The 56,152-nt window shown below is 58.2% G+C and carries 55 protein-coding genes, 3 tRNA genes and 2 pseudogenes (1 of these 60 cut by a window edge); 22 read left to right on the plus strand and 38 right to left on the minus strand.

Annotated elements, in window-relative coordinates:
* Window positions 1–151: 151 nt before the first annotated feature.
* Window positions 152–310 (plus strand): annotated as a pseudogene (locus tag CIK94_RS14015) (transposase); the annotation flags it as partial.
* Between the two features lie 48 nt (window positions 311–358).
* Window positions 359–571: pseudogene (locus CIK94_RS14735) on the plus strand (hypothetical protein); the annotation flags it as partial.
* 160 nt (window positions 572–731) lie between these two features.
* Here the strand turns inward: CIK94_RS14735 and CIK94_RS05490 are convergent.
* The 15 genes from CIK94_RS05490 to CIK94_RS05560 form a co-directional block, all read right to left on the minus strand.
* Window positions 732–2,273 carry a YifB family Mg chelatase-like AAA ATPase gene (locus CIK94_RS05490; protein ID WP_094421769.1) on the minus strand — a complete coding sequence of 514 codons (1,542 nt, stop codon included), beginning with the start codon at window positions 2,271–2,273 and terminating at the stop codon, window positions 732–734.
* Window positions 2,274–2,332: 59 nt separating this feature from the next.
* Window positions 2,333–3,331, minus strand: coding sequence for a DUF4369 domain-containing protein (locus tag CIK94_RS05495; protein ID WP_254046143.1), 999 nt, complete (start codon window positions 3,329–3,331; stop codon window positions 2,333–2,335).
* Window positions 3,328–5,001, minus strand: a complete 1,674-nt coding sequence (locus tag CIK94_RS05500; RefSeq protein ID WP_094388980.1) for a lipopolysaccharide assembly protein LapB — start codon at window positions 4,999–5,001, stop codon at window positions 3,328–3,330. Before CIK94_RS05500 ends, CIK94_RS05495 begins: the two co-directional genes overlap by 4 nt.
* A gap of 29 nt (window positions 5,002–5,030) precedes the next feature.
* Window positions 5,031–5,116: transfer RNA gene (locus tag CIK94_RS05505), tRNA-Leu, on the minus strand.
* Between the two features lie 20 nt (window positions 5,117–5,136).
* Window positions 5,137–5,209, minus strand: a tRNA-Gly gene (locus CIK94_RS05510).
* 89 nt (window positions 5,210–5,298) lie between these two features.
* The gene (locus CIK94_RS14020) at window positions 5,299–5,499 is read right to left on the minus strand and encodes a hypothetical protein (RefSeq protein WP_144008155.1); all 201 of its coding nucleotides are present in this window, start codon (window positions 5,497–5,499) and stop codon (window positions 5,299–5,301) included.
* Window positions 5,500–5,688: 189 nt separating this feature from the next.
* The gene (locus tag CIK94_RS05515) at window positions 5,689–5,979 is read right to left on the minus strand and encodes a nitrous oxide-stimulated promoter family protein (protein WP_094421771.1); all 291 of its coding nucleotides are present in this window, start codon (window positions 5,977–5,979) and stop codon (window positions 5,689–5,691) included.
* A 6-nt stretch (window positions 5,980–5,985) separates the two neighbouring features.
* Complete coding sequence (locus tag CIK94_RS05520) at window positions 5,986–7,494, minus strand: acetyl-CoA hydrolase/transferase C-terminal domain-containing protein (protein WP_094421855.1); 1,509 nt, start codon at window positions 7,492–7,494, stop codon at window positions 5,986–5,988.
* A gap of 115 nt (window positions 7,495–7,609) precedes the next feature.
* On the minus strand, window positions 7,610–8,185 hold the full coding sequence (locus tag CIK94_RS05525) for a hypothetical protein (RefSeq protein ID WP_022309891.1): 576 nt from the start codon (window positions 8,183–8,185) through the stop codon (window positions 7,610–7,612).
* Window positions 8,182–9,519 (minus strand): argininosuccinate lyase, encoded by a 1,338-nt coding sequence (gene argH / locus CIK94_RS05530; protein ID WP_094421773.1) that lies wholly within the window; start codon window positions 9,517–9,519, stop codon window positions 8,182–8,184. Before argH ends, CIK94_RS05525 begins: the two co-directional genes overlap by 4 nt.
* Before the next feature lie 9 nt (window positions 9,520–9,528).
* Window positions 9,529–9,945: an SRPBCC family protein gene (locus CIK94_RS05535; RefSeq protein WP_094386810.1), complete on the minus strand. Its 417-nt coding sequence runs from the start codon at window positions 9,943–9,945 to the stop codon at window positions 9,529–9,531.
* A 24-nt stretch (window positions 9,946–9,969) separates the two neighbouring features.
* The gene (pyrE, locus tag CIK94_RS05540) at window positions 9,970–10,602 is read right to left on the minus strand and encodes an orotate phosphoribosyltransferase (protein ID WP_022309888.1); all 633 of its coding nucleotides are present in this window, start codon (window positions 10,600–10,602) and stop codon (window positions 9,970–9,972) included.
* Between the two features lie 28 nt (window positions 10,603–10,630).
* Window positions 10,631–11,098, minus strand: coding sequence for an RNase H family protein (locus CIK94_RS05545; RefSeq protein ID WP_094421775.1), 468 nt, complete (start codon window positions 11,096–11,098; stop codon window positions 10,631–10,633).
* Window positions 11,099–11,117: 19 nt separating this feature from the next.
* On the minus strand, window positions 11,118–12,935 hold the full coding sequence (gene argS / locus CIK94_RS05550) for an arginine--tRNA ligase (protein ID WP_094386807.1): 1,818 nt from the start codon (window positions 12,933–12,935) through the stop codon (window positions 11,118–11,120).
* Between the two features lie 297 nt (window positions 12,936–13,232).
* A complete protein-coding gene (locus CIK94_RS05560) occupies window positions 13,233–13,469 on the minus strand; it encodes a hypothetical protein (RefSeq protein WP_094421779.1) in 237 nt (78 codons plus the stop codon).
* A 49-nt stretch (window positions 13,470–13,518) separates the two neighbouring features.
* On the opposite strand from CIK94_RS05560, the gene CIK94_RS05565 reads away from it, so the two are divergent.
* The 8 genes from CIK94_RS05565 to CIK94_RS14850 all read left to right on the plus strand — a co-directional run bounded on the left by CIK94_RS05565 (window position 13,519) and on the right by CIK94_RS14850 (window position 19,746).
* Entirely contained in the window at window positions 13,519–14,214 is a 696-nt protein-coding gene (locus CIK94_RS05565) for a DNA alkylation repair protein (RefSeq protein ID WP_094421781.1), read from the plus strand.
* Complete coding sequence (locus CIK94_RS05570) at window positions 14,201–14,647, plus strand: GNAT family N-acetyltransferase (protein WP_094421783.1); 447 nt, start codon at window positions 14,201–14,203, stop codon at window positions 14,645–14,647. The genes CIK94_RS05565 and CIK94_RS05570 overlap by 14 nt, the downstream gene beginning before the upstream one ends.
* A 138-nt stretch (window positions 14,648–14,785) precedes the next feature.
* Window positions 14,786–15,832 carry a carbohydrate porin gene (locus CIK94_RS05575; protein ID WP_254046144.1) on the plus strand — a complete coding sequence of 349 codons (1,047 nt, stop codon included), beginning with the start codon at window positions 14,786–14,788 and terminating at the stop codon, window positions 15,830–15,832.
* A 160-nt stretch (window positions 15,833–15,992) separates the two neighbouring features.
* Window positions 15,993–17,258, plus strand: coding sequence for a peptidase U32 family protein (locus CIK94_RS05580; RefSeq protein ID WP_094421785.1), 1,266 nt, complete (start codon window positions 15,993–15,995; stop codon window positions 17,256–17,258).
* Between the two features lie 3 nt (window positions 17,259–17,261).
* Entirely contained in the window at window positions 17,262–17,684 is a 423-nt protein-coding gene (locus CIK94_RS05585; protein ID WP_022309881.1) for a SufE family protein, read from the plus strand.
* Entirely contained in the window at window positions 17,681–18,973 is a 1,293-nt protein-coding gene (locus CIK94_RS05590) for a retropepsin-like aspartic protease (protein ID WP_094421787.1), read from the plus strand. The genes CIK94_RS05585 and CIK94_RS05590 overlap by 4 nt, the downstream gene beginning before the upstream one ends.
* A gap of 10 nt (window positions 18,974–18,983) precedes the next feature.
* Complete coding sequence (locus CIK94_RS05595; protein WP_094421789.1) at window positions 18,984–19,523, plus strand: RNA methyltransferase; 540 nt, start codon at window positions 18,984–18,986, stop codon at window positions 19,521–19,523.
* A gap of 97 nt (window positions 19,524–19,620) precedes the next feature.
* A complete protein-coding gene (locus tag CIK94_RS14850) occupies window positions 19,621–19,746 on the plus strand; it encodes a hypothetical protein (RefSeq protein ID WP_256388335.1) in 126 nt (41 codons plus the stop codon).
* 807 nt (window positions 19,747–20,553) lie between these two features.
* Here CIK94_RS14850 and CIK94_RS05605 read toward each other — a convergent pair.
* Window positions 20,554–21,159 (minus strand): YiiX/YebB-like N1pC/P60 family cysteine hydrolase, encoded by a 606-nt coding sequence (locus CIK94_RS05605; protein WP_094421793.1) that lies wholly within the window; start codon window positions 21,157–21,159, stop codon window positions 20,554–20,556.
* 9 nt (window positions 21,160–21,168) lie between these two features.
* Entirely contained in the window at window positions 21,169–21,588 is a 420-nt protein-coding gene (locus CIK94_RS05610) for a hypothetical protein (protein WP_094421795.1), read from the minus strand.
* Window positions 21,589–21,634: 46 nt separating this feature from the next.
* Between CIK94_RS05610 and CIK94_RS05615 the strand changes: the two genes are divergently transcribed.
* A complete protein-coding gene (locus CIK94_RS05615) occupies window positions 21,635–21,952 on the plus strand; it encodes a hypothetical protein (protein WP_094421797.1) in 318 nt (105 codons plus the stop codon).
* Here CIK94_RS05615 and CIK94_RS05620 read toward each other — a convergent pair.
* Together CIK94_RS05620 and CIK94_RS05625 are read right to left on the minus strand one after the other, a co-directional pair.
* Complete coding sequence (locus CIK94_RS05620) at window positions 21,929–22,294, minus strand: hypothetical protein (protein WP_094421799.1); 366 nt, start codon at window positions 22,292–22,294, stop codon at window positions 21,929–21,931. The genes CIK94_RS05615 and CIK94_RS05620 overlap by 24 nt on opposite strands.
* 191 nt (window positions 22,295–22,485) lie before the next feature.
* Window positions 22,486–23,523, minus strand: coding sequence for an AraC family transcriptional regulator (locus CIK94_RS05625; protein ID WP_158214777.1), 1,038 nt, complete (start codon window positions 23,521–23,523; stop codon window positions 22,486–22,488).
* Window positions 23,524–23,747: 224 nt separating this feature from the next.
* On the opposite strand from CIK94_RS05625, the gene CIK94_RS05630 reads away from it, so the two are divergent.
* The 7 genes from CIK94_RS05630 to CIK94_RS05660 all read left to right on the plus strand — a co-directional run bounded on the left by CIK94_RS05630 (window position 23,748) and on the right by CIK94_RS05660 (window position 33,614).
* Entirely contained in the window at window positions 23,748–25,673 is a 1,926-nt protein-coding gene (locus CIK94_RS05630; protein WP_094421801.1) for an AAA domain-containing protein, read from the plus strand.
* Entirely contained in the window at window positions 25,670–26,071 is a 402-nt protein-coding gene (locus CIK94_RS05635) for a hypothetical protein (protein WP_094421804.1), read from the plus strand. The genes CIK94_RS05630 and CIK94_RS05635 overlap by 4 nt, the downstream gene beginning before the upstream one ends.
* A gap of 7 nt (window positions 26,072–26,078) precedes the next feature.
* Window positions 26,079–27,437: an MATE family efflux transporter gene (locus CIK94_RS05640; protein ID WP_094421807.1), complete on the plus strand. Its 1,359-nt coding sequence runs from the start codon at window positions 26,079–26,081 to the stop codon at window positions 27,435–27,437.
* A gap of 145 nt (window positions 27,438–27,582) precedes the next feature.
* On the plus strand, window positions 27,583–28,335 hold the full coding sequence (locus CIK94_RS05645) for a copper homeostasis protein CutC (protein WP_094421809.1): 753 nt from the start codon (window positions 27,583–27,585) through the stop codon (window positions 28,333–28,335).
* Between the two features lie 10 nt (window positions 28,336–28,345).
* Window positions 28,346–30,913 (plus strand): transglutaminase family protein, encoded by a 2,568-nt coding sequence (locus CIK94_RS05650; protein WP_094421811.1) that lies wholly within the window; start codon window positions 28,346–28,348, stop codon window positions 30,911–30,913.
* Between the two features lie 30 nt (window positions 30,914–30,943).
* Window positions 30,944–32,227 carry a serine dehydratase subunit alpha family protein gene (locus tag CIK94_RS05655; RefSeq protein WP_094421813.1) on the plus strand — a complete coding sequence of 428 codons (1,284 nt, stop codon included), beginning with the start codon at window positions 30,944–30,946 and terminating at the stop codon, window positions 32,225–32,227.
* 82 nt (window positions 32,228–32,309) lie between these two features.
* Window positions 32,310–33,614 carry a sialidase family protein gene (locus CIK94_RS05660; RefSeq protein ID WP_094421815.1) on the plus strand — a complete coding sequence of 435 codons (1,305 nt, stop codon included), beginning with the start codon at window positions 32,310–32,312 and terminating at the stop codon, window positions 33,612–33,614.
* A gap of 142 nt (window positions 33,615–33,756) precedes the next feature.
* Here CIK94_RS05660 and CIK94_RS05665 read toward each other — a convergent pair whose 3' ends face one another.
* On the minus strand, window positions 33,757–34,731 hold the full coding sequence (locus tag CIK94_RS05665; protein ID WP_094421817.1) for an alpha/beta hydrolase: 975 nt from the start codon (window positions 34,729–34,731) through the stop codon (window positions 33,757–33,759).
* A 405-nt stretch (window positions 34,732–35,136) separates the two neighbouring features.
* On the opposite strand from CIK94_RS05665, the gene CIK94_RS05670 reads away from it, so the two are divergent.
* Genes CIK94_RS05670 through CIK94_RS05685 form a run of 4 tightly spaced genes read left to right on the plus strand, consistent with a single transcriptional unit; the run spans window position 35,137 to window position 38,308 of the window.
* The gene (locus CIK94_RS05670) at window positions 35,137–35,742 is read left to right on the plus strand and encodes an FKBP-type peptidyl-prolyl cis-trans isomerase (RefSeq protein WP_022310490.1); all 606 of its coding nucleotides are present in this window, start codon (window positions 35,137–35,139) and stop codon (window positions 35,740–35,742) included.
* 37 nt (window positions 35,743–35,779) lie between these two features.
* Entirely contained in the window at window positions 35,780–36,652 is an 873-nt protein-coding gene (locus CIK94_RS05675; protein ID WP_022310489.1) for an FKBP-type peptidyl-prolyl cis-trans isomerase, read from the plus strand.
* 11 nt (window positions 36,653–36,663) lie between these two features.
* On the plus strand, window positions 36,664–37,581 hold the full coding sequence (locus CIK94_RS05680; protein WP_094421820.1) for an FKBP-type peptidyl-prolyl cis-trans isomerase: 918 nt from the start codon (window positions 36,664–36,666) through the stop codon (window positions 37,579–37,581).
* 37 nt (window positions 37,582–37,618) lie between these two features.
* Entirely contained in the window at window positions 37,619–38,308 is a 690-nt protein-coding gene (locus CIK94_RS05685) for an NAD-dependent deacylase (protein WP_094421822.1), read from the plus strand.
* Between the two features lie 162 nt (window positions 38,309–38,470).
* Here CIK94_RS05685 and CIK94_RS05690 read toward each other — a convergent pair whose 3' ends face one another.
* From CIK94_RS05690 to CIK94_RS05775, 18 genes are all read right to left on the minus strand, one after another.
* Complete coding sequence (locus tag CIK94_RS05690; protein ID WP_158215064.1) at window positions 38,471–39,217, minus strand: RDD family protein; 747 nt, start codon at window positions 39,215–39,217, stop codon at window positions 38,471–38,473.
* A gap of 1 nt (window position 39,218) precedes the next feature.
* A complete protein-coding gene (locus CIK94_RS05695) occupies window positions 39,219–40,526 on the minus strand; it encodes a DUF58 domain-containing protein (protein WP_094421827.1) in 1,308 nt (435 codons plus the stop codon).
* Between the two features lie 11 nt (window positions 40,527–40,537).
* A complete protein-coding gene (locus CIK94_RS05700; protein ID WP_094388997.1) occupies window positions 40,538–41,503 on the minus strand; it encodes a MoxR family ATPase in 966 nt (321 codons plus the stop codon).
* 13 nt (window positions 41,504–41,516) lie between these two features.
* Window positions 41,517–42,845, minus strand: a complete 1,329-nt coding sequence (locus tag CIK94_RS05705) for a DUF4350 domain-containing protein (protein ID WP_094421829.1) — start codon at window positions 42,843–42,845, stop codon at window positions 41,517–41,519.
* Window positions 42,842–43,474 (minus strand): DUF4129 domain-containing protein, encoded by a 633-nt coding sequence (locus CIK94_RS05710; protein ID WP_094388999.1) that lies wholly within the window; start codon window positions 43,472–43,474, stop codon window positions 42,842–42,844. Before CIK94_RS05710 ends, CIK94_RS05705 begins: the two co-directional genes overlap by 4 nt.
* Window positions 43,475–43,499: 25 nt before the next feature.
* A complete protein-coding gene (locus CIK94_RS05715; protein ID WP_094421831.1) occupies window positions 43,500–44,525 on the minus strand; it encodes a hypothetical protein in 1,026 nt (341 codons plus the stop codon).
* On the minus strand, window positions 44,522–45,490 hold the full coding sequence (locus CIK94_RS05720; RefSeq protein ID WP_094421833.1) for a stage II sporulation protein M: 969 nt from the start codon (window positions 45,488–45,490) through the stop codon (window positions 44,522–44,524). Before CIK94_RS05720 ends, CIK94_RS05715 begins: the two co-directional genes overlap by 4 nt.
* 87 nt (window positions 45,491–45,577) lie before the next feature.
* Window positions 45,578–46,930 carry a serine hydrolase gene (locus CIK94_RS05725; RefSeq protein ID WP_254046145.1) on the minus strand — a complete coding sequence of 451 codons (1,353 nt, stop codon included), beginning with the start codon at window positions 46,928–46,930 and terminating at the stop codon, window positions 45,578–45,580.
* 40 nt (window positions 46,931–46,970) lie between these two features.
* Window positions 46,971–47,594, minus strand: a complete 624-nt coding sequence (locus CIK94_RS05730; RefSeq protein ID WP_094421835.1) for a flavodoxin family protein — start codon at window positions 47,592–47,594, stop codon at window positions 46,971–46,973.
* 148 nt (window positions 47,595–47,742) lie between these two features.
* Complete coding sequence (locus CIK94_RS05735) at window positions 47,743–48,144, minus strand: helix-turn-helix domain-containing protein (protein ID WP_094421837.1); 402 nt, start codon at window positions 48,142–48,144, stop codon at window positions 47,743–47,745.
* Window positions 48,145–48,148: 4 nt separating this feature from the next.
* Window positions 48,149–48,523: a cupin domain-containing protein gene (locus CIK94_RS05740; protein WP_022310476.1), complete on the minus strand. Its 375-nt coding sequence runs from the start codon at window positions 48,521–48,523 to the stop codon at window positions 48,149–48,151.
* 194 nt (window positions 48,524–48,717) lie between these two features.
* Complete coding sequence (locus tag CIK94_RS05745) at window positions 48,718–49,608, minus strand: AraC family transcriptional regulator (protein ID WP_094421839.1); 891 nt, start codon at window positions 49,606–49,608, stop codon at window positions 48,718–48,720.
* Window positions 49,608–51,368, minus strand: coding sequence for a 1-deoxy-D-xylulose-5-phosphate synthase (locus tag CIK94_RS05750; RefSeq protein ID WP_094421841.1), 1,761 nt, complete (start codon window positions 51,366–51,368; stop codon window positions 49,608–49,610). Before CIK94_RS05750 ends, CIK94_RS05745 begins: the two co-directional genes overlap by 1 nt.
* A gap of 170 nt (window positions 51,369–51,538) precedes the next feature.
* Window positions 51,539–51,609 (minus strand) — tRNA-Gln (locus CIK94_RS05755).
* 467 nt (window positions 51,610–52,076) lie between these two features.
* Entirely contained in the window at window positions 52,077–52,433 is a 357-nt protein-coding gene (locus tag CIK94_RS05760; protein WP_094386778.1) for a DUF1893 domain-containing protein, read from the minus strand.
* 286 nt (window positions 52,434–52,719) lie between these two features.
* Window positions 52,720–54,009 (minus strand): phosphatase PAP2 family protein, encoded by a 1,290-nt coding sequence (locus CIK94_RS05765; protein WP_254046146.1) that lies wholly within the window; start codon window positions 54,007–54,009, stop codon window positions 52,720–52,722.
* Between the two features lie 200 nt (window positions 54,010–54,209).
* On the minus strand, window positions 54,210–55,019 hold the full coding sequence (locus tag CIK94_RS05770) for a DUF4886 domain-containing protein (RefSeq protein ID WP_094421843.1): 810 nt from the start codon (window positions 55,017–55,019) through the stop codon (window positions 54,210–54,212).
* 1 nt (window position 55,020) lies between these two features.
* Window positions 55,021–56,152, minus strand: partial view of a 4-hydroxy-3-methylbut-2-en-1-yl diphosphate synthase gene (locus CIK94_RS05775; RefSeq protein WP_094421845.1) — the 3' portion only. It continues 740 nt past the right edge of the window; the window shows 1,132 of its 1,872 coding nt (coding positions 741–1,872); its start codon lies beyond the right edge, outside the window — the gene reads right to left on this strand; its stop codon occupies window positions 55,021–55,023.

Genomic DNA, 56,152 nt, shown 5'->3' on the forward strand with positions numbered 1-56,152 from the left:
ATTTGAAAGTATCTCTGATGGCAGAATTAACTGTGCCAATGCTAAAAGTCCTTGATTATTCATGGTACAAAGGTATAAATAATCTATAGAACCAAAGAATTATCCCCATGGTTTATCGGGTGAGCCATTGGTTTAGAGGGATTATTACCTGTCTGCCTACTATCAGTACTTTTGCGGTCTTGAGGCTTTCAGCATATCCGCACCTTGCGCCTCATCCGAGCTTGTACATTTCCGTCACCGTATCGGAGAGGAGGGCGTGGAGCTTATCCTCAAGGAAAGCATCCACATCAATCTTGCCATGGAGGACAAGAAGAAGGAGGAGGATGACAGGAATAAGGGAAAGGACAGTCGTGGACGCAAGAGCGACCATCGTCTGGGACGGAACTTCTACAAGGGTCTTTTCGGAGACTCTATAAATGTCATGCTCGCTGCTGCCGCATATAACCTCAAAAGAGCCATGAGGCTCTTTTTGTGCCTTTTCAAATGGGTCATTAGGAGGCTCATGACAGAGGGACAATGGTCGGTTATCACATATAATGCATTCACATGCGCGCATGTGCGAAGTTTTTAAGGCTCGACTAATTATAGAGAGGCTATCATTCTCGTTTAATTTGTAAATTTTACTGTTTTATAGTGATTATTCTTTATCCTTGCTAAGGGAAGCATCGTGGCATCACCAAGTTTTTTTTGAGGGGGGACGCACGTTCGTGAGGTCCTTAAGGTTCGGCTGACTACCTCTCCGCCCAATCGCCACGGTCGAGGTTGCGGTAGCCTATGGCCTCGGCGAGGTGGTGTGGCTGCACTCTGTCGCTGGCGTCGAGGTCGGCGATGGTGCGGGCTACTTTGAGGATGCGGTTGTAGGCGCGGGCGGAGAGGGAGAGACGCTCCATGGCGGTGCGCAGGAGTGCGATGGAGGCTTCATCGGGCTCGGCAAACTGGTGTATCATGCGCTCGGTCATTTGGGCATTGCAGTGGATGCCCTTGAAGTCCTTGTAGCGGGCGGTCTGGATGTCGCGGGCCTTGATGACGCGTTCGCGGATGACGGCGCTGGGTTCGCCTGGCTCCACCTTGGAGATGTCCTTGAAGGGTACGGGCGTAATCTCGCACTGGATGTCGATGCGGTCGAGCAGCGGACCGCTGATGCGGCCGAGATACTTGGTTATCTGCCCTGGGCTGCAGACACAGTGGTGGGTGGGGTCGCCGTAATATCCGCAGGGACAGGGGTTCATCGAGGCGATAAACTGGAAATTGCAGGGATATTCGATGCTGTATTTGGCACGGCTGATGGTGATGCGGTTGTCCTCGAGCGGCTGGCGCAGCACCTCGAGGGTGTGCTTGTTGAACTCGGGCAACTCGTCGGCAAAGAGCACACCATTGTGGGCCAGGCTTATCTCGCCGGGCATGGGGTTGGAGCCGCCGCCCACGAGTGCCACCTCGGAGATGGTGTGGTGCGGACTGCGGAAGGGGCGCTGGGTGATGAGCGACGTGTTGCCGCCCAGCTTGCCGGCGATGGAGTGTATCTGCGTGGTCTCCAGACTCTCTGCCAGCGTGAGTGGCGGCATGATGGTAGGGAAACGCTTGGCCATCATAGACTTGCCCGAGCCGGGAGGCCCGATGAGTATCACGTTGTGAGAGCCTGCCGCTGCCACTTCGAGAGCGCGCTTCACGTTCTCCTGTCCGCGCACATCGGCAAAGTCGATGTCAAACTGGTACTGGCTTTCATAGAATTTCTTGCGTGTGTCGATGACGGTGGGGTCAAAGTCCTTCAGCCCGGTGACGAGCTGGATGACGTCCATGATGGTGTCCATGCCATAGACCTCGAGGTTGTTGACCACGGCTGCCTCCATCACGTTCTGCCGTGGCACGATGAGGCCTTTGAACTTCTCGGCACGGGCGCGGATGGCTATGGGCAGGGCGCCCTTGATGGGCTGCAGATGGCCGTCGAGACTCAGCTCGCCTACCATCATATACTGGTCCAGGCAGTGGCTCTCTATGCCTCCGCTGGCAGCCAGTATGCCGATAGCCAGAGGCAGGTCGAAACTGCTGCCCTCCTTGCGCAGGTCGGCGGGAGCGAGGTTGATGGTGAGGTCGGCTATCGGAAACTTGTAGCCGTTGTTCTGCAGTGCGGCGGCGATACGGTCTTTGCCCTCCTTCACCGCCGAGTCGCCCAGTCCGGTGAGATGATACATCACACCTCGCGTTACGTTGACTTCTACGATGATAGTGGTGACTTCCATGCCGTTGACGGCAGCACAATAGGTTTTGACCAGCATAATAGTGTTATTGATTTAAGCGGTAGATGACAGTGTGGATGTTATCAAAAAACGGCGCATCAGAGCATTCGCTCGATGCGCTGTTTGAGTTCGTCGTTGGTTAGTCCCTTTGCTATCACCACGCCATTGTTGACCAGTATGTTGTCGGGGATATCAAAGAGAGAGAGCGAGTGTAGAGTAGGGCTTTCGAGCATCTTGCCGTCGCATATCACGGGCCAGGGTATCGAGTCGCGCTTGGCGATGGCCCTGCATTGGTTGCGGTTGGGGTCGACGCAGAATCCTATAATCTTCAGTTTGCCCTTGCTGCTCTTGGCGAGCATGCGCATGTCTTGCAGCATGCGTTGGGCATCGTAGCTCCAGGTGGCATAGGCCATGATTACGGCCAGCCCCTTGCCGAGGGTAGCGTTGTCTATCTTCTTGTTGTCGACATCGACTGTAGAGAAGCGTGGCAGGCGTTTGCCCACCGTCACGCGCGACAGCTGCTTGAGCTGCTGCTCATAGTGTGCCAGCAGCGCGTTCTTGGGCTGAGCCTTGCGCATGGTGCGACACAGCTGCAGCGCCTTGGCATAGTCGGGCGTGGCGCCGGAGATGAAGTAGCGGCGCAGCAGATAGTTGCTTACCACCGATTCGGGGTGGTCGCCTATGAACTGCTCAGCGCGTTCCAACACCTGTGGCGGGTTGGCGGTGGCTATCTGCTCTCTGAAGTCGTTCATCAGCTCGTTGGTCTTGGTGCCTTTGACCTTCATCTCTTTCAGATGCGAGGCGTCGCCTTCTATCTTGACGCTCTTGCCGGGCTCGGCAAAGATGGGCTGTTCGGAGAAGTTGGGGAAAACCATTACCAGCGTGGTGGGAGCAGTGCACATCACTTCGTAACTCATGCGTCCGCCTTGCAGACGGATGGTGTCGATGCCGTTGATGCCGCCCTCGGGGCTATAAACGTAAAACTCACCTTGGTCCATGTTGAGTAGTCGGCCTTCGATTTTGAATCGGTCTCCAGCCGAGCCACACCCTGCAAGGACTAAGGTGAGCAGTATAAAGAGTGTTGTTCTGTTTATCATTTCATATTGGCAAACTCCAGGTCATTCTCGGCATAAGCCTTCAGACTTGGGTCCTTCTGCAGAGCCTCCTTCAGGTAGGAGTTGGCAGCATACTTGTTGCCCTGACGAGCGCTGACGATGGCGTGCAGATAAGAGGTAAGACCGTTGGGGTTCTTGATATTGTTCAGAGTAGCCTTGGCAGCAGCATAGTTCTTGTTGAGCAGCTGAGCCAGAGCGGCGCTGTTGTTGTAAGAGTCCTTGAAGTACTCCTCTGCCTGAGCGTAGTTGCCCTTGGCGATGCTCAGATTGCCCAGAGCCTCGTTGAGCGCGTTGGCATCGGCAGCCTTGGCGATGAGGTTCTCAGCCTCTGCCACGTTGCCGTTCTTGAGGGCAATCAGACCCAGTGTGGCGTTAGCCTCGGCAGCGTTGTTGCTCTTGGTGATAGCCTGTGCCAGCAGTTCCTTGGCCTTGGCCTCGTCGCCTCTGTTGAATGCCATGACAGCCTGGTTGTTCAGCGGACGATAGTCGTTGGTGTAGAGCTGAGCGGTCTTGGCATAGATCTCTTCCTTCTTGGCAGCATCTTCCTCGAGAGTAGCGTAGTAGAGCAGCTCGTCGGCAGACAGCTTGGCAGCGTCCTCGTTGTACTGAGCCTTAATCTGCTCGTCGTTGCGGCCGATGGTCTCGTAGTGGATGATGAGGCGTGAACGACGCAGCTCGGGCAGGATGGCGTCAGCCAGCTCGCGGAAGCCCTCGCTCATGTTGCGAATCTGCTGCTCGCGCTCCTGGGGGTCCTTATACATAGACAGCACGCGCAGGATAACATCCTTGTCCTGGATGTTGCTGGCCTGTACCAGCTGCTGGAAGCCTTCCCAGTCCTGGGCTGTGTAGTGAGCGTCGAGGTTGCCCTCAACACCGGCAGACTTCATCTCCTTGCGTACGTACTTCTCTGATACGTTCTGGCGCTTGTTGGCCAGCTTGTCGTTGAACTTGAAACCACCCTCGGGAGAAGCGTAAGCCTGGATTTCCACGTTCTGGAGGTTCAGGCCTTCACGGTCCTTGTTGATTTCCTTGAGCAGCTTGACAAACTCGCCTACAGAGTTGTTCTTGAGCTCGCTCTTGCGCAGATTGGCCTGGTTGATGAGGAACTTGATGTTGGCTTCCTGCTTCTTGGCCTTAACGCGCTGGAAAGAGTCGAGAGCCAGACAGCCACCGCCATTGGTGAGGGCCTGACGATAGAGCTCTGAAGTGGCGATGATGCCATAGTTGACCTTAACGGCGGGAACATTGTATACCTTCTTGCCACGACGGGCGTCGAATGTCAGATACATATCGCTCTTCTGCATCTCTGGGTTGTATGCAAAAGCAGTCTTCATGGTGTAGTGACCACCCATGCGGTAAGAGATAACCTGGTCGTTGCCCATTACCTTTTCGCCCTGGAATGTGGCGGCTTCGCCCTTGACCACCTTGCCGTCGCCAAAGCGCAGCTCGGGGGTGACTGTTACCACGGCCTTCTTCTTCATATACTTCTCGGGGAATGCGCCGTTGACAGTGGCTGATACCACGCCGGCCTGAGTCTCGAGAGGTTTGGGAGTAACTGTGAAATTGTCTGCAGACAGGGGTCCCATCTTAGAGCAAGATGTCATCATGAGGAATGAGCCTGCGGTTAACGAAAATAAAAGAGTTTTACGCATAATGTTTTAGAAATAAATAATTATAGAGGTGCCGCGAGCGGGACTCGAACCCGCACAGCCATTACTGGCCAAGGGATTTTAAGTCCCTCGTGTCTACCAATTCCACCATTGCGGCTACATGTATATCCGTAAAAGAGCGGCAAACGAGACTCGAACTCGCGACCCCGACCTTGGCAAGGTCGTGCTCTACCAACTGAGCTATTGCCGCATTTAGAAACGGTGCAAAGATAAGCCAAATAATTGATATATGCAAAGGTTTCATCCAAATTTTAGAGTTCTTATGGTATATATTAAGGTTTATTTATAATATATGTGGAGCTCCTGTGTGGCGCTGTGGCGGGCAGGGGCAGAGAGCCGGCCGCGCTGAGCATCGAGGCTTGGCAGAAATGGCGTCGCTACGGCAGCGGCAATGACGGTTGGCGGCGCGCTGAGCATCGCCGTCGGCTCGTGACGGAAGATACGAGTCCTCGTGCCATACGATACGTGAGCACGTGACATAAGATACGCGGGCTCGTGACTTATGATACGAGCTGGCCAAGGCCGTGGGCAGCGCAGCGACTGTGGTGGCGGCGGGGCGCTATGGGCTTGCCCCAGTAGTGGGGAGAGTGGTGCTGACAGTGGGGAAAGTGGTGCTGACAGCGGGGAGAGTGGTGCTGGCAGCGGGAAGAGTGATGCCCGAGGCGGAGGTCACGACAGCCAGTGGCGCAGCGTGGCCCAGGGGTGGCGCAGCAGCATGCGCGGGCCCGAATAGCGCATCACTTGTCGCATGAGGCTGCGCATATCGGGGCGGTAGCAGTGGATGGGGCAGCGGCGGCACGAGCCTTTGCCATTGCCAGACGGACAATGGTCGAGGCGCTGGTGGGCATAGTCTATCAGCGCACGGCAGCGGGGGCAGAGCTGCTCGTGGCCTTCATAATGCAGACAGTAAAGCCTTACCATGAGCTCTACTGTCTGTTTCTCTTGGGTTATCTTGTCCAATGGAGTCTACTTGAGATATTCGCTGAAGTCGGTAAGTCTCATGTCGCCCTTCTTTCTCAGCGTGTCGTGCATGGCGAAGGCGGCGGTCATCGACTGGGGTTCGTGGCCCTTGTCGGCTATGCGCAGATACTCGCGCAGCAGCGGGCGGTAGTCGGGGTGGGCGCAGTGGTTGATGATTTCCTCGGCGCGGCGGCGGGGTCCCTTGCCGCGCAGGTCGGCCACGCCCTGTTCGGTCACGATGACGTCTACGTCGTGTTCGGTCGAGTCTACGTGGGTGCACATGGGCACGATGGCACTTATCCTGCCTCCCTTGGCTATCGATGGTGTGGTGAATACGCTTATGTATCCGTTGCGCTCGTAGTCGCAGCTTCCGCCGATGCCGTTCATGAGTTTGGAACCGCAGATGTGGCTGGAGTTCTCGTTGCCGTAGAGGTCGCACTCGATGGCGGTGTTGAGGGCTATCACGCCCAGTCGCCTGATGACTTCGGGGCTGTTGGCCACCTCGCTCTGGCGTATGGTGAGGTGCTTGGAGAAGTAGTCCATATTGTCGTAGACCGTGTGCAGACACTCGTTGGTGACGGTCATGGCTGTGGCCGAGGCGTCGATGATTTTGCCTTCGAGCATCCACTTGATGGCGGCGTCCTGTACCACCTCCGAGTAGACATTGAAGCGTGGTATGTGCTCGTTGGCGCCGAGGGCTGCCAGCACGGCGTTGCCGGTGGCTCCCACGCCGCTCTGTATGGGCAGGAACTGTGGCGGTATGCGGCCGTGCTTCATGTCGTCGACCAGAAATTCGGCCACATAGTGACCCATCTTTGAGGTAAACTCGTCGACGTCCTTGAAGGCGCGTGCCTCTTCGGGTATGCAGCTGTCTATGACACCCACTATCTTGTCGATGTCGATGGCCACATAGTCGTGGCCCACGCGGTCGTAAGGCGCGAGCACGGGGATGGGCTTCCGCCCGAATCCGCAGTCGGCTGGCTCGTAGGTGTCGTGGAGGAAACGTGAGTTGGGGTTGTGGAAGGTGTTGTGCTCGAGTATCACGCGCTTGGCGAGTCTCACGGCGGTGGTCACGATGCCGCCTGCCGAGGTGAGGTAGGCGCGGCAGGTGTTGCCCACGATTTCATAGTGAGACACTTCGATGACTGCCCAGTCCATCCCGCCGTAGAAGCCGTGGCGCATGCGCTCTGCCATGTGGCCCAGGTGCATGTCTTCGTAGTCAATCTCTTCGAGGTTGACGTGGTTGCGGAAGTCGGCATTGGTAGAGAAGGGTGCCCTGAACTTGATGGCATGGGCGTTGGCCATGTCGCCCTCCACGCTCTGGCACGACGAGGCTCCGGTAAAGATGCCTATGGCAAAGGGGTTGCCGGCCTCGTGCTCACGGATGGCGCGCTGCGACAGTTCGCGGAAGATGGCCTTGGGGTTGCCATTGGGGGTAAATCCGGACAGGGCGAGATTGTCGCCGTCCTTAATCATCGCCGCCGCTTCGGCAGCAGTTATGTGAGAAAGTGTCATCATAATAAGTGCATTAACTTCGCAAAGATACGCTTTTGTGGGTGGATAATCAAACATTTCTCCCACTTTCTTTGACACTTTGGGCAAAATAGATGGCTTTCGCCCAGAGGTGCCGTCAGTAGACGCGGAGCACGCCGTGGGGCTGGGGAGGGTCGGCGCGGTATTCGGTGAGGTGGTTGCCGGTGTTGTTGGCCACAAAGCCTCCCTGGTTGAGGCGGTACTGGCGGTGGCAGTGGGCGCAGGTGGCTGTGCCCTTGTTGTCTATGCTGAGCGGGTAGGAACGCATGGGCAGCGCGTTGAGGTCAAAGCAGTTGGGGCACTCACCGTCGTAGGCGTAGAAGACGGGTGGGTATTCCATATTGCTGTATCCCACGATGAGGCGGCCGTTCATGCCTATGTGCTCCTGCATCTTCATCCTGTCGTCGATAGCGTTGAAGATGCTGGTACTGGTGAGACCCTGGCTGTTGCTGAACGTGTAGTGCTTGGCGCCGCCCTTGAGGGTGAAGCCGATGATGCAGAACGTGCCGGCGTTGTTGGCGTCCATCGCCGAGGCGAGCACGGCGTTGAGGTGCTTGCTGTTGTCGATGGTCAGATTGCAGTGGTAGCTGCTAAAACGGTTGCCCTCGTCGCCACAGGCCACAAGGGCAACCGTCATCACGATTGCTATTATATAATAATGTATATGCTTCATCCTTCCAGGAGTAATCGTTCGGCTTCGGCGACACGCTCGAAGTGGAAGCCGCTGAGCGTATCTTCCATGAGTTGGGTTATCCGGTCGTTGCAGAGATTGCCCATCGAGCCCTCGTGGGTGTGGTGTATGTTGCGGTCGGCGCTGAAAGTGTCCGCCTCGATCTCCAGTCCCACCTTCTTGTAGGCGTCGCGGAAGGGCATGCCTTGGGCTGCCAGCCGGTTGACCTCCTCGACCGAGAACATGGGGTCGTACATGGCGTTGTCGAGTATATGCTCGTTGACCTCCATGCGGTTGATGATATAGGCGGCCATCTGCAGACAGTCTTTGAGTTCGTCGAATGCGGGGATAAACACCTCCTTGATAATCTGCAGGTCGCGGAAGTAGCCCACAGGCAGATTGTTCATAATCATCATGATCTGCTGCGGCAGGCTCTGCAGCTTGTTGCACTTGGCACGGATTAGCTCAAACACATCCGGATTCTTCTTGTGCGGCATGATGCTCGAGCCTGTGGTACACTCCTTGGGGAGTTTCACGAAGTTGAAGTTCTGGCAGTTGAACATACATGCGTCGAACGCCATCTTGGCCACCGTACCCGCCACTGTGGCGAGGGCGAAGGCCACGTTGCGCTCCATCTTGCCTCGGCCCATCTGGGCATAGACCACGTTGTAGTCCATCGAGTCAAAACCCAGCAGCCGCGTGGTCATCGAGCGGTCCAGGGGGAATGAAGAGCCATAGCCCGCTGCCGAACCCAATGGGTTGCGGTTGGTCATGCGATAGGCGGCTTGCAGATACAGCATGTCGTCGGTCAGCGACTCGGCGTAGGCTCCAAACCACAGACCGAAGCTCGACGGCATGGCTATCTGCAGATGGGTATAGCCCGGCATCAGCACGTGGCGATACTGGTTGCTCTTCTGTATCAGCTCGTCGAAGAGGCTGTGGGTAAGCTCCACCACGTCCATCAGCTGGTGGCGGGTGAAGAGCTTGAGGTCTACCAGCACCTGGTCGTTGCGCGAGCGGCCCGAGTGTATCTTCTTGCCCATGTCGCCGAGCTTGCGGGTGAGCATCAGCTCCACCTGCGAGTGTACGTCTTCCACGCCGTCTTCGATGACAAACCGGCCCTCGTCGGCCACGTGGTAGATGTGCTTGAGTTCGGCGGTAAGCGCCACGAGCTCGTCGTGGGCGAGCAGACCTATCGACTCCAACATGGCGATGTGGGCCATCGAGCCCAGCACGTCGTACTTGGCGAGATAGAGGTCGAGCTCGCGGTCGCGGCCCACGGTGAAGCGCTCTATCTCCTTGTTTACTTCAAAATCCTTTTCCCAGAGTTTGTTCATTGCGGTCACTTATTCATATCTGATTGCCTGCAGCGCGTCGGCTATCTTCTCGATGCCTTCCTGCAGCGGCTTCTGTACCATTCCCTTGATAAAGGGGTTGAGCTCGGCCTTGATGGTGAGCTTCATCTTGCACGTGGTGTCTGTCACGGGCAGCAGCTGTATCCAGAAGGTGAAGGGCACAGGGCTCTGCTCGGTCTCAAACTTGATGGTCTTGGGCTCCTCGCGCTCGATGATGTGCAGTCTTATCTCGCCCACCATAGGCGCCTTGACGGCTATGTGGTCGGCGTCGAAGGAGAAGTCTTCGAGCTTGTCCTGGGGGATGCGGTCGCGTATGCGCTCGAGGTTGGACAGGTCGCTCAGGGCGTCGTATACCTTCTGCTGGGCATAAGGTATCTCGCGTATGCTGCTTTCAAATTTGCTGCTCATAGGTCTTGACGTGATTATGGGCGGCTATACCTGATAGTGGGCGGGGTCTTTGCGCCAGCGGTGCAGCAGCTCTACGTCGCTGTCCTGGATGTATCCTGTCTCGAGGGCACGCTCCACCACGTGCTCGTAGTCGGTGAGGGTGACGAGCTTGACACCGGCCTGGGCGAAGGCTTCCTCGGCTACGGCGAAGCCATAGGTGTATGAGGCTACCATGCCTACTACCTCAAATCCGGCCTGTCGCAGCGCTTCTACTGCCTTGAGCGAGCTGCCTCCGGTAGAGATGAGGTCTTCTACGACCACCACCTTGGCACCTACGGGCAGTTCGCCCTCAATGAGGTTGCCCATGCCGTGGTCCTTGGCCTTGGAGCGCACGTAGCAGAAAGGCATGTTGAGCTCGTCGGCTACCATGGCGCCCTGGGCGATGGCTCCTGTGGCCACGCCAGCCACTGCTGTGGCCTGGGGGAAGTGGGCGAGGATGGCGTGGGCCAACTCGAGTTTTACATAGCTGCGCACGTCGGTAAACGACAGTGTCTTGCGGTTGTCACAGTAGAAGGGCGATTTCCATCCCGATGCCCATGTGAACGGGTTCTGTGGCTGCAACTTGATGGCTTTAATCTCCAAGAGTTTGGAAGCGAAGTCTTTCTTTATAGTGTCCATGATTGTGTATGTGATTGATGTTATTGTATTACTTACGGCCGAAATCGGCAGGAATGTCGCCCCACTTGCGGGTCTCCCACTGCATGATGGGCACGCTTACGGCGTGGGTGCGGAGCCAGTTCTCGGCACGCTGGATGATGCGGTAGAGCCCCTCGGTCTGCGCGTTGCGCTCGAGCTTGGTCTTGCACTGCTTCTTGCGCACCCAGAGTATGGCGTTGTAGGAGTCGCTGTAGATTACCCTGTCGCGGATGCCCTGCTGCTCCATCAGCGCCAGGGCATGTACGATGGCGAGAAACTCTCCGATGTTGTTGGTGCCGTGCATGGGACCGAAGTGGAACACCTGGGCGCCTGTGGCAAGGTCGATGGCCTGGTACTCCATGGGTCCGGGGTTGCCCGAGCAGGCGGCGTCTACCGCCCACGCGTTGGCCACCACTTCGGCAGGAAGTGGCAGCACCGTGTCGTGGCGCCAGTCGGGTGGGTTGGTTACTGCGGTCATAGCTGGCGGTGATATCTGTTTACATGCGCTCGGGCACCTCGATGCCCAGCAGCGCCATACCGTTCTTGAGTATCTTGGCCACGTTGGCAGCGAGCACCAGACGGGCGCTCTTCTGCTCGGCGGTATCGGCATTGAGGATGCTGTAGTCGTGGTAGAACTGGTTGAACTCCTTGGTCAGCTCATAACAGTAGTTGGCTATACCTGCGGGGTTGTAGTTGTTGCCTGCGTCGGCGACAGCCACACCGAAGTCGTTCATCTTCTGCACCAGCTCTATCTCCTTGGCGTTGAGCTCGGTGTCGGCGTCGAGGGCTGCGGGCAGCGCGATACCCTCGGCCTGGGCGCGGCGCATGATGCTGCGTATACGGGCATAGGTGTACTGAATGAAGGGGCCGGTATTGCCGTTGAAGTCAATACTCTCTTCTGGGTTGAAGAGCATGTTCTTGCGGGCGTCGACTTTGAGGATGAAGTACTTGAGCGCGCCCATGCCCACGATGCGGGCTATCTCCTGGCGCTCCTCTTCGGTCATGTCCTTAAACTTGCCCAGCTCGTCGCTGGTCTGGCGTGCGTCCTTAATCATCTCGGCCACCAGGTCGTCGGCGTCGACCACCGTTCCCTCGCGGCTCTTCATCTTGCCGTTGGGCAGCTCTACCATGCCGTAAGAGAAGTGTACGAGGTCCTTGCCCCACTTGAAGCCCAGGCGGTCGAGCAGCAGCGAGAGCACCTGGAAGTGATAGTTCTGCTCGTTGCCCACCACGTAGATCATCTTGTCGATGGGGAAGTCATTGAAGCGCATTTCGGCTGTACCGATGTCCTGGGTCATGTAGACGCTGGTGCCGTCGGAGCGGAGCAGCAGCTTCTGGTCCAGGCCGTCCTGGGTGAGGTCGGCCCACACGCTGCCGTCGTCCTTGCGGAAGAAGAGGCCCTTGGCCAGACCTTCCTCCACCTTCTTCTTGCCCACGAGATAAGTGTTGGACTCGTAGTATATCTTGTCAAAGCCCACGCCCAGTGCCTTGTAGGTCTCGTCGAAACCGGCATAGACCCAGTCGTTCATCTTCTGCCACAGGCTGCGCACCTCGGCGTCGCCCTGTTCCCACTTCACGAGCATCTCGTGGGCTTCCTTGATGAGGGGAGCCTCGGCCTTGGCCTTCTCGGTGGCTGCCTCGTCGTCCATGCCCTCTGCCAGATACTGTGCCTTGAGCTGGGCCACCTCCTCGCGGTAGTGCTTGTCGAAGGCCACGTAGTAGTCGCCTATCAGATGGTCGCCCTTCTTGCCGCTGGTCTCCGGAGTCTCGCCGTTGCCCCACTTGAGCCATGCCAGCATGCTCTTGCAGATGTGTATACCGCGGTCGTTTACGATATTGGTCTTCACCACGCGGTTGCCGTTGGCTTCCATTATCTGTGCCAGTGACCAGCCCAGCAGGTTATTGCGCACATGGCCCAGGTGGAGAGGCTTGTTGGTATTGGGCGAAGAGTACTCTATCATCACCAGAGGCGACTTCTCGGTCACGGGCTTTTCGCCGAAACGCTCGTCGCCATTGATATCATTGAGCAGAGCCACCCAAGCCTTGGGGGCTACCACCAGGTTGAGGAAACCCTTTACCACGTTGAAACGCGCCACGTCGTCACAGTGGGCAACCAGATATTCGCCTATCTCCTGCGCAGTGTCTTCGGGCTTCTTCTTCGACAGCTTCAGAAAGGGAAAGACCACCAGTGTGAGGTGCCCCTCAAAGTTGGCCTTGGTTTTCTGCAACTGTATCATCGTCTCGGGTACGTCCTGTCCGTAAAGGGCATTGATGGCAGCCTTTACCGACTCGTTTATGCGGTTCTCTATCTTCATGATGTGGATAAATATAGTAATTACATTATTAATAATGGTGCAAAAGTACAAATAAATATCGACACTTGGCGCATAAGAGTCTATAAATCACACATTTTTTTGGCTTTCCGAGGCGGCGGGAGTGTCCGTTGCGCCCACCCCGACCTTGCATCGGCTACGGCTGAAGGCACCGCCCGCCGCCACCGAGCCCCCGTCAGAGCCCCGCCCGCCGCCGCCGGCGCCCGTGGCCGTCATCCTCGTTTCCAGGCGGTTGCCTCTTATCCTCTCCTCTGCTGCCGATATCCTGTCAGTCATCACCTATAGACTGGTTGCAAACTGTGAAATGTAAAAATCGGGCTCTGAAATCATGCTATCCAGCCACGCATCCACTATTTCCCACCACGCAATGACTGCCATGGTCGTCTCTCTGCATTTTGTGCCGGATACGCTGCCCATAGCCATAGTCGCCCTCTCCGCCAGCCTGCCCTCCGCCATCCCGTCTGTTCGTGCCGGCACAAAATATGTGGTGACGGTGTGCGTTTTTTCGGTCATCATTCTGCCCGAATTGATTTTTTGTTGTACATTTGTACACCAAACAGTGATTATGACGCCATTATATCCCCGCCTCCTTGCCCTGCGCGACCGGCAGTATGCCGAGTTTCAGGCGCGGCTGGTGCCCGGTGTTGCTCCCGACAGCATCATCGGCATACGGGTGCCCTTGCTGCGCGCCTTTGCCAAGGACTTTGCCCGCGAGGCCGACTGCAGCCGCTTCCTCAGCCTGCTGCCCCATCGCTATTACGACGAGAATATGCTGCATGCGCTGCTTCTGTCGCAGCTGAAGGACATGGACGAGTGTGTGGCGAGGGTCGAAGAGTTTCTGCCCTATGTAGACAACTGGGCGGTGTGCGACATCATGTCGCCTAAGGTCTTCGGCCGTCATCCCGCGAGGCTGATGGACAAGGCCGTGGAGTGGAGCCGCTCGCCACATGTCTACACCTGCCGCTTCGGGCTGGCGATGCTGATGAGCCACTTCCTCGACAGCCGTTTCAGCCCATCGGTGCTCGACACCGCCGCCGCCGTGGAGAGCGACGAGTATTACGTGAGGATGATGGTGGCATGGTTTTTTGCCACGGCGCTTGCCAAGCAGTGGGATGCCGCCATCCCCTATCTGCAGCAGCGCAGGCTCGGCGTCTGGGTACACAACAAGACCATCCAGAAAGCCTGTGAGAGCTACCGTATCACTGCCGGGCAGAAGGCTGTGCTCAGAACAATGAAAATCAAAGCCCATGACCACAAGTAGCGACATATCCCCCGTGGTGGGTAGGCTCGTCGAGCTTACTCCCGATGCCGAAGCCGACATCTCGCGGCTTCTGGCCCAACTCACCGATGAGGCTTCGGCCGACTCTGCCCGTATCTCCGAGATGCTTGCCTTGTCCCACTGCCATCTGCTGGTGGCTCGCGCCGGAGAGCGCATCGTGGGCATGGCGTCGGTGTGTATCTACACCATCCCCACGGGCCGCCGTGCGTGGATAGAGGATGTGGTGGTCGATGCCCGATGGCGTGGCCGCGGCATAGCCACACGCCTGGTGGAGAGTGCCATAGACCAGGCGCGGAGGGTGTCGCCCTGCACGGTGATGCTCACCTCGCGCCCCTCGCGCGTGGCTGCCAACAGGCTCTACCGCCACATGGGCTTCGGCAGCAAGGAGACCAATGTGTATAAGATAGAGGTGTAGGCTGTGGCCAGAGAGCCACAACAGCAGCACGGCGGGAGCAGAAAAGTGGGCCGAGGGTGCCGCATCATGCACCGCCGCCACGGCGATGACGGTCGCAGAGAGTCTCTGCCGGGCGTCGCCACAACCTAAGACATGACAATGATGAACAAGACTATCATGACCCTTATCCTTGCCGTCGCATACTGCGTCGGCGTGCAGCCCCAGAGCTTTGGCGGCTGTTTTACCACCGAGGGGCAGTACGCCGTGAGGGGCTCTGCCAACTGGGTCAACCTCCTCAGACTCGATTTCAGCATGCCGCTGGCCCACGGAGCCGGTTCGATCGAGGCTGCCACCATCCATGCGTTCAAGACCCATGACCCCATCGTCGGCGACTGGCAGACCTTCTCCAATATCGAGACCTCCAATCTCGCCGCAGCCATCGCCGTGCTGGGCTACAGGCACGCGTGGCGCAATGCGAGTCTCTTCGTCGGCGTGCGCAATGTCAACGAAGACTTCTTCACCTCTCCCCTTACATCGCTCTTCACCAACAGCTCGTGCGGCCTCTTCCCCACCATCGCGGCGAGCTATCCTATAGCCAACTATCCCTTCTCTGGCCTCACGCTGTATATGGATGTGGGCAGAGCGGGGTGGTTGTTTCGCAACAGCGTGTACAATGGCGTGGGCCACAATGGCTGGAACCGTCACGACAACCCTTTCCGCCTCAGTCCTGCCCACGATGGCGTCTTCAATATTTCCCAACTGGAGTATGCCTGGCGTGGCGGCCGCTATTATGTGGGCGCTGCCGTCCACACCCGCCGCTTTCCCGTCGACGACGAGGGAGCTATAGCCGATGCCGACGGTTCGCGCAGCGGGGTGAGCTGTGCCTGGTGGGCTTATGGCGAGCAGTCGCTGTGGCGTGAGGGCGGTGGCGATGTCTCCTGCATGGTCCAGCTCTCTGCCAACACCCGTAAGTCCAGCGGTTGCTACCGTTACGGCGAGGTGGGATGTGTCTACACCGACAGCAGCAGCGCCTGCGGACTTTCTGCGCAGTATGCCCGCTTCCATCAGGGTCGCGAGTATTCGGTCGAGGCCACTTGGCGCCGACACATTGACCATCACATCGATGTGCAGCCCTCCCTGCAGTATATCACCAATGATGAGGGCGACCACCTGGTGCTCTCCGCCCGCCTCTACATCAGGTTCTGATGTGGTGGGGGCGTATATAGTAAGTCCATCAGCCACTTTGGCTATCATAAACATGACGCAGGGATGTCCATCAGCCTCTTTGGCGGTTATATTGTGTCTCTTCATAAAAAATAAGTGAACTTATTTTGTTCTGCCCTCGACTTTCAGTAACTTTGCAACCATGAATGCAAAATTATCTGATTTTGAGATTATGGCACCTGTCGGCTCGCGTGAAAGTTTGGCCGCAGCCATACAAGCCGGAGCCAACTCGGTGTATTTCGGCATAGGACAGTTGAACATGCGGTCCCACTCTGCCAATCATTTCACTATAGATGACTTGCGCGACATCGCATCTACGTGCAACAGCCATGGCATCAAGACCTATCTTACCGTCAATACCATCATCTACGACGGCGATATAGACACGATGCACGAGATAGTCAACGCCGCCAAGGAAGCCCACATCTCGGCGGTGATAGCCTCAGATGTGGCGGTGATGACCTATTGCAACCGCATCGGCGTAGAGGTGCATCTCTCCACCCAGCTCAATATCTCCAACATCGAGGCGCTGCGTTTCTATGCCCAGTTTGCCGATGTCGTGGTGCTTGCCCGCGAACTCAATATGGACCAGGTGGCAGCCATCTATCGCCAGATAGAAGAGCAGCACATCTGCGGACCCAAGGGCGAGCTCATACGCATCGAGATGTTCTGCCACGGCGCCCTCTGCATGGCTGTCAGCGGCAAGTGCTACATGAGTCTGCACAACGCCAACCGCTCTGCCAACCGTGGCGAGTGTGTACAGATATGCCGCCGTTCGTATACAGTCACCGACAACGAGACCGGCAACCAGCTCGAGATAGACAACAAGTACATCATGAGCCCCAAGGACCTCAAGACCATACGCTTCATCGACCGCATGATGGAGAGCGGAGTGAGAGTGTTCAAGATTGAGGGCCGAGCCCGTGGCCCAGAGTATGTCTACACCGTGGTGAGCTGCTACCGCGAGGCCATCGGCAGCGTGATAGACGGCACCTTCACCGAGGAGCGCAAGGATGGCTGGGACGAGCGTCTCGCCACCGTCTTCAACCGTGGCTTCTGGGACGGATACTACCAGGGACAGACTCTGGGAGAGTGGAATAAGCACTACGGTTCGGCTGCTACCGAGAAGAAGGTGCTCGTGGGCAAGGTGATGAAGTATTTCTCCAAGCTCAGCGTGGCCGAAGTGGCTGTCGAGGCGACCACCTTCGATCGTGGCGACCGTCTGCTCATCACCGGTCCCACCACCGGTGTGCTGTATCTCGACGCTACAGAGATACGCTACGACCTCCACCCGGTAGATACTGCCCAGCAGGGATGGCGCGTGTCTATCCCCGTGAGCGGCAAGGTGCGCCCCAACGACAAGCTGTTCAAGCTCGTCACCGTAAACGAAATCAAGGAAATAAAATAAGACATGACCATCAACCAACAACAAGATGCCATCATCGACGAGTTTGTCGATATGGACGACTGGATGGACCGCTACCAGCTGCTCATCGATATGGGCAACGAGCTGGATGCGCTCGACGAACAGTATAAGACCCCCCAGAACCTGATAGACGGATGCCAGAGCCGTGTATGGGTGCAGTGCGACTACCGCGATGGCCGCCTCTATCTCTCTGCCGATAGCGACGCCCTTATCGTCAAGGGTATCATCGCTCTTCTGGTGCAGGTGCTCAGCGGCCATACCCCTCAGGAAATTCTGGATACCGACCTCTACTTTATAGACCGCATCGGCTTGCGCGAACACCTGTCGCCCACGCGCAGCAATGGTCTGCTGGCTATGGTCAAGCAGATTAAGGCTTACGCACTGGCCTACAAGACCAAGGAGGGATGATACACCGACTGGCAGCCATCATCGTCGGCATCGTGTGCAGCCTCGCGGCTTGGGCGCAGAGTGCCGATAGCCGCGCGGCCGACTGCTTAAGCGAGAGCCGGTGGTTCGACCTGCATGATGTCTATGCCGCCGACAGCGCGCAGATGTCGCCTTTCATCCGCCAGTTTGCCCGCACCATGGTCAGCCAGATGTTCAACCGTCCGCAGCAGGCCTGCGACGACATCCTCACCCTTGTGCGCGGCTATCAGCAGCAGCTGGGTGGCGCCAACGCCTGTTCGATGCTGCTCTTGCTCGCCGACAACTACAGCCGCATGGGCGACAATGCACGTGCGGCAGCCACCGTCAGGAGTCTGGCAGACCAGATGGAAGGCAAGGCCGACAGCGCCACCGTAGTCCAGATGCGCGGCAAGGAGCGGCTCTACTCTGCGCTCTCTGCGCTGCGTGTCAACGAGACCGACACCGCCAGCCACACGCTGCCCTTCACCTATACCGAGCTCGGCGACACCGCCCAGCAGCTCATGGTGGTCGGCGGCAGCGTCAACGGGCGCAAGGCGGGGCTGATATTCGATACCGGAGCAGCCTACAATGTCATCACCCCCGAGCTGGCGCGACGCTATCGGCTGCGCATCATCGACGCCGACATCCAGGTGAGCGGCACGCGACTCATGGGCGGCAAGATGGCTGTGGCCGACGTGCTCACCATCGGATCGCTCACCGTGCGCAATGTGGTCTTTGCCGTGCTCGACATGACTGCCGGCAACGAGCGCGCCCGCCGGGTGGCACAGCAGATTTCGCTCGTCATCGGCCAGCCGCTGCTGCAGCTCTTCGGCAGCTATACCATCGACTTCGCTTCTCGGCAGATACATCTCACGCATCAGAGCCATCGCTCTGGCGCAGCCCCCAACCTCTTCTTCAACAAGGTGCCTTATGTCGCCGTCACCCGCGACAGCCTGCGCATGGCTATGGCTTTAGACACCGGCGCCGCGACCAGTTCGCTCGACAACGCCTACTACAAGGCGTTCGCCGCCGACGTGGCGCGCGAGGGCAAGTGGGAGCTGGCGGCGACCATGGGCGTCGGGGGCATCAGCTACAACAGCGTCTTCCGCATGCCAGCCGTCGCCCTCAGCATCGGCGACACCCCCTTCACCCTTCACCGTGTGGCGGTGACGGCGCTCTCGCCCCACAACCGTCTTACCCAGGGCTACGGCCGTCTGGGCATCGACTTCATGCGCCAGTGGAGCAGCGTGACCGTCGACAATGTCAACATGACCATCCATTTACAGCACTAACAGCAAGACAATGAGAAAACTACGCACCATAGAGATGGACCGCCTCACGGTCCAGGAGTTCAAAGAGGCCGACAAACTGCCCGTTGTGGTGGTCCTCGACAATGTCCGCTCCCTTTACAATGTGGGTTCCGTCTTCCGCAGTTGCGATGCCTTCCGTGTCGAGGCAGTCTACCTCTGCGGCATCACCGCCTGTCCGCCCAACAACGAGATACACAAGACCGCACTGGGTGGCGAGGAGAGTGTAGACTGGCGCTACTTCAGCCGTACCGAAGACGCCGTGGCAGACCTTCATGCGCGCGGATATTATATATATAGTATAGAGCAGGTAGAGCACTCCACCAAGCTCCAACGGCTGGACCTCGCCGCCCACAGCCATCCCGGCTACGCCGTAGTCTTCGGCAACGAGGTGAAGGGAGTGCAGCAGCAGATAGTAGACATGAGCGACGGCTGTCTGGAGATACCCCAGCTGGGCACCAAGCACTCGCTCAACGTGAGCGTCACCGCCGGCATAGTGGTGTGGGAGTTCGCTCGCCAGCTAATCTTGGATTGAGCAAAGCTCGCCGGACTTCCCACGAAGTCCGGCGAGCTTTTTTTAGCCCCTTTCCCTGCTGTCGGCGACGGTGCAGGAGCGGGCGGTGGCGAGGGCGATGCTGTCCTCACTCCGTGTAGTGACATTGGCGGGTATGGTGGTGAGAGAGAGGGGCGGTATGGTCACTCCGTTTGCCCGTGCAGCCCAGGGCAGCCGCCCCGCAGCCACAGATGGCGGCTCGTGACGGAAGTCACGTGGCCACGTATCGTACGAAACGTGACCACGTGTAAAATGTCACGAGCTCACGTATAAAATGATACGAGCCCGCCAATGCCATCCCCGCGCCCGCCAATGTAAGCCCCGAGGCAGTATTAGCCAAGGGGCGGGAACTCATGTAAACGGTGAAAATCTTGTCATTCATTAAGAGGTGCGGGGAGAGGCGCATTGGAGTTTCCAGGGTATCATGGTAGGACGCGAGAATAATACAAAAAGTTTTGCTCCTTTTCAGGGCTTCGCCCTATGCGTCTGCGTGTGTTGGCAGATATTCCCGAGAGCCCGCTCTCGGATATCTGCCAACACCCACCGCCGCGCCTGCCCATTGGCAGGCTGAAAAGGAGCAAAATCAAAAAGCCGCCGTTGGCGGTAAAAAAAACCGGCTGTTCGCCGGAACAAAAAGAGTTGTTGTGGGAAGCCCCTCCCCAGCCCTCCCCAAGGGGCGGGAGTCCCTACTTGCTGTGTTTGAGGGCGTTTGAGTGGCGCTCCTTCCCCTTTGGGGAAGGCTGGGATGGGGCTCCAGTTGGCTGGTACGCACCCCCGGCAACTCTGACAGAGTTGCGATTACATAGCCCAGGGTAGCGGGCATGGCCCGCTACCCTGGGTAATGCCCCCACTAATATTGCTACTCTGTAAGAGTTGCGCTTAGCCGTAGGCGTTATACTCAGTTGGATAATTCCCCTACATATAGGTGGCGATGGGTTTGCGTTGGGGTAACGCCTTCGGCTAATCGCAACTCCTACAGAGTTGCTGCTGCTGATGTCCTCTCAAATGGGCCCTATCTCGAATTCCCTATCCGCAGCAGCAGGTCGTTGGGATAGATGTAGCTCTGCTGGCGGAGGCTTGAGAAGACGGGGCAGGAGTTGGCTTCGAAGACCGTTACGACCATCTCTGTGCAGTAGAGGGCGTCGGGGGTGGTGTGGTCGAAGTCGAAATCGAACTTCACGCCATGAGCCACGAGCGAGTCTACCGTCTGCCTGATGCCCTCTGCACTCACGGGGCATGGGGGCTTGACGGCGTAGATGCAGTAGGAACCATTGTTGCGCAGATACTCCTCGGGCGTCTCGACCACTATCTTCCCCGCTGCCGTCGAGGCATGGGCGAGCCTTACGCCACGGGCATCTCTGACGACTATCCCGCAATGTGAGGGAGTGGAGTCGGTAACCTCCCACGACGAAGTGCCCGAGAGCGCGCGTACGGCTACCGATTCCCACGAGTCGCCCACACTGAAAAAGATGTCGCCCGTATCAAACGAGGTCGTATCGGGCATCAGGTATGGCGGGCGGTTGACCAGGCACACGCCAACCCAGCCTGCGACGAGTAGTAAAAACAAGGCGCATCCCCATCCCATGAGACCGAGGAAGCGCCTGTCTGATAGTATCATTCCGCAAGGTTAGTTGTTTGTCAATTTCTCGATATTGCATACGGCTATGCCGATGACTCCTGCGAGCATGTAGAGCCAGCTGGCCCAGGCGAGCTTAAACCCCGAGGGCAGCACGTGGGCAAAGATGAGGCAGAGGACGATGGAGATGCCGAAGAAGAAGGATGCGGGTATGCGGCTCATCTTCGCCGTGAGCTTCAGGTTGGTCGACTCGTCGAGGACCACCAACATGGGCGCCAGGAGGATGAGGGCGGAGAGGAAGCGGGAGACCCCCAGTCCGTCGCCCTCGAAGAGTATCTTCAGTCCGCATACCTTGGTTTTGCCCGCCACATCTACTGCCGAGCAGAAGCCGAAGAGGATGAACATGATAATGGCGATGGCGATGATGAGGGATGCCTTGTATTGCTTGGTGAATTTGACCAGATTGTCCATAATATATATTATTAATGTGTAACACAGTGGCGGGAGGGCGGGGGCTATGCCCGCCGTTGACAACTCTTTTTTGGCGCATCACCTCGAGCTTGAAGGTCTTGGCATCGCGGCATCCTTTCTTGATGGCGGCACTGCCGAAGTGGATTTTGCTGAACTTGACGGGTGTGCCTGCCTTGACGAGCGAGCATCCGTCGGCCTTCTCGACCTCGATGCTGCCCACAGAGACCTTGTAGACCTGCTGCCCTTCGGCGTTGTAGCCTACGAGATATACCTGCTCGTTGCCGAGGACATACTTGAGGTCGGTCTTGATGTCAGAGGCAGCCACGGCTTCGCCGTTGACCTAGAACGTCGGCTCGAGGTCTGACTTGCTGAAGAAGTCGGTAAACTCGAGCGACAGCGGGGTGGTCACGTCGAACCCACATTCGTCCAGCTTGATGGGCTTGCCGTTGAGCGCCTTTGCGCTTTCCTCTATCTTGACCTTCCAGGTCTCCGTCATCTTCTCAGACTTCTCGATGAGGGCTTTCTTCTCGGCTTCGGTCTTGATGTCTTTGGCTTGTTCCCTCAGTTGCTCCTTCTCCTTTACAAACTGTTCGTACCTGTCGGGGAGCTCACCATACAGGCTGTTGTCTTCTGAGCCGCTTCCCGAACATGCAGACAGGAAGGGCATGCACATGGCGATGAGAGCCATAGTTTTAAGTTTCTTCATAGGTGTTGAGTCTGTTTAGTTATTTATGTGATGTGTAATGGTTGTCGTAAGCGGCGTAGTCTCTACGGTTGCAAAGATAAGCTATGGCGGAGCAAAGACAGTTAACAATCTCTCAATTTATCGTTCACAAAGGATAAACTGAGGTAACAATGCGTAAAAAAATAATTAACAATTTCACAAAGGGCTGATGCTCAGTTGCATCCGTCCTTGCGATATCGGGTGGGTGAAATGCCTTTGAGCTTGGAGAAAACTCGGATAAACGATTGTGAGCTGTTGAAGCCCGAGAGCTCGGCTATCTTCATGATGTTGGCATCGGAGCCGTCGAGCAGGGTACACGCGTACTCGATGCGGGCGCGGTTGACATAGTCATAGAAGCTGCACTCTTCCTCCTTGTTGAAGAACTCGCTGACATAGGTACGGTTGGTGCCTATGGCGGTGGCTATGTCTGACACCTTGAGATTGGGGTTGAGGAAAATCTGGTCCTTGTCGAAGAGCAGGCTGATGCGCCTGCCTATCTCGGACATCTCGGTCTCGGTGGCGTCGGCGGCGGGCGTGGGGTCGGTGTCCATACCGTCGTAGAGCTCGTCGAGCACCGACTCGTGCTTATACATATTATAAGCTATAAACATCCATAGCACCAGCGAAGAGCTCATATAGAGTATCTCAAACGAATAGCCCGCATGCAGACTGTCGGCTATCCAGAGCGCCAGCATGAGCACAAAGGAGAGGAAGATGGCGCGCAGCCAGTTGAGGTTGATGTTCTCGGTGTAGGAGAAGCGTCGCTTCAGCTCTCTATGGTATCTGGGGATGGCGAAAGCAGCCCAGATGGTATAGCAGAGACCATAGACAAGGGCCTCGAGTATCTCGGCATAGTAGTAGATGATGTCGCGGGTGATGAAGAACAGGACAAAAGGCACGATGAACAGCAGCTCGTGGATGATGATGGTGCGCCGGGTGAGGCTGGCGGGGCTGCACAGCTCGATGAGGGTGAAGGCATAGAGCGGGATGGCTATCACATCAGACGAGGTGATAATCATCCAGTCGGTCTCGTCGAGCTCGGCTATGGGCTTGATGAAGAGGAGGTCCTTGAGGCACTGCATGCCGATGACCAGCATCAAGACGGTGACCAGTCTTGACAACAACTCCTTGTCCTTGCGGTAGAAGAGCCACGCCATCATGAAGTAGAACATGACGCAGAGGCCGTAGATGAAATATATGGCGTATAGCATTAGGTCTATAATTAGTAGGTGATAATCTCTCTGCGCCTCGGACCGGGGCAAGTCTATGGGCGCTGACCGCAAAAATACAAATAAAAATCGAGCCGTCCATTCCTTTTGTCCGATTATTTGTCGGCGGCGGTGCATTTTCCTCTTCCGCCGCGACGGCGCGGGCGGTTACTTTTTCATTCGTTTGTTACTCTGTATAAGCAATTATTTGTAATTTTGCAGCGTATATGACGCAGATATTACCCATACAGGCTCTGGAGCAGCAACGCGTGCTGCTCAGGCTGGAATATGAAACGGAGAAAGAGGAATTTCGCCAGCAGACCGAGGAACGCGGTGTGGCGCGACTGGTGAAGCGTGGCGACGTGTGGCTGCCGCTGCGCGTCGGCAACACCTTTTACAATTCCCTCAACCAACTGGCTGTCGAGATCTTCCGCACCGACAACCAGGATATCGAGCACAACTTTGAGTATGGCCGCCCCGTCACCTTCTTCCGCATGGTGCCCGACGAGCATCATCCCCGTGAGCACTGTCTGCATTACTTTGACTTCACCGGCGTGGTGAGCTATGTCGACGGCGACCGCATGGTCGTCACCCTGCCCGACAACGGACGGGTGGGCGCCCTGTCGGCTTGCAGCGACAAGGTGGGTGTGCAGCTCTACTTCGACGAGACCAGCTACCGGCTTATGGCCGATGCCCTGGACCGCGTCGTCCATGCCCGCGGCAACCGTCTGGCCTATCTGCGCGACCTCTTCTACAGCCATGCCGCTCCGGCGCGCTTCACCTTCGACGACATCAAGCTGCCCTGGCTCAACGCCACCCAGCAGCACGCCGTCAACGAGGTGCTCAGGGCCAAGGACGTGATGGTGGTGCACGGCCCTCCCGGTACGGGCAAGACCACCACCCTGGTTGAGGCCATCTATGAAGTGCTGCGCCGCGAGAGTCAGGTGCTGGTGTGTGCGCAGAGCAATATGGCGGTCGACTGGATTTCCGAGAAGCTCGTGGACCGTGGCGTCAACGTGCTGCGCATAGGCAATCCCACCCGCGTCAACGACAAGATGCTCGCCTTCACCTATGAGCGCCGCTTCGAGTCGCACCCCGATTATCCGCAGCTTTGGGCTATACGCAAGGCCATCCGCGAACTGCGCCGGCAGCGCCGCCACACCGAGAGCTTCCATCAGAAGATGGACCGGCTGCGTGAGCGTGCCGTCGAGATAGAAATGCGCATCAACGGACAGCTCTTCGGCGAAGCCCGCGTGATAGCCTCTACCCTCACCGGTGCTGCCAACCGCATCCTGGAGGGTCAGAAGTTTGGCACCCTGTTCATCGACGAGGCTGCCCAAGCCCTCGAAGCCGCCTGCTGGATACCCGCCCGCCGTGTGCAGCGCATCGTCTTTGCCGGCGACCACTGCCAGCTGCCTCCCACGGTGAAGAGTCTGGCTGCCATGCAAGGCGGACTCGGTGTGACGCTCATGGAGCGCATCGTGGGCAATCATCCCGAGGCTGTCACCCTGCTGCAGACCCAGTATCGCATGAACGAGCAGATTATGCGCTTCTCCAGCGACTGGTTCTATAAGGGCCGCGTGGAGTCGGCGCCCGATGTGCGCTTCCGAGGCATCCTCGACTACGACAACCCCATCGAGTGGATTGTGCCCGACACCGCCATCGACGGCGAAGATGCCGACACTGCCTTCCGCGAGCAGTTTGTGGGTGACAACTTCGGTCGCATCAACAAGGGCGAGGCACGCTATACTCTCGACACGCTCCAGGCCTACTTTGACAAGATAGGGCGCCAGCGTGTGCTCGACGAGCGCATCGACGTAGGCATCATCTCGCCCTACCGCGCACAAGTCCAGTATCTGCGCCAGCTCATCCGTCGTCGCGAGTCGTTCAGACCCTTCCGCCACCTCATCAGTGTCAACACTGTCGATGGCTTCCAGGGTCAGGAGCGCGACATCATCCTCATCTCGCTCGTACGCTCCAACGACAGCGGTCAAATCGGCTTTCTGCGCGACCTGCGCCGCATGAATGTCGCCATCACCCGTGCCCGTATGAAGCTCATCATCCTGGGCAATGCCGACACCATGACCCGCCACCCCTTCTACCGTCGGCTCTGGGACTATATACAGACCATCAACCACGACAACCAATCATGATACAAAAGGACTATTATCTGCGAATGATAGAAGAATTTGGCCGCGCGTTGGCCAACTTCATGGAGCGGCGTCATGACGCTGCGCGCCGCGACCGTGAGATGGCCGACCTCTACCGTCAGTATGTCGGCGACTACACCCTGGTGCGCAACCTCTCGGTCGAGGAGACTATGGTCTACGCCCACGACCAGTGGGCTGATGACGAGCGTATCGGCAGACTTGGCATGCTTGCCGAGCTGCTTTATGCCGAGGCCACCTACTGTGCTGTCCCGATCAGTACGCTGCTCTACGACAAGGCCTACCAGCTCTATGACTATGTAGAGACTCATGGCGATACCTACTCGATAGACCGCCATAAAAAGATGGAGGCCATTCGCCGTATCTTAAAGGACAAAGGATAACAACAATATGGGTAATACCACCGACATGACCGTAGGGTCTCCTACGCAAGGCATACTCCGCTTTGCGTTACCACTTATTCTGGGATACATACTCCAGCAGATGTATCTCGTAATCGACGCTGCCATCGTGGGGCGGTGGGTCGGCGTGGAAGCGCTTGCCGCCATTGGCGCCAGCTCGTCCATCACCTTTCTTATCATGGGCTTCTGCAACGGCTCGTGCGCGGGATTTGCCATCCCCGTGGCGCAGACCTTCGGTGCGCACGACTACTCCAAGATGCGCGCCTATGTGGCCCACTCGCTGCGCATAGGAGCCGTCATCGGCGTGATACTCACCATGCTCACCGCGGTATTCTGCGCCCGCATCCTGCGGGTGGTCAACACCCCCGACGACATCTTCCATGATGCCTACATCTTCCTGCTGCTCACGTTTCTCACCATTCCCTTCACCATAGCCTACAATCTCCTCTCGGGATTTATCCGTGCCTTGGGCAACTCCCGTCAGCCCTTCTACTTCCTCATCGTCTCGTCGATGGTCAATATCGTGCTCGATGTGATACTTATCCTCGGTATGGGCATGGGCGTCGAGGGCGCCGGCATCGCTACGATGCTCTCCCAGGCGCTGGCTGCCGTGCTCTGCTGGGTTTACATCCACCGCACGCTGAAGATGCTTATCCCCCACGGCGACGAGTGGACCTATCACGACAGCATGACCGGACATCTGCTCAACAGCGGTATCCCCATGGGACTGCAGTTCTCCATCACCGGCATAGGCATCATCATGCTCCAGAGCGCCAACAACGCCCTGGGCACCACCTATGTGGCAGCCTTCACCGCGTCTATGCGCATCAAGTATCTCTTCACCTGTGTCTACGAGAACATCGGCGTGGCTATGGCTACCTATTGCGGCCAGAATGTGGGAGCCCGACAGATAGGGCGCATAGCCCGAGGCGTGCGCTCGGCCATGGCCATCATGGCGGTCTATACCGTCTTCACCCTGGCGGTCATCTATCCCTTTGCCGACCAGCTTATGATGCTCTTCGTAGACAGTGGGCAGAGCGAGATAGTGGCTCTGGCTGCCCAGTTTATGCGTATCAACAACTACTTCTTTGTCATCGTTGGACTGCTCTGCATCTTCCGCTACTCCATCCAGGGCATGGGCTTCAGCAATCTGAGCATGCTGAGCGGCGTGATGGAGATGATTGCGCGCAGCGGAGTGAGCCTGTGGCTTGTGCCAGTCTTCCACTTCACCGGAGTGTGCTTCGGCGACCCCACCGCATGGCTCGCCGCCGTGCTCTTCCTTATCCCCGCCTACCTGTGGGTCTACCGCCGACTCAGCCGCACCACTCCGCGCCCCGTCGCCATGTAGCCCATGGGGCGGGGGAGTGCACTGGCGACTCTGCAGCGGGTCCATGAGACGGATATTCAGCCCGCCGTACTTACTTTTTTGGTGATAAGTTTGGTCATAATCACCATTATTACTATCTTTACAACCTCGAAAACTTAAACAGTCTATGTTACGAAAAGATTATACCTTTGAAGTGTGTGCCAACTCAGTCGAGAGTTGTCTCGCAGCCCAACGTGGAGGCGCCGACCGTGTAGAACTCTGCGCCGCCATACCCGAGGGAGGCACTACTCCCTCTTTCGGAGCGATTGCGTACGCCCGCCACAATCTGGATATCAAGCTCAATGTCATCGTGCGTCCTCGTGGCGGCGATTTCCTGTATTCGCCGATTGAGGCAGCCACGCTCCTTGCCGACATCGATACCCTGCGACCGCTCCAGGTCGACGGCATCGTGACGGGAGCCCTCACCGCCGACGGCGATATCGACCTGCGGCTGATGGAGGCGGTCATGGATGCAGCCGAGGGCATCCCTGTCACCTTCCACCGTGCCTTTGACCGATGCCGGAGACCGCAGGAAGCGCTCGAGCAGCTCATCTCCCTGGGCGTGAAGCGCGTGCTCACGTCGGGCCAGCAGCCCACGGCGCTCGAGGGAGCCACCCTGCTGCGACAGCTGGTAGATCAGGCTGCCGGACGCATCATCATCATGCCCGGCTGCGGCGTCTGCGAGACCAATATTGCCCGCATAGCCCAGCTCACGGGTGCCCGGGAGTTCCATTTCTCTGCCCGCGAAGCCGTCAAGAGTGCCATGCGTACCCGCAACAGCGAGGTCAAGATGGGCAGCGATGATATAGACGAATATACAAGGATGGTTACCACCTCGCGACGCGTGGCCGACACCATCTCAGCCCTCTGTGGCCAATAAGACAGTGACTATGACAAGATTACTCATTACCCTGCTCCTGCTCTGCACGATGGGAGCCAAGGCGCAGACCTCACAGAATCTCGCCGACTTCAATGCCCGCAAGGCGGTGCTTACCCATGGACATCTTTTCGACATCTTCAGCCGGCCTATGACCGACGGTGAGCGCGACGCCATGCGTTTCCTCTACGCCTACATGCCCGTCAACGACATAGCCGACTACGACGGCGACTTCTTCCTCAACCAGGTGCGCGCCACGCTCAATGTGCGCATCCAAGTGGGTTGGCAGGTGCCCGACGAGGTCTTCCGCCACTTTGTCCTGCCTATCCGTGTGAACAACGAGAACCTCGATACCGCCCGTCTTGTGTTCCAGCGCGAACTTCTTCCACGCGTTCGAGGCCGCCGGCTCTACGATGCTGTGCTCGAAGTCAACCACTGGTGCCATGAGAAGGCCAACTATCAGCCGTCCGATGCACGTACGTCGTCGCCACTTGCCACGGTGCGCACCGCCTGGGGCCGTTGCGGCGAAGAGTCCACGCTCCTGGTGGCAGCCCTGCGCTCGGTGGGCATCCCCGCGCGCCAGGTCTATACTCCGCGATGGGCACATACCGACGACAATCATGCCTGGGTCGAAGCCTGGGTCGACGGACGCTGGTATTTCCTTGGTGCCTGCGAGCCCGAACCGGTACTCAACCTGGGCTGGTTCAATGCCCCAGCCAGCCGCGGCATGCTGATGCACACCAAGGTGTTTGGCCGCTACAACGGGCCCGAGGAGGTGATGCGCCGCACAGCCAACTACACCGAAATCAACGTGATAAGCAACTACGCCCCAGCCGCCCCGCTCACCGTCAGGGTCACCGACGCCAAGGGCCGCACTGTCCAGGGCGCGCGCGTGGAATACCGCATATATAATTATGGTGAGTTCTTCCCCGTCTCCATCCAGACCACCGACGCCAAAGGTCAGGTGTCGCTCTCGGCAGGCTACGGCGATATGCTCGTCATAGCCACCCACGGCTCGGCCTATGGCTACAGCCGCGTGAGCTTTGGCCGCGAGCCGATGGTCACCGTTGCCCTCAGCCATAAGATTGGCGAGCGCCACAGCGCCGACATCGACATCACTCCCCCCAAGGAGAATGCGCAGATACCCACCGTCACCCCAGCCCAGCGAGCCGACAACGACCGCCGCTTTGCCATCGAAGACTCCATCCGCGCCGCCTACCGCGCCACCTTCATGCAGGGTGTGGGCGACCAAGCCACCCGCTGGGGCGACCGGGCCCGCTCCTTCATGGTCAAGGCCGAAGGCAACTGGCGCACCATCCACTCCTTCCTTGCTGCTGCCGACGAGAGCGGCCAGATGGCGCGTGCCCTCGACCTGCTCTCTACCCTCACCGACAAGGACTTGCGCGATATCAACCCCGAGGTGCTCACCGACGCGCTCTCCCTTACTCCTGCCGACGCCTCGGTAGCCCATGTGCTGGCGCCGCGCGTGTCGCAAGAGTGGCTCACCCCCTACCGCAGCGTGCTTGCCCGTGCCCTGCGCCCCGTCTTGGGCTCGCGCTGGGGCGATGTCGACGCCACGATAGCCTTCTGCCGCGACAGCATCAGCCTATGCGACACCCTCGCCACCTCGGGCACCTTCACCACCCCCGTAGGTGTGCTGCGCTCGCGTCTTGCCGACCTGCGCTCGCTCAAGGTATTCTTCACCGCCCTCTGCCGTACCCAGGGCATCGAGGCTTGGGTCGACGGCGTCACCGGCAATGTCTACTACCGTCGGGGCGATGCCACGATGTCGGTCAACTTCGACTCTGCTGCCCCCGCCGTCACCGCCACCACGCCCCTTACCCTCTCCTTTACTCCACAGCGTCATCTCGACGACCCCGAATACTATACCCATTTCACGCTGAGCCGTTACCAGAGCGACGGCACCTTCGGTCTGCTCAACTATGATGAAGGTGCGCGCTGGTCTAAGCTCTTTGCCCAGGGCTGCCAGGTAGAGCCAGGCTACTATCTGCTCACCACCGGTACCCGACTTGCCAACGGCAGCGTCAAGGCCCATATCGACTTCTTCCCCGTAGCCCACAAGCCCGTGAGCCAGGCTCTCACCGTGAGAGAGGCCACCAACGAGGTGAGCGTCATAGGTTCGGTCAACTCCGAGGGACGCTTCCGCCTGGCTGCCACAGGTGCCGAGACGAGCATACTCCTTACCGCCGGACGCGGCTACTTTGTAGTGGGCGTGCTCGGAGTGGGTCAGGAGCCCACCAATCATGCCCTCCGCGACATCGCCCAGCGACATAGCGAGTTCGAGGCATGGGGCCGCACCATCGTGCTGCTCTTCGCCAGCGATGCCGAGTACCAGAAGTACCTCAAGTCGCCCATCCCCGGACTGCCCTCGACGGTGGTCATGGGCGTAGACACCGACGGCCAGATAGCCGCCGACCTGCGCCAGCGCATGCGGCTTGCCGACACAGCGCCGCTGCCCCTCTTTGTCATCGGCGACACCTTCAACCGCGTGGTCTTCGAGAGCCATGGCTACACCATCGGCATGGGCGACCAGCTGCTCAAGACCATCCGCGGACTGTAATCCAACTATACGACAACAAATACAAACATTATGATAGACAATAGTGTAAGAGAGAAGATACTGGCACTCATGGCGCGCGAAGTGGTGCCGGCAGTGGGCTGCACCGAGCCCATGGCAGTAGCCCTGTGTGTGGCTCGTGCCACAGAGATACTGGGCCGCGAACCCGAGCGCATCACGCTCTTTCTGAGTGCCAACATCCTGAAAAACGCCATGGGCGTAGGTATTCCCGGAACGGGCATGATAGGTCTGCCCATAGCCGTGGCGCTGGGTGCCCTTATCGGCAAGTCTGAGTATCAGCTCGAGGTGCTCAAGGACCTCACCCCCGCCACCCTGGAGCGGGGCAAGCAGTATCTCGCCGGCGACCACATCAACATACAGCTCAAGCAGGGCGAGTGCGACAAGCTCTATATCGAATCCATCTGCGAGACGACGGGCAACCACGCCACAGCCATCATCGAGGGAGGCCATACCGCCATCGTCTTCGAGGAGCGCAACGGCGAGGTCATCACCGACCGCCGCACCAGGCGTGGCGACGAGGCCGAAGACGAGGCTGTCAAGCTCAATATGAAGCTCGTCTACGAGTTTGCCCTTACCGCCCCCATCGACGAGTTGCAGTTTATCCTCAAGACCCGCGACCTCAACATGCGTGCAGCCGAAGAGTCCATCAAGGGCAACTACGGCCACTGTCTGGGCAAGACCATGGACCGTCCTCTGAGCCATGGTATCTTTGGCAACACCATGTTCTCGCACATCATATCCAAGACTGCGCTGGCGTGCGATGCACGTATGGGAGGCGCCATGATACCCGTGATGAGCAACAGCGGTTCGGGCAACCAGGGCATCTGTGCCACCAACCCCGTGGTAGTCTTTGCCCAGGAAAACGAGAATACCGAGGAAGAGCTTATCCGTGCCCTCACGCTCAGCCACCTCACGGCTATCTACATCAAGCAGAGCCTGGGCAGACTCAGCGCCCTCTGCGGATGCGTGGTGGCGAGCATCGGCTCCAGCTGTGGCATCACCTACCTCATGGGAGGCAGCTACGACGACCTCTGCCATGCCGTCAAAAACATGATAGCCAACCTTACGGGCATGATATGCGACGGCGCCAAGCCCAGTTGCTCACTCAAGATATGTTCGGGCGTATCGACAGCCCTGCTCTCAGCCCTGCTGGCGCGCGAGGGCAAGTTTGTGACCAGCGCCGAGGGCATCATCGACTCCGACGTAGACCGCTCCATACGCAACCTTACCAGCATAGGCAAGGAGGCGATGTGTGCCACCGACGACATGGTGCTCCGCATCATGACCGGCAAGTAGCCTCTCCCCCTCGGGGGGCGGCACCGCAGCCGCCCCCGATATCCGAACATCTATTATTGCTAATCTCTAAACCAAACCCTCTATGAAGAAGATACTCTCTGCCCTCACCATGCTGCTACAGGCACTCACTGCCCATGCCGACGGCACCATACTGTTCAGTACAGCCCAGGGTGGCATCGATGTTGCGCCTTACCGCATCCCGGGCATTACCTGTGGCTATGGCGGACGCCTCATTGCGAGCGTGGGCCGTCTGGTCTGCGGCACCGACCCAGGCTTCGGACGCGTCGATTGTGTGGTCAAGATAAGCACCGACAATGGCGCCACATGGAGCGAGCGTGAGATAGAAGCGGCGGAGGGCGATGCCTCGCTCATCAACAATGTCAAGACGCCTATGGGGGCTGCCTATGGCGACCCTGCCATCGTGATGGACCGCGAGAGCCATGAGGTGCTCATGATGGCTGTGGCGGGCTGCACCGTCTATGGCTACGCCAGCACCAACCGTCATAACCCCAACCTCATTGCAGCCATACGCAGCATGGATGGAGGTCTGACCTGGCAGCAGCCGATAGAGCAGACCGAGGCGATATATGGCCTGTTTGACCAGACCCACCCCATAGATGCAGCCTTCGTGGGTGGAGGCAAGATATTCCAGAGCCGGGTGGTCAAGGTGGGCCGCTACTACCGCATCTACGCAGCCCTCACCGCCCGCCCCAAGGGCAACCGCGTCATCTACTCCGATGACTTCGGACGCACATGGGCTGCCCTCGGCGGACCCTCGGCGCTGCCCGTGCCCGACGGCGACGAGGCCAAGTGTGAGGAACTGCCCGACGGGCGCGTCGTCATCACCAGCCGCACGGCGGGAGGCCGGTGGTTCAACCTCTTCACCTACGACGATGTCAAGACAGGCAGCGGCAGATGGGACGAGCAGACCAAGGCCACGATGAGCGGCATGGCGCTCACGCCCAGCACCAACCCCACCAATGGCGAGATGCTCATCGTGCCGGCAGTGCGCACCAGCGACGGCAAGCCCGTGCACGTGATGCTGCAGTCGGTGCCCACGGGCACGGGCCGCAACAACGTGAGCATATTCTACAAGGAACTTGCCGATGCCTCTGATATGCGCGACGTGCGCGCACTGGCCGAGGGCTGGGACGGCTATTATCAGGTCAGCCCCACTGTGTCGATGTACAGCAGCATGGACCTCCAGGCCGACCACCGCATAGCCTTCTTCTACGAAGAGGCACTCACGCGGTGGGGCTCCAAGCCCAATCCCGTCAGCACCAGTTTCCCCAAAGGTGAGGGCGAGCACAACTACGACGGCTGCGAGAATGTCTACAAGTCGCTGGCGCTCGAGACCATCACCGCCGGGAAGTACCGCGTGAGATAACCCATCGTCGGGCGTAGCCCGGCAGCCCCATACGCAGAAACAGGAACTCGTTGCATGTCCTCTGGAGGATGTGCAACGAGTTCCTGTTTCTGTATCTGCCCCATTCGGGGCTGTCTCTGCCGTCGGGCTGTAGCGCCGCCGGTCAGCGTATGTACTGGTCTACGAAGAGTCTTACCCTCCTGGCATACTCCTGAGGATGGTCGCGGAAACTCATGGCGTGTATAGAGCCCCGCGCTATCCACATCTGCTTGGGCTCGGGCTTGGCGTCGTAGAGCCGCTGCATCATGGCAAAGGGCACATAGGTGTCGCGGTCGCCGTGGATGAAGAGCATGGGCTTGTGGCAGCGCGCCACCTGGCGCAGCGGAGATGCCTCGCCAAACGACCAGCCGTAGCGCAGCTTGCACTGCAGACTGGTGGTGTAGAGCAGCGGGAAGGCAGGCAGGTGGAACTGGCTGGCGAGCTCGTGCTCGAACTCGTCCCACACACTGGTATAACCACAGTCTTCGACGAAGCACTTGACATAGTCGGGCAGACGCTCGCCAGAGACACACATCACCGTGGCGGCGCCCATCGAGATGCCGTGGAGCACCATCGCCGTGCCCTCGGTGCCGCCCCAGAGGCTGTCGGCCACCGCCATCCAGCGCATCACGTCGAGCCGGTCTTTCCATCCCATCTGCACGCCTTCGCCCTCGCTCTTGCCGTGGGCATGGAGGTCGGGCAGCAGTATGTTGTAGCCCATGTGGTGGTATATCGACGCCACGTGCATCATGCCCATGCCGTTGTCGCGATAGCCGTGAACGAGTACCGCCACCCTGCGGCTGGGCTCGCTGGCGTTGATGTAGGTGGCATGGTGGCGCTCGCCCGTGGGCATCAGCACCACGGTGTCGTGCAGCGCATGGCAGTGTTTCAGACTGTCAGCCCAGGGCCGCAACTGCGGGCTCTCGCTGATGATATTGTCCAGTCGCCAGGGCAGATTGTGACCGTGGCGCATCTTGGGGAAGAGCGAGTAGTCGATCATATAGGCGCCGGCAAGCGCCAGCACCACCACGATGACTACGGTGGCTATGCCTGTGCCCCATCCCCATCGGCGCAGACGCCGTGCAAGTAGGTTGTCCATAGAATACAAGTATATATACGACTGCAAATTTACTAAAACATCCTCACAATGACCGCATCTGCCGCCCAAAAAGTTTGCCGATGGCACCGTCGTGGCCATCATTGGCGGCTCGTAACCTAAGTCACGAGCCCGCGTATCGGAAGTCACGAGCCCTCGTATCATAAGTCACGTGTCCACGTATCGTATGTTACGAGCCCGCCCACGCCATCGCCACAGCTCTATGCGTGGCAATGGCCCTGCCGGATGGCATCATTTTCGACCCCACGGCACCACCGCCCACGGTGGTCGTGCCTTCGGGCCTTATATATAATAAGGTATTGTAAACAAAAAATAACGACAATTCGGCTGACACTAAACATTTTTTTGTTAACTTTGCACGAGATTATACTAAAGACTATACAATAAATGGATAAAGTAAGTTATGCTTTAGGTCTCGGCATAGGCCGCCAGCTCACCGACATGGGAGCCAAAGACCTGAATATCGATGATTTTGCACAGGCCATCAAGGATGTGCTTGCAGGTGGTGAGGTGAAACTCTCTGACGCGGAGGCGCAGACCATCGTGCGCAATTTCTTTGACGAGCAGGAGAAGAAGCAGCGTGCCGCTGCTGCCGAGCGCTTCAAGGAGAACAAGACCAAGGGTGAAGCCTATCTCAAGGCCAATGCTGCCAAGGAGGGTGTGGTCACTCTGCCTTCGGGTCTGCAGTACCAGGTGCTCAAAGAGGGTAACGGCCGTCAGCCCAAGGCTACCGACCAGGTGCGCTGCCACTATGAGGGTATGCTCATCGACGGTACCATGTTCGACAGTTCTGTACAGCGCGGCGAGCCTGCCGTATTCGGTCTCAACCAGGTTATCGCAGGCTGGACCGAGGGTGTGCAGCTCATGAAGGAAGGCGCCAAGTATCGCTTCTTCATCCCCTACAATCTGGGTTATGGCGAGCGCGGTGCCGGCCAGTCCATCCCTCCCTTCTCGGCACTCGTATTCGATGTAGAGCTCATCGACGTGCTCTAATCTTAAAAGAACAATCAAAATCAAATCTCTTATAAGAATGAAAAAGTTTTCAATTGTAGCCGTTCTGGCTATCATGGCCGTTGCCTTTACTGGTTGCGGCAACTCTGCTCCAAAAGCAAACCTGAAGAACGATGTGGACACCCTGACCTATGCCATGGGTATGCTCCAGTCTCAGGGTCTGAAGGACTATCTCGTAGGCCGTATGGGTATGGACACAACCTATATGGACGAGTTTTTCCGTGGTCTTAACGATGGTGCCAACGCTGGCGACGACAAGGCCAAGGCTGCCTACTATGCCGGTATCCAAATCGGTCAGCAGGTTGCCAACAACATGATTAAGGGCATCAACCACGAAGTGTATGGCGAAGACTCTACCAAGAGCATCTCTCTGAAGAACTTCCTCGCCGGTTTCATCGCTTCTACCGCCGGTCAGAAGACCCTCTTCACCGACATGGAGGCTCAGGTAAAGGTTCAGACCCTGATGCCCATCGTTCGCAGCAAGCGCCTGATGAAGGAGTATGCTCCCAACAAGGAGGCTGGCGAAAAGTTTATGGCTGAGAACAAGAAGAAGGCTGGCGTGGTATGTCTGCCTTCAGGCGTACAGTACAAGGTCATCAAGGAAGGTAACGGCCCTCTGCCCAAGGACACCAGCATGGTCAACGTGCAGTATGAGGGCAAGACCATCGACGGCAAGGTATTCGACTCTTCTTATCAGCGCAAGCAGCCTGCCAAGTTCCGTGCCAACCAGGTTATCAAGGGTTGGACCGAGGCTCTCACCCACATGCCTGTAGGTTCGGTATGGGAGGTTTACATTCCCCAGAACCTCGCTTACGCCGACCAGGAGTCTGGCCCCATCAAGCCCTTCTCTGCCCTGATTTTCAAGATTGAGTTGCTGAGCATTGAGAAGTAATCACGACACTCATGAAAAGACTTATATTGTTAGCACTCGTCGTCATGGCGGGTGCTACTTTTAATTTAGCCCTGGCCGACAAGAAGAAAAAGAAGGAGGCCAAGCCCGCCGCCGTGGCTGTGGTGCGTACCCTCAACACCGGCGCCGACTCGCTGAGCTATGCCGCCGGACGCTATGTGACCCAGGGGCTGGAGAGATATCTGCAGCAGGAGTATCAGGTAGACACCGCCTATATGCACGACGTGCTCACAGGTTTCGACTATGCCGCCTCGCGACAGAGCGACCCGCAGTATCGTGCCTACAACGCCGGCTGCCAGCTGGCGCGTATGCTCTTTGCCCGCATCGTACCCACCCTGCAGGACGAGTTTGCCGCCTCTAAGGACAGCATCAACCTCGACCTGCTCGCAGCCGGTTTCCGCGACGCCCTCGCCGGCGACACCACGCTGATGGCTGGTCATGCCGCCTTCAACTACTTTGAAGCGCGCGTGCGCGCCGACCGCGAGGCTGCCGAGGCGCAGTACAAGACTGCCAACGAGAAGTGGCTCGCCGACAACAAGACCCGCGAAGGCGTGAAGACCACCGCCTCGGGTCTGCAGTACAAGGTCGTGAAGCAGGGCACAGGTGCCATTCCCACCAAGGACGACAAGGTAGAGGTGAAGTATGAAGGCAAGCTCATCGACGGCACCGTCTTTGACAGCAGCTACAAGCGCAATCCGTCGACCGTCGAACTGGGTGTGAACCAGGTCATCAAGGGATGGACCGAGGCGCTGTGCATGATGCCTGTAGGCAGCGAGTGGGAACTCTACATCCCCGCCGGACTGGCTTACGGTGCCCATGCCAACGGCCCCATCAAGGGCAACTCGACCCTGATATTCAGCCTCCAGCTGGTGGGTATCAAGGACAAGGCCAAGGATAAAGACAACAAATAAGTCGCGGCGCTCTGCCGTGACGCAGACCTATAGAGCAATGAAGAAGATAGTGTTTCTTACCGGTGCCGGCATGTCGGTGGAGAGCGGTTTCAAGACCTTTCGCGGCAACGATGGTCTCTGGGAGAATTACCCAGTAGAGCAGGTGGCGTCGCACGAAGGATGGGAAGCCGCCCCTACGCTCGTCACCAATTTCTATAATATGCTCAGACAGAAACTCTATTCGGCGCAGCCCAATGAGGGCCACCGCATCATCAGCAGTCTGGAGCACGATTACGACGTCACGGTGGTTACCCAGAACGTCGACGACCTGCACGAGCGTGCGGGCTCGAGCCATGTCATCCATCTCCACGGCGAACTGGCTAAGGTATGCTCGAGCCGCGACCCTTACAACGAGGCTTACATAGAGACCCTCGATGCCGACCATGCTGTGGTGAAGCCCGGCACACTCGCCGGCGACGGCAGTCTGCTGCGTCCCTTCATCGTGTTCTTCGGTGAGAGCGTGCCTATGATTGAGCCGGCTGCCGAGGCGATGAGTCAGGCAGACATTGTGGTGGTCATCGGCACCTCGCTCAATGTCTATCCTGCCGCCGGACTGCTCTACTATGCGCCTGCCCATGCTCCTATCTATCTGATAGACCCCAACGGGGTGAACACAGACATGAGCCGCGTGACCCATCTGCCCTACGGGGCGTCTGAGGGCATGCGTCGGCTCAAGGAACTGCTGTAGGCACCGTCTGCCATAAACGATAACGAGAGTATCCATATCTGCTGCACTCGAGCGGATATGGATACTCTCGTTTTCTATAGATGCCCCGAGGGCCATGACGGTGGCGCGGGGCTACACCTTATTATATATATATAGGGGCATGACGCCCTCTGCCGCGCCAGCCTAAATCACCTGGAGGGCGAAGTGCTGATAGTCGTGGGCGACGGTGCGCAGCAGGTCGGTGGCGTCCATCCCGGGCTCGCGCTTGATGTCGAGCATGCGCTCTATCTTGGTTGCGAGCTGCTCTACCTGCTCGTCGCTGTAGACCACCTGGTCGTTGAGTATGTGGTTGACCACGTCTATCTGCCCCAAGGACAACTGCTGCACCTCGGGGTAAAGGGGCTTGTAGTCGGAGCGGGCATAGGAGAACTCGGAGAGCGTGAAGTGCATCTGGTCGGTACGCGGGGTGCGTATCACCATGGTTCCCGCCGCCAGGTCGCCAAACCGCTGGTTGCGGCGGGTGCAGATGATGGCGATGATGCCTATGTTCATGAGGTAGACGTCTATGAGCAGAAACAGCCAGCGCAGCAGGATGGCTCCCAAGGTGGGCGCCGAGCCGTCGACCATCACCACCCGCGTCTTCATGATCATCTTGCCTAAGGTGCGGCCGTCCAGAAAGAACTCGCAGATGACCGAATAGAAGAGGATGGGCGATAGGAGCAGCAGGATGTATAACACTCTGAACAGAGAGTCGCCGAGGCCAAGCGGGTCAAGCAACCAATTGTACTTGTCGAAGGCGGTCCAGAGCGCAAAGAAATACACGCCGATGACGATGTAGTCTATGATGCGCGCCACCAGCCTTTCGGCGACACCGGCGGGAGTCTGCGTGAGGCTCACGAACTGAGAGGTAATGATATCCGAGGTCTTCATGTCACCAGTTGTTGTGTTTGATTTCCAGATACTTATTGATAACATCGACCGAGAGCCGCTCGGGGGTGGTGCGCAGACCGAGTATGCCGTGGCGGTTGAGTCGGGTCATGATGACCAGCTGCTCGCGCTCCATCTGTTCGGCCACGACATGGGTGTAGTGGTCTTCCACGCTCCGGGGTGTGGTGGCGAGGTATTCGTGGAGCTCGTTGTTCTCGAAGTAGACCACCAGCAGTCGGTGCCGACGCGCCAACTGACAGAGATAGGGCAGCTGGCGGTCGAGGCTCTGGGCGTTGCTGAAGTTGGTATAGAGGATGAGCAGCGAGCGCTTGGTAAGGTGCTTCTCGACGCCCTCGACCAGGGCAGAGTAGTCGGTCTCTCCGAAGTCGGTATGCACGGCATAGAGGCTCTCCTGGATGCGCTCCATCTGCGAGTGGCGGTTGGAGGGCGGCAGAAGGGTGTCCATACGCTCGTTGAAGGCGATGAGTCCGGCGCGGTCTTCACGGTGTATCGCCACATAGGACAGCACCAGCGAGGCATTGATAGCATAGTCGAGCAGGGTCATGCCCCGGAAGGAGCGCTGCATCACTCTGCCCTTGTCGATGAGGCTCATCACCTGCTGGGAGCGCTCGGCCTGATAGACATTGACCATGAGCTGATGGCGGCGGGCCGATGCCTTCCAGTTGATGGTACGGAACTCGTCGCCGGCGACATAGTCCTTAATCTGCTCAAACTCTGTATTGTTGCCCGCACGGCGTATGCGCTTGATGCCCATATCGCGCAGCCGGTTGCTGATGGCAAGCAGTTCGTACTGGCGCAACTGCAGGTAGGAGGGGTAGACCTTGACGTCGGTGGGGTTGCCACAACTGTAGCGGCGCTGCACCAGCCCGAGCATCGTGGTGGCAAAGACGCGGATAAGGCCAAACCCGTAGACGCCACGCTCCACGGGCCGCAGTCTGTAGGTGACGGTGGCTCCGCCATGGGCTGCCACCTTGAGGGCAAACGCCACGTCGCGACGCTGGAAGACAAAGGGTATCTCGTCGGTCACCGTCAGCGCCACGCCGAAGGGATAACGGCTGGCGATGTGGATGTCTACCTCGTTGTCGTCGCCGTTGGAGAAGCGCTCGGCGCAGGTTCGCTCGGCGCTGATGGCCCTCCAGAGCCACAGAGCCGCAGTCTCGGCCAGTACCGCCAGCACCAATGCCAGTGTGAGCAGCCGCCCCAGACTGTAGAGGGGCAGCCACACGTAGCCCATGGCGGTCACCATGACCACCACGCCAAGCATCAGGTAAAAGCGGGAGGTAAGAAACATGCTGTCGATGGTTATTGCGGTACTTCGACCTTGTCTATCAATCGCTGGGCGACCTGAAGGGGAGTGTAGCCCTGCATCTCGGCTTCGGCGGTGAGCAACAGGCGGTGGTGCATCACAAAGGGCGCCACGGTCTTGATATCGTCGGGGGTGACAAAGTCGCGCTCCTGCAAGAGGGCGTAGGCTTTGGCCGACGACAGGATAGCCACGGCTGCACGCGGCGAGGCTCCCAGATAGACGGCTTTGCTGTGGCGGGTTGTGTCCACAATCTCGGCGATGTAGCGCAGCAGCGAGGCTTCGACGCGCACCTGCTGGGCGGCGTCGCGCAGCGTGGCGAGGTCGGCGGGGGTGAGCAGCGGCTCGAGCCGGTCTACCCTCGTGAAGGCTGCCGACGCCTGGTGGCGCAACAGGATTTCCACCTCTTCGTCTGTGGTGGGATAGTCCATCGTTATCTTCATCAGAAAGCGGTCCAACTGGGCTTCCGGCAACTTGTAGGTGCCCTCTTGTTCCACCGGGTTCTGCGTCGCGATGATGGTAAAGACATCGCTCATCGCGCGGGGCGTACCGTCGACGGTCACCTGCCGCTCCTCCATCACCTCGAAGAGGGCTGCCTGGGTCTTGGCGGGAGCTCGGTTAATCTCGTCGGCCAGCACCACGTCGGCGAAGACAGGTCCGGGGTGGAAGTCGAAGTCTCCGGTCTTCATGTTGTAGACCGTGGTGCCCAGCACGTCGCTCGGCATGAGGTCGGGGGTAAACTGCACGCGCGAGAAGCGGGCGTCGATGAGCTGGGCCATGACTCGGGCCAGCAGGGTCTTGGCCACGCCGGGCACGCCCTCAATCAGCACGTGTCCGCGGGCTATCACGCTGGTCAGCAAGAGGTCGGTGGCTTGTGTCTGGCCCACTATGATTTGCGCAATGCTGTCTCGCAGCGCCTGTATCTTGGTGGTGCAGGGTGTGGGGATGGTTGATAGTTCTTCCATATTTATCTCTGTGTTATAGGTTCTTGATGATACGGTTCATCTGACCAATGAGACGCACCATATCGTCATCGCGGATGGCGAGCTGGTCATCGCGGATGGCGTGGAGTTCGTCCAGGAGCACGCCGAGGTCATAGATAGACACGTGGGAGGCATCGCTGAGAGCGCGCACATGGTCTTGCCGATTATGGCGGTCATTGAGGTCTATGTCGAGGGTATTGCGGACCTGGTCGGCGAGCATGCCAAACTTCTTGAGTACCAGGTCGGAGTTGTCGTGATGCTCATAGTAGAGTTTGCCGATAAGTCTGACAAACTCCATGTCATGGTTCTTCTTTTCGGGGATGATGGGGATGACGCGCTGACGGCGTCGGGCGGTGAAGATGATAAAGACCAGCGCGCCCGCGATTATCGTGTAATAAGCCCAGCGCAACGGTGGCTGCGAGAGGATGTAGGACAGTGGCGAGGCGTTGTGCTTGTCGGCGTCGGCGCCTATCACTGCACCGCCTTTCATCGAGGCGTCGAGTCTTACCACGGGCTTGTCGGCGAGGGTGTTCATCAGGCGCATCACATAGGGTTGGGTGGAGGGAGAGATGATGCCGAAATTGGTAAACAGCAATGGCGTTGTCACCACGACGAGACGGCCTCTGCCATACTCTACCATAACTGCCTTGTAGTCGTTGTCAGGTTTGTACTCGTCGTCATAGTAGGGGCTGACGCAATGGCTCAGGATGTAATAGCGGCGATGGACTGCAGCTGCAGAATCGATATTGACAGCACCGGCGAGGAGCGTTTTGTATATGCGGTAGTCGGCATCGGGATAGGCGATGCAACGGGGAAGACGGTGGCGTTTGGTGCCATGGGCGTCCTTGTAGACCGCCCGATAGTGGAGGGAGTCATAGAGGTCGTCGCTGTTATGGGCGAGCTTGTTTTTTATTTCATTGTAAAAGAAGTTGGCGTAGGTAATGCACTGGAGACCAAAAGCCTTGTCGGCGTTGCTGTCTTCGTAGATGTCGACGCCCACCAGCATCACGGTAGAGCCTCTCTTGAGCAGCCGCTTGATATCGGTGATGTTGGCATCGGTGAGCTTGCCGTCGCGGGCCACTATCAGCACATTGTTGCTGCTGCTGTCGGCTACGGTTTCGCGCAGCGTGGCTCCCGTAGCCTTATACCCCCGAGGCATAGTCTGCACCATCACGCTGTCGAAGACGAAGCAGCCAAACGGGTTCTTGTCTTCGTGGGCAAAGGTGGGTGTCCACACGAAGCGCGAGGGTCTGATGAGCAGTATGGCGAAGAGACCCACGACCAGGATGACTATCCCCACGATGTAGCGCGTGGTGATTTTCATGCCTCACCTCCTTCCTCGCAGTCGGCGGGACAGATGGCGCGCTGATAGCGCATGGCTTCGTCTACCTGCTCACGACCACAGTCGTAGCCGCCATAACGCACCCTGAGAAAGAGCGTGACCAGACGACGCATATCGGCCGTTCCCACCTCGCGGGCATACTGCATTGGCGCCTTGGACTTGCGCCATTTTATGCGTTGGGCGTCATTCAGCCACCGCAGAGTCTGCAGATAGACGAGTCTGACGGCAGCCCGATGGTCGTTGCGGTCCAAGGCACGGCGGATGAGGGCATCGAAGTCGATGCCGTAGATATTGTCTTCGGTCACCTCGTAGTCTATGGCACTGCCCTTGTTGCTGCGGGCGAAGAGCGAGGGATGTCTGATGACGATGAAGAGTGCGATGGCCACCGCGATGACTATGGCGATGACAATCCAGAGCCCCTGGTTGCTGTCAGCGAGTGTCACCCACGAGAAAAATCGTGAAAGATACTCCTGCAACTGCTTCCCCAGCCATTCCCAGAACGATATATCGCTCTGCAGCAGTTCGCTGCCATAGTTGTAGCTGCCGTCTTCTCGCCAGCGCGCCATGATAGCCGTGTCGGTTACGAGTGTGTCTATGGGAAGGGTTGCCATCAGTAGAATTATGGAGGGTTATGCGTCAGATGATATCTGTCTTGTCGCTCTCGTCGTCGGTGTCTTTGTCCTCAGCCGATGGGCTTGTGGAAGCCTCGCCACCGAGGTTCTCAAACTCGTCGACAGTCTTGGTCATCGACACGCCGTCTACCTTCTCGGCGGCATGACCGTAGTAGAACGCCAGACCCACATGGAGCAGCGCGTAGCCTACAAACATGCCATAGAGGGCGAGGATGGCTGAGAGGTAGTTGATGAGGGTAAACCAGAAGGACGAGGTAAACTGCAGGGAAGAGGTCCCTTGGTCTACTCCCGCTATCGCCTGGATGATGGCGAGTATGTAGAACGGCATACTCAGGGCTGTACTTACCAGCGAGCAGATGAGGTAGAGTATTATGACGAGCCCTATCAGTCCTAACAGTACGCGGTAGCCGTAGCGCATGGCCTGCTTGAAGGCGCCCGTTACGGTCTGACCGCCCAGGATGTAGGCTGGACCAGACAGGAAGAGAGGTACAACCGCCACTGCCATCGCTATAACCAGCACGAGGGCTACGCCTATCAAGGGAGTGCTGACTGTCGACGCCAGTCCCACCACTATAGCGAAAACTACTATCAATAAAACGAAGAAGGCGGCTATCAGGAAATAGAGGTTCACCATCTTGCGGATGTTCTGCCACACCGTAGGCTTGATGTCGGCATAGGTGATCCCTTTGAGCCTGTCGGGGCGAGCCCAGTATTGCTGCATGAGCGTGTAGACCACACCTGCGAGCACTACTGATGCCAGAAACGACACGAGGATGGTAAGCATATAATTGGTACCGAGGCTGCTGAGCATGCCCAATTCACTTTCGCCCATCGCCTCCATCTTCATGACTTGTCCTAAGGTAGACATGTAGCACAATGCACCCACTGCGCAGAGTGGCAGGATGAACGCGGTGAGGAAGCGGAACAGGGTGCGGAAGTTCTCGCTCACGAAGTCGAACGTGGCAGACAGGTTCTCTGAGAATGTACGGCGTGCATAGAGGTCTACACGTGGGCGTTGGAATTGTTTCATAAGTCTTTATTTGTTGATTTGTTAAACAATGTGCGTGGGTAAATGATGTAATAGAAGACGACAAACGCCGCCGATAGCAGGATGACCATCAGCCTTATCGCGTCGGGTATATGTGTGTGGCGGGTGATGTAACTCTCCACAAATCCGGCTATCACAAAGATGGGCACCGTGCCCACCACTATCTTCAAGCCTCGCTTGACGCCCCGCCGAAACGACTCTATCCGGCTGTAGGTGCCGGGGAAGAGCCAGCCGTTGCCCATGGCTATTCCGGCAGAGCCCGCCACGATGATGGCAGACAGCTCGAGCGTGCCGTGGAGCATCACGGTGAGTATGGATTTCCACAACAGCCCGTTCTGGGCGAAGAACGCCTCGAAGCAGCCAAACATTACGCCGTTGTTGAACAAGTGGAAGGCGGTGAAAAAGCTGGTAAAGATACCCTCGAGATAGATGACAAACGCCACATAGATATTGTTGGCGGTAATCGTACTAAACATGGAGCTTTCGGAACCAGAGGCGTAGATAGTAAAGGGCTCTCCCCGCTTGATGTTCGCTATCGTCATGTCCATATAGCTGTCGCCCAGGATGTAGCGGCAGAACTCTGGCACCGCCATCTGTGACACCACGCCTATGGCTGTGCTCACGATGAATATTATAGCCGACAATGCCAGCAGCCGGCGTGCATCATACATCACCAGAGGCACCTCCTGCGTCCAGAATGTGATGATGCGCTTGCGCTTCTCACGCTTGTTGCGGTAGATGGCATTGTGGAGCACCACCGCCAGATTGTTGAGATACCCGGTAATGCGCGATGTGGGGTAGTGGGTCTGCGCAAATGCCAGGTCTGAGGTCACGCGGATGTACGCCGCCGATATGTCGTCGGGCGTCTCGATGGTCAGCCGGTCCAGCATAGCCTCTATCTGCTGCCATTCTTTGATGTTCTGGCGTATAAAGAGTATCTCCTTCATCCGTGTTTACCTTATATATTATATATATGGTGGCAAATGTAATAAAAAAAAGAGAACCACACAATATTTGCGGTTCTCTTTCTCATATTATTTTCTTGGTTCAAACAGATTGCGACGCGGGAAGGTGGGGCCGTACTTCCGTCGCAGCCGCTCAAAGAGCGCCATGGTGTCGTGGGAGAAGGCGTGGCCTTTCCAGGTACTGGTGTTAGTGATGAAGACCCAACATTCGCCGTCGGGATAGCGCAGCACAAGCGCACTGGTGCCCACGAGCGAACCCGTGCGCACCCAAGGGCGATTGCGCGGGGTGCGGTTCCAGCCCAGCGAGTAGTCGTTGTCGGGCATCTCGCGCGTCATGTCGGCCACCGACTTGCTGCTGATGACGTCGGGCAATACCTTGCAGCCGTCTATTGCTGCCACAAGGCGGCAGAGTTCGGCTGCCGACCCGCACCAGGCACCCGCACCCGCCAGGCGGGGGATGTCGTTCTCTCCGTAGCACTTCTCGACCAGCCGTCCGCTGTTGTTGAACTCATAGGTGGGCTCGCAGGTCAGGTGCATATAGTATCGGCACTCGTTGGGACGGCGGTCCTTGTAGTAGTTGCCCGCGATGTGGAAGTCATAACACCCCGCAGGCTCCAGCACATGGCGCTGCATAAACTGCTCATAACTCATGCCCGAGCGGCGGGCTATAATCTCGGAGAGCAGCATATAGCCCAGATTGCTGTAATGACGGGCAGTGCCGGGGGTGAAGCCCAGACGCCGCCGCAGCACGATGCGGAGCAGCGTGCGATGGTCGGGAGGCGTGGCCAGACGGTTCTGCATCATGATATAACGTGTCGAGAACATCGGGTCACCGGCGTAGTTGGTGAAGCCGCCCTTGTGGCGCAGCAGGTCTTCGACGGTAATGTCAAAGTGGCGCTTGTCGCGGATGACGTTGGTATAGGCGGTGTCGGAGAGTATGCCTTTAGGACCGAATACGTGGTCGCTGAGGCGCAGTCGGCCCATGTCGCGCAGTTTCATCACGCCCACGGCGGTGACAAGTTTCGACACCGACGCCATGCGCATGATGTGGCTGGGCTGCATCGCCACTCCCTCGTCGGCCTTGCCAAACCCGCGGGCGTAGACGAGCGAGTCGTTGCGCGAGATGGCGAGCTGGGCGCCGTTGATTTCCCATCGGCGCAGATAGCGGGCTATGACCGAGTCCATCTCTTCAAATTCGGCACCGCCGGCATTCTCGTTGGTGAGATGCTCGTTGAGCCTGTATCTGCGGTCTACCAGCGTGTCGGCATCCTTATGGTGGCTGCTGCACGAGCACGAGCATCGGCAGATGGCGGCGATGATGACTATGGTGATGGTGAGGCATCCGCCACAGGTAAGCCTTACCCGTGTGCGGTATTCTTTCCTTATCCTGTATTTCTTCATGTGTGATGACGGCGCTTTCATCCCCTCGCAGAGTCGTGGGGATGACGTGAGGTCTGGTGGGTTATCTGATAAAACTCATCGGCTCCCAGTCCTCGCGTTCGGGGCGCGGGGTGGTGTCGGTGCCGTTGATTTTCTTCAGCAGCCAAGCCATGTTGTTGGCCAGCGTACGCATGGTCTGCATACCCTCGATGTCCATCAGCGACTCGCCGGCATCGCGTCCGTAGGCGATATTCCAGTACTGCGATGTCACGATGGGCATGTTGCACATCTGGAAGGGCATTAGCATGGTCTGGTAGGCTGCGGTGGCTCCGCCGCGACGGCAGCAGACCACAGCGGCGGCAGGCTTGTCCTTGAACATGGCGCCTCCGGCATAGAGCATGCGCTGCTGCAGACACAGCAGTTGGCCCGAGGGCTGGCCCCAATACACGGGCGAACCCACGATGATGGCGTCACACTGCTCCATCTTGCCGATGACCTCGTTGGTCACATCGTCGTCGAATATGCAACGGTTGTCGCCCTGCTGCTTGCACTTGCCACAGGCTATGCAGCCGCGTACGGGGCGCGTGCCCACCCACACGATTTCGCTCTCGATGCCTTGCACTTTCAGTTGCCGGGCCACCTCGCACAGCGCGGTGTATGTATTGCCCTCCCGGCGGGGGCTTCCGTTGATTAGTAATACCTTCATCGTTGTCTTCCTTTATGGCTGCCGTGGCTGGCATGGACACAGCCCTTGCCGCCTGGCCCTTCCACCAGGTTATGTTTATAAATAATGTGCTACAAAATTACGCAAAAAAATACGCAATCGTCAACAGCGCGCCCAGATTTTTCTCAAATTATGACATGGCTGTCTCCTTGCCCTCTCTGTGGCGAGCCCGGTCGCTGATGATGTCAGCCATATTCTCCTTGGCCCAGTCGATGAGGCTGTTGACCACGGGCAGAAACGACATACTGCGCTCCGTGAGACTGTACTCTACCCTCGGCGGCACTTCGGCATAGACTTTACGGCTTACGAAGCCGTCTTCTTCGAGTATGCGGAGCGTCTGGGTGAGCGATTTCTGTGAGATGTCGGGCAGTAGACGCTGTAGTTGCTTAAAACGCAACGACTCCCTGTGCTGTAGAGTATACAGCACAAGGAGTGACCACTTGTCGCCCACACGCGCGAGTATGTTGCGGATGGGGCAGTCGGGGAATAGGGCGTCTCTTGTGTCTTGTAAGATTTCCTGTTCGTTTGCCATTATGTTATTGTTTCGTATCGATGATGTTGGCATCGTCCATGAAGCTGGTGATAGGCTTGGCTTCATACTGGATGCACATCATGACCATATCTTTGTCACTGTTGTTGCGCAAGGCTCTTACACCTGCGGGCGACACGCGGATGATACTGCCTTCGCCCACATGGTTCTTCTCGCCGTCGACCTCGTATTCGCCTTCGCCCGAGATGATGACATAGAGCTCTTCGTGGGTCTTGTGTGAATGGAAGAAGGGTGCATCCTCACCGGCAGCCAGTCGCTGCAGTGAGCACTGGGCTCCGGTCAGCCCGAGTTCGTCGCCCAGGAATATCTTGCCTTCTACATTGTTCCAACCATTGAGGTTCTTGATTGCGTAATTTGCCATAATTCTACTTGTTTTGATGAATGATTACTGTTATTGTATCTTTGATGCTGCAAAGTTACTAACAGTCTCGTTATCATGCAAGTAGGCACCTCCAGGTGGGCTGGTTACGCCAAGGTTACCAATGGCTGTATGAGCCGGTTACGCCGATGGCATTAACATAGTTTAACCCGTCGCCCGGCTGTTGTCCTCTGCGCTTATGCCGACCGTCGGTATTCCGACGGAGTCTTGCCCGTCTGCGACTTGAAGAACCTCACGAAGTGCTGGGGGTACTCAAAGCCCAGTTCCTGGCTCACCTGGCTGATGCTGAGTTCCTCGTCGGCGAGCAGTTGTTTGGCGGCGCGCAGCAGCCGGTCGTTGATGAAGTCGCGGGCAGTGCGTCCGGTCTCGGTCTTGACCAGTTCGCCGAAGTATTTGGTCGAGTAGCAGCACTTGTCGGCGAAGTATGCCACAGAGGGCAGCCCCTCCCGTCGTGCCTTGTCGGCTATATAGCGGTCCAGCAGGTCGGTAAACTTCTTCACCACGGTATGGTTGATTTCCTCGCGGGTGACAAACTGGCGGTCGTAGAAGCGCAGACAGTAGTTGAGCAGCAGTTCGATATTGCTCACTATCAGTTCGCGCGAGTGCTTGTCGATGCCACGCTCCAGTTCTTGCTGTATCATCGCGAGGACACCTCGGTAGATTTCTATTTCACCACACGAGAGATGCAGGGCTTCGTTGCTGGTGTAGTCGAAGAACTCGTAGCGCCCGATATTCTTGCCGAGCTGAGTGCGGTTGAGCAGGTCGGGGTGGAAGAGCAGCGCTGTCCACTTGGGCACGGGCACCTCGGGGTTGGGCTCCACATGGATAGACTGGCCGGGGGCAAAACTGGTCACCGTCATTTCGTCGAAGTCGTACTCCGTACGGCCGTAGGACAGCCGGCAGCCCTTGTTCTCCTTCAGGAAGAGCGCGTAGAGACCGTAGTGACACATGTGCTCTTCGAGTTTCGCCTCGCGGTTAAATCTCACCACCGTCACCAGCGGATGCAGAGTCGGCACGCCGTAGTGGTCGTTGAACTCCTGAACCGTACTGAACCTTATCTCTTCCATTATCCTATCACTCTGACGATGTCTTCTACTATCTGCGTGTCGAGCAGACGGTTGTCGGCCATGAGTTGTTGCGCATCGTAGCGGTCGTAGAGCCCTTTCTTTACACCGCCCACCATCACCTTCATGTCTGAGGTGCCGTAGTATGCGGCGATGCGCTCTCCGAAACCGCCGTCACGGCATCCGTCTTCGAGGGTGACCACCAGCCGGTGGTCGGGTTTCAGGCTGTCGAGCGTCTCGGCGTCTACCTCGTTCAGGTAGCGCGGGTTGACGAGTGTGGCGTCGATGCCCTGCTCTGCCAGCAGCGCTCTCACCGCCTCGCCCTTCTGGTAGAACGAGCCCGCGGCTATGATGGCCACCGTCGAGCCACGATGTGCCACGCGGTACGACGCCCTGTAGCCATAGTCTTCATCGACCGGAGCGTCGCTATGCACCACTCCGCCTGTGGGCACACGCAGGGCGATGGGCTTGCGGTCCTGACGGATGGCCCAGGCGAGCATGGCAAAGTATTCCTCGCAGGTGGTGGGAGCGAGATAGATGAGCCCCGGTATGCTGCAGAGCATCGGGATGTCGAAGAGGCAGATGTGGGTGATGTCGTTCATCGACCTTATGCCGCCGCCCATCACATTGATGACGGCGGGGTTGGCGTTGATGCAGAGGTCTTGGGCTATCTGGTCGTAGGTGCGCTGGATGAAGGTGCTGTAGACCGTCCACACGGGGTGCAGACCGCCCTTAGCCATGCCCGAAATCATCGCCGCAGCCTGTTCTTCGGCTATGCCCATGTCTATGTGCTGCTTGCCGGCCTCGCGGCGCTTCTCGGGCGTGAAGCCTCCTGCTGCCGGGGTGCCCGCAGTCACGGCGATGAGCGTGCTGTCGCGTTTCATCTCGCGCAGCATCCAGTCGCTGAAGAGCGCTTCATAGGTTTCCACGGCGGGAGCAGCCGGCCGGCTTCCGTCTTCACGGTTGAAGGGAGCGCCCCAGTGCCATGCCTCCTTGTTCTCGACGGCGGGGGCGAAGCCGTGACCCTTCTCGGTGTGTATGTGTACCACGGTGGGGCGGTCGGTGCCCTTGACGCTGGTAAAGACCTTGATGAGCTGCTCCACGTCATTGCCTTCCTCCAGATAGTGATAGTCGAAGCCCCATGCCTTGAACCAGTTGTGCTGGCACTCGCCGTGGCTCTCGCGCAGGGCACGCAGGTTCTTGTAGATACCACCATGGTTTTCGGCTATCGACATCTCGTTGTCGTTGACCACGATGATGATGCCGGTGCCGAGTTCGGAGGCTTCGTCGAGGCCTTCAAAGGCTTCGCCGCCCGAGAGCGACCCGTCGCCGATGATGGCTATGATGTTTTCGTGGGAGCCACGTATGTCGCGCGCCTTCTGCAGTCCGGTGGCCAGACTGATGGATGTAGAGGTGTGGCCCACCTCGAAGTTGTCGTACTCGGGGCACTCGGTGGGCGAGGAGTAGCCGCTGATGGCGTTCATGTCGTCGAGGTCGCCCAGGAAGCCGGCGGCGCGGCCCGTGAGCACCTTGTGGGGATAGCACTGGTGGCTCACGTCGAAGACAAACTTGTCTGCGGGTGCGTCGAACACATAGTGCAGCGCCACGGTGGCCTCGACAAATCCGAGGTTGGGGCCTATGTGTCCGCCGTGCTTGCTCACACGGTTCAATACTGCTTCGCGGGTTTCCGAGGCTACGGTCTTGAGGGCCTCCAGGTCCAGCTGTTTCAAGTCGGCTGGCGACTTTATCTTCTCTATGTACATAATTGTAAAAAACGTGTTGATGGTCTACGGTGCAAAGTTACGCACTATAGGCACAGAAGGCCATACCCTGAAATCAGAGAAAATTACCATAATTCCGCTTTGTAGCGCGGCGTCGCTGTCTATAATGGAAGAAGCGTCGGAATCTCACGATATCCGACGCTTCATGCAAGTTGTTCTAGGCGGATTCGAACCACCACAAACAGAACCAAAACCTGTTGTGCTACCATTACACCATAGAACAATCTGGGATGCAAAATTACCAAATTAATTGGCAATAGCCAAATTTTGAGGCTGTTTTTTTAATTTTTCCTTACATTTTGCCCACCGTGGGCAGTGTCTCCGTTGCTTGCAACGGTGAGGCCGGGAGGCGTCGGATGGGCAGCGGCGGGCAGGGTGACCACTCGCCTGTCCAAGGCGATGAACCGCAGCCGGTTGGAGACCCCCTTGGCGGTCGCGCTGGGGCACTTGGCTGGCTCGTAACGGAAGATACGTGGGCTCGTGACTTATGATACGCGGGCTCGTGCCGTAAGGTACGTAGGCTCGTGACTTATGATACGAACCGGCAGAGGTCATCAGCAGCTTTACAGGGGTCATCAGCAGCTCGCCAGAGGTGGTCAGCAGACTTGCAGAGGTGGTCAGCAGACTTGCAGAGATGGTCAGCAGACTTGCAGAGATGGTCAGCAGACTTGCGGGGGTGGTGGCGGCGGGTCAGCGATTGTCGTCGAGCGTCTCGCCCATACGCTCCCATATCTTGAGAAAGTCGTGGTGGCTCACCTTGTGTACCGCCGTGACCTTGATGCCGGCGGCGTGGAGCGTGTCGTAAGCCTGCTCGCTGATGTAGTCGGCATAGACCTCTACCACTCCGCCCTCCTTCATGGCTTGGGCGGCGGTGTGTCCGGCAGCGGCTATGGCTACCTTGGCGTCGAGCAGCAGCTCGGGCTCATTGTCAAGAATGTGATACAGTGTGCGCACGCCGTGACCCTCATAGGTCGCCACGCGACCCTCATGAAGGATGACAAGCGACAGGTGGTCGGCATGCAGTCTGTCTATAAGTTGGTTCATCATAGGGCAGTTTCCTTTCTTCTTTAGGGTTAATAGTGCCGAGCAGACAAAACATATCGGCTTCTTTTGCAAAAATAAGAAGAAAAAACGATACTGCCCTCGTCTTTGGGCAAAAAGTTGCGAATAATTTTTGCCCCATCGGTTGCCGGTGCAGGGGATGGGGCTGGTGGCGTCGCGACGGGCGCGTGGGCTGTGGTGACGGGCGCTGGGGCTGTGACGGAGGGCGTTGGCGTCGCCGTGCGGGGCGCGTGAGCTGTCGCACAGGGCGTTGTGGCTGTGGCGACGGTGCTTAGATGGCTACGGCAAACGACAGTCCGGCTGCCAGGGTGCTCATCCACTCGCGCGAACCGCGGCTGTGGGAGGGCAGCAGGTTGTAGTCGACGAAGAAACGGGCGTTGTAATGGTCGGTGGCGCGGTAGGTGGCTGAGACGCCGGTTCCGAAGGTGGCGCTGTCGCGGGTGCCTATGTTCATGCTCTTGAGTCTGAGCCGCGGGTAGTGTACATAGCCCGCCAGCGCCTTGGTGCCTATCTGCCAGCGCGGGGTGAGGGGCAGCGAGAAGTAGGCTCCGGCATAGCCCGAGACGGCATCGAAGGTGTGGTCTTCTGCCACGTTGCCGTCGGTGATAATCTGGGTGTTGGTCACGGTGACGCGTCCGCCCACGCCCACATAGGGTGTGAAGAAGTAGGCACCCTCGACGCCTGCGGTCGAGCCTGCCGAGGTGCGGAACTCGTGCTGCTCGTCGATGTCGTACTTGCTCAGCGGTATGTTCATGCCCACGTAGATGCCGAGGAACGATGGGCGTCGCATCATGTCGAGGGTATAGGCTGTGGAGTGGTGGGTGATGCCGCGGTCGCGGAAGAGGCGGTCGGCCACCCAGTAGCCCAGCTCGGTAGAGATGATGCCGATGCCAGCGCCAGTGAGCACGTCGCTCAGCCAGTGCTTGTTGTTGACCACGCGCATGAGTCCGGTGGTGGTAGCCACCGAGTAAGCTCCGATGCCCACCCACGGGCTCAGATGGCCGTACTCCTTGCTGAGCATGGTGGCGGTCATGAAGGCTGTGGCGGTGTGGCCCGAGGGGAAGGAGTGGTTGTCGCTGCCGTCGGGGCGTTCTACCTTGGACGTGAGTTTGATGCTCTCGACCACGCTGCCCATGATGGCTGCCGAGAGTGCGCCCGAGGCTATCATGCGGCCCCACGAACTGCGGCTCTCAACGCCGGCGGTCTTGAGGCCTATCATCACCAGACCCGGCAGAAACTGCATGCCGTCGTCTACATGGCTGCGATACTCGGGCAGATAGTCATGGTGCAGTCCGCGGAAGTGGGCATCCTGACCCTTGACCAGCAGTCCGGCTGCCACGAGGGGCACTCCGATGTAGGTCATCTGGTAGAGTCGGGTCGAGGTGAGGCGGTCTATGCGTGGCATGGGCTGCGCGGTGGAGTCGGGGGCAGTGAGAGTGAGAGCCGGGGTGGCGGCGAGGGTGTCGGGGACGGTCTGGGCAGAGGCTTGGGCGGCTGCCATGAGTGCCACGAGTACAACAAGAGTCCTCAGACGGAGGACCAGAGAGCGATGCTGCATCATACGGGTTATGATCCTAAATGTTGTCTTTCTATAATAACGCCGGATGAGGCTATATATTATAATAAGGTGTGGGTTTCTTTCTGCAGCGGTAGGGAAGGCAGGCGCGGCGGTGGCTGTGGCGGATAAAAAAGCGGTGGAAACAGGCCCTGCTGTCAGGGACACTGTCTCCACCTATGGAACCAAAGGTAAAATGGTCGGTATCAGCGCTTGATGTCGCGCATAGCCTGATGAGCCATCTTCTGGCAGAGCAGAGCCGTCTGGGCATCGACGCTCTCAGGATGATAAGAGTTGCCTACCACCTTGCGGCCGGTAAGAAATTCGCACCAGGTGCAGGCTGCGATGTAGCGTCCATAAGCCTTGTTGAGGTGGAAGCCGTCGCGGCAGAGCACTTCGCCCATCTTGCCGCGCGCCTTCTGCACCGCCATGCCCACAGGGATGATGCGGCTTATACCCACGCGAGGCAGCTGGTCGGCCATGGTAAGGCAGATGTTGTTGTACATCAACTGCTGGTCGTTGCGGTAGAACCGGAATGCGTGGTGGTGGCTGTCCTTGGCGTAGGCCCAGGTCATGTGCCATACTATCTCGACCTGCTTGTTGGGGCAGATGGCGAGCACGTGGTCCTTGAGCCGCTGCAGATTGGCGTAGGTGTAGGGCAGCCCCGAGAAGTGGCTGGCCTGCTGGAGCGAGATGATGTCCCACTGGTCGTCGGCGATGATGTCGTCGAGCGCCACGTGGTGGCGTGTCACGGTCTTGCCTCCGACAATCTTGCGGTAACGATACTCGGGCTTTCCGGTCTGTGCGTTGCTCCAGTGGCGGTCTATCGAGCAGCCGCCGATATAGGCGTTGCCGATGACCAGACTGTCGCCCTGGGCGGCAGCCAACTCGTAGAGGTACTGCTCAATGGCGTCCTCGGAGAAGCTGTTGCCGATGGCGAGCACCTTGATCACTCGGGCTGCGTCGGCAGAGACTACGGCCATCAACAGAAGGATGGCCCACATCAGACGTTTCATGCTATTCTTGATTTTGGTTGTTAAGTTGGTCTTTACGAATGAGAGCGAGCAGATGGTCGACAGCCTGCTCCTCGGGTATGTTTTTCTCGACACACTCCTGGCGTCGGTAGAGCGACACACGGTTGACGCCGGCTCCTACATATCCGTAGTCGGCATCGGCCATCTCTCCGGGTCCGTTGACGATGCAGCCCATGATGCCAATCTTGAGCCCCTTCATGTCGCGGGTGGCCTCCTTGATGCGGGCTATGGTGGCGCGCAGGTCGTAGAGGGTGCGCCCGCAGCCCGGGCAGGAGATATACTCGGTCTTGCTGACGCGCAGACGCGCAGCCTGGAGTATGGCAAAGGCGGTGGCGGCAATGTCGTCGGCGGCGATGGAGCCCTCGTTCATGAGCCAGAGTCCGTCGGTGAGTCCGTCAATCATGAGCGCGCCCATGTCGGCAGCGGCGGTGAGCTGGAAGGCAGCCTTGTCGTCGGTGTGGTACATCTGGGCGAAGACTACAGGATTGGTGACTCCGGCAGCCATCATCTCATGCACCAGTGCACGCTGGTCGCCGGTGGGGTTGGCATGGTGGGTCATAGCCACGACGACCACCTCGGGATGGGCCTTGAGGCAGGCGATATACTCGTCGGCGGGGGTGCCATACTGCAGCACGAGAAACTTGACCCGGCTCGTGTCCATGCCGATGAAGGGCATGGCGTGGGTGGGGTATATGGGGCAGACGCGCTCCAGACCCGCCTCGCGCAGGGCGGGCAGAGCGTTGAAGTCGGCGATGTACATCTGCTCGGGGTCTACCTGCCCGGGCATGGTGCTGCCGATGTAGATGTAGTCGGGGCGCTGGTCGGCGTCGGCAGACTGGGGCACCACGCTGGTGATGACCACGGGCACATGGGCGGCGCCGACATTGGCAGCAGCCACGGTGGTGCGGCGCGACGGGTGGAGCCAGTCGAAGCCAGGAGCCTCGGCAGCGGGGATGAGGCGGTGGCCGGCGCGGGCGGTGAAGTGGTCGACCAGCTCTCGGGCCACGGGTATCTCAGCCTCGGGCTCCTCGGAGAGCGACACGCGGATGGTGTCGCCGATGCCGTCGGCAAGGAGGGCTCCGATGCCCACGGCACTCTTGATGCGGCCGTCCTCG

The sequence above is a fragment of the Prevotella sp. P4-51 genome, assembly GCF_002251455.1.
Classification (GTDB): Bacteria; Bacteroidota; Bacteroidia; order Bacteroidales; family Bacteroidaceae; genus Prevotella.

Bases quoted from the DNA above. Each gene is read 5' to 3' on its own strand.
- CIK94_RS05615 (WP_094421797.1), top strand. From the start codon at position 21,635: ATGCCCGCCGTTGACAACTCTTTTTTGGCGCATCACCTCGAGCTTGAA.
- CIK94_RS05520 (WP_094421855.1), bottom strand. From the start codon at position 7,494: ATGACACTTTCTCACATAACTGCTGCCGAAGCGGCGGCGATGATTAAG.
- CIK94_RS05630 (WP_094421801.1), top strand. From the start codon at position 23,748: ATGACGCAGATATTACCCATACAGGCTCTGGAGCAGCAACGCGTGCTG.
- CIK94_RS05610 (WP_094421795.1), bottom strand. From the start codon at position 21,588: ATGGACAATCTGGTCAAATTCACCAAGCAATACAAGGCATCCCTCATC.
- CIK94_RS05595 (WP_094421789.1), top strand. From the start codon at position 18,984: ATGAGAAAACTACGCACCATAGAGATGGACCGCCTCACGGTCCAGGAG.
- CIK94_RS05620 (WP_094421799.1), bottom strand. From the start codon at position 22,294: ATGAAGAAACTTAAAACTATGGCTCTCATCGCCATGTGCATGCCCTTC.
- CIK94_RS05680 (WP_094421820.1), top strand. From the start codon at position 36,664: ATGAAAAGACTTATATTGTTAGCACTCGTCGTCATGGCGGGTGCTACT.
- CIK94_RS05695 (WP_094421827.1), bottom strand. From the start codon at position 40,526: ATGTTTCTTACCTCCCGCTTTTACCTGATGCTTGGCGTGGTGGTCATG.
- CIK94_RS05655 (WP_094421813.1), top strand. From the start codon at position 30,944: ATGATAGACAATAGTGTAAGAGAGAAGATACTGGCACTCATGGCGCGC.
- CIK94_RS05640 (WP_094421807.1), top strand. From the start codon at position 26,079: ATGGGTAATACCACCGACATGACCGTAGGGTCTCCTACGCAAGGCATA.
- argS (WP_094386807.1), bottom strand. From the start codon at position 12,935: ATGAAGATAGAGAACCGCATAAACGAGTCGGTAAAGGCTGCCATCAAT.
- CIK94_RS05740 (WP_022310476.1), bottom strand. From the start codon at position 48,523: ATGGCAAATTACGCAATCAAGAACCTCAATGGTTGGAACAATGTAGAA.
- CIK94_RS14850 (WP_256388335.1), top strand. From the start codon at position 19,621: ATGCTGTCCTCACTCCGTGTAGTGACATTGGCGGGTATGGTGGTGAGA.
- CIK94_RS05725 (WP_254046145.1), bottom strand. From the start codon at position 46,930: ATGAAAGCGCCGTCATCACACATGAAGAAATACAGGATAAGGAAAGAA.
- argH (WP_094421773.1), bottom strand. From the start codon at position 9,519: ATGAACAAACTCTGGGAAAAGGATTTTGAAGTAAACAAGGAGATAGAG.
- CIK94_RS05685 (WP_094421822.1), top strand. From the start codon at position 37,619: ATGAAGAAGATAGTGTTTCTTACCGGTGCCGGCATGTCGGTGGAGAGC.
- CIK94_RS05690 (WP_158215064.1), bottom strand. From the start codon at position 39,217: ATGAAGACCTCGGATATCATTACCTCTCAGTTCGTGAGCCTCACGCAG.
- CIK94_RS05565 (WP_094421781.1), top strand. From the start codon at position 13,519: ATGACGCCATTATATCCCCGCCTCCTTGCCCTGCGCGACCGGCAGTAT.
- CIK94_RS05580 (WP_094421785.1), top strand. From the start codon at position 15,993: ATGAATGCAAAATTATCTGATTTTGAGATTATGGCACCTGTCGGCTCG.
- CIK94_RS05745 (WP_094421839.1), bottom strand. From the start codon at position 49,608: ATGGAAGAGATAAGGTTCAGTACGGTTCAGGAGTTCAACGACCACTAC.
- CIK94_RS05670 (WP_022310490.1), top strand. From the start codon at position 35,137: ATGGATAAAGTAAGTTATGCTTTAGGTCTCGGCATAGGCCGCCAGCTC.
- CIK94_RS05590 (WP_094421787.1), top strand. From the start codon at position 17,681: ATGATACACCGACTGGCAGCCATCATCGTCGGCATCGTGTGCAGCCTC.
- CIK94_RS05765 (WP_254046146.1), bottom strand. From the start codon at position 54,009: ATGATGCAGCATCGCTCTCTGGTCCTCCGTCTGAGGACTCTTGTTGTA.
- CIK94_RS05585 (WP_022309881.1), top strand. From the start codon at position 17,262: ATGACCATCAACCAACAACAAGATGCCATCATCGACGAGTTTGTCGAT.
- CIK94_RS05500 (WP_094388980.1), bottom strand. From the start codon at position 5,001: ATGCGTAAAACTCTTTTATTTTCGTTAACCGCAGGCTCATTCCTCATG.
- CIK94_RS05560 (WP_094421779.1), bottom strand. From the start codon at position 13,469: ATGATGACCGAAAAAACGCACACCGTCACCACATATTTTGTGCCGGCA.
- CIK94_RS05650 (WP_094421811.1), top strand. From the start codon at position 28,346: ATGACAAGATTACTCATTACCCTGCTCCTGCTCTGCACGATGGGAGCC.
- CIK94_RS05570 (WP_094421783.1), top strand. From the start codon at position 14,201: ATGACCACAAGTAGCGACATATCCCCCGTGGTGGGTAGGCTCGTCGAG.
- CIK94_RS05545 (WP_094421775.1), bottom strand. From the start codon at position 11,098: ATGACCGCAGTAACCAACCCACCCGACTGGCGCCACGACACGGTGCTG.
- CIK94_RS05705 (WP_094421829.1), bottom strand. From the start codon at position 42,845: ATGAAAATCACCACGCGCTACATCGTGGGGATAGTCATCCTGGTCGTG.
- pyrE (WP_022309888.1), bottom strand. From the start codon at position 10,602: ATGGACACTATAAAGAAAGACTTCGCTTCCAAACTCTTGGAGATTAAA.
- CIK94_RS05490 (WP_094421769.1), bottom strand. From the start codon at position 2,273: ATGCTGGTCAAAACCTATTGTGCTGCCGTCAACGGCATGGAAGTCACC.
- CIK94_RS05700 (WP_094388997.1), bottom strand. From the start codon at position 41,503: ATGGAAGAACTATCAACCATCCCCACACCCTGCACCACCAAGATACAG.
- CIK94_RS05635 (WP_094421804.1), top strand. From the start codon at position 25,670: ATGATACAAAAGGACTATTATCTGCGAATGATAGAAGAATTTGGCCGC.
- CIK94_RS05770 (WP_094421843.1), bottom strand. From the start codon at position 55,019: ATGAAACGTCTGATGTGGGCCATCCTTCTGTTGATGGCCGTAGTCTCT.
- CIK94_RS05535 (WP_094386810.1), bottom strand. From the start codon at position 9,945: ATGAGCAGCAAATTTGAAAGCAGCATACGCGAGATACCTTATGCCCAG.
- CIK94_RS05665 (WP_094421817.1), bottom strand. From the start codon at position 34,731: ATGGACAACCTACTTGCACGGCGTCTGCGCCGATGGGGATGGGGCACA.
- CIK94_RS05605 (WP_094421793.1), bottom strand. From the start codon at position 21,159: ATGATACTATCAGACAGGCGCTTCCTCGGTCTCATGGGATGGGGATGC.
- CIK94_RS05525 (WP_022309891.1), bottom strand. From the start codon at position 8,185: ATGAAGCATATACATTATTATATAATAGCAATCGTGATGACGGTTGCC.
- CIK94_RS05675 (WP_022310489.1), top strand. From the start codon at position 35,780: ATGAAAAAGTTTTCAATTGTAGCCGTTCTGGCTATCATGGCCGTTGCC.
- CIK94_RS05750 (WP_094421841.1), bottom strand. From the start codon at position 51,368: ATGTACATAGAGAAGATAAAGTCGCCAGCCGACTTGAAACAGCTGGAC.
- CIK94_RS05495 (WP_254046143.1), bottom strand. From the start codon at position 3,331: ATGATAAACAGAACAACACTCTTTATACTGCTCACCTTAGTCCTTGCA.
- CIK94_RS05660 (WP_094421815.1), top strand. From the start codon at position 32,310: ATGAAGAAGATACTCTCTGCCCTCACCATGCTGCTACAGGCACTCACT.
- CIK94_RS05575 (WP_254046144.1), top strand. From the start codon at position 14,786: ATGATGAACAAGACTATCATGACCCTTATCCTTGCCGTCGCATACTGC.
- CIK94_RS05625 (WP_158214777.1), bottom strand. From the start codon at position 23,523: ATGCTATACGCCATATATTTCATCTACGGCCTCTGCGTCATGTTCTAC.
- CIK94_RS14020 (WP_144008155.1), bottom strand. From the start codon at position 5,499: ATGTCACGTGCTCACGTATCGTATGGCACGAGGACTCGTATCTTCCGT.
- CIK94_RS05730 (WP_094421835.1), bottom strand. From the start codon at position 47,594: ATGAAGGTATTACTAATCAACGGAAGCCCCCGCCGGGAGGGCAATACA.
- CIK94_RS05735 (WP_094421837.1), bottom strand. From the start codon at position 48,144: ATGGCAAACGAACAGGAAATCTTACAAGACACAAGAGACGCCCTATTC.
- CIK94_RS05710 (WP_094388999.1), bottom strand. From the start codon at position 43,474: ATGGCAACCCTTCCCATAGACACACTCGTAACCGACACGGCTATCATG.
- CIK94_RS05760 (WP_094386778.1), bottom strand. From the start codon at position 52,433: ATGATGAACCAACTTATAGACAGACTGCATGCCGACCACCTGTCGCTT.
- CIK94_RS05645 (WP_094421809.1), top strand. From the start codon at position 27,583: ATGTTACGAAAAGATTATACCTTTGAAGTGTGTGCCAACTCAGTCGAG.
- CIK94_RS05720 (WP_094421833.1), bottom strand. From the start codon at position 45,490: ATGAAGGAGATACTCTTTATACGCCAGAACATCAAAGAATGGCAGCAG.
- CIK94_RS05715 (WP_094421831.1), bottom strand. From the start codon at position 44,525: ATGAAACAATTCCAACGCCCACGTGTAGACCTCTATGCACGCCGTACA.